The organism is Pseudomonas marvdashtae, assembly GCF_014268655.2.
Taxonomy (GTDB): domain Bacteria; phylum Pseudomonadota; class Gammaproteobacteria; order Pseudomonadales; family Pseudomonadaceae; genus Aquipseudomonas; species Aquipseudomonas marvdashtae.
Genome location: NZ_JABWQX020000001.1, coordinates 55556 through 110695 on the forward strand (window position 1 = coordinate 55556; position 55140 = coordinate 110695).

A 55140-nucleotide genomic window follows, 5' to 3' on the forward strand; every position below is an offset into this window, starting at 1 on the left:
ATTTTCGTGCGCAGCGGCGACGATTTCATCCGGGTCAGCACTTCGGTCAGCAAACAGGACGGCACGCGGGCCATCGGCACCGTGCTCGACCGCGCCGGCCCGGCTTATGGCCCGGTGATCAGTGGCCAGAGCTATATCGGCCGGGCGCTGCTGTTCGGGCGTTTCTATATGTCGCAGTACACGCCGGTGCGCGACAGCAGTGGCAAGATCATTGCCGTGTTGTACGTAGGCTTCGATTACACCGATGCGCAGAACGCGCAGTTCGAGAACCTCAAGCGCTTCCGCATCGGCAAGACCGGTTCGCTGGCCTTGCTGGATGAGCAAAGCAAATGGCTGGTGCCGCCAGCAGGCGTGCAGGCGCTGGACAAGGCTGCCGTAACCATCACGAACCTGGTCAAGAAGCCAGGTAAAGGGGCGTTCTGGGACGACACTGCAGAAGCGTTCTACAGCGTCGCCGTGCCGTTCGAAGGCGGGCCGTGGGCCGTCGTGGCGAGCATGCCGAAAGCTGAAATCAGTGCCGTGACCTGGAGTGTCGGTACGCAACTGGCTATCGGCAGCTTGCTGGCGATGCTGCTGGCCGTTGGGTCAGCGATGTGGCTGCTGCGCAGTAAACTGGCCCCGTTGGGCGACCTGGTGCGTCAGGCCGAAGCATTGGGTGCCGGTGATTTGAGCGTGCGCCTGAACGTGTCGAGCCATGACGAGATCGGCCAACTGGCCCGCGCGTTCAACCAGATGAGCCAAGCCTTGTCGACGATGGTCGAGCACATCCGCAAAGCCTCGCAAGAGGTCAACAGCCGTGCCCAGGCCCTGTCCGGATTGTCCAGCGGTGCCTATGAAGGCATGGAGCAGCAGTCCGGCGAGATCACCAGCATGGCCGGCGCGGTTGAAGAATTCAGCGCCACCTCCCTGAACATTGCCGACAACATGGGCAATACCCAGCGCCTGGCCCAAGAGAACGCACAGCAAACCCAGATTGGTCGCACGTCCATGGACGAAGCTTCATCATCCCTGGAGCAGATAGCTGGCGCGCTGAACAGTACGGCTACGGTCATCAACACCCTGGGCCAGCGTTCCCAGGAAATCGGCGGCATCGTGGGCGTGATTACGTCTATCGCGGAACAAACCAACCTGCTGGCGCTGAACGCCGCCATCGAAGCTGCCCGCGCGGGCGAGCAGGGCCGTGGTTTTGCCGTGGTGGCCGATGAAGTGCGCAGCCTGGCGTCGCGTACCCGTCAGGCCACTGATGAAATTTCCGGCATGATCAACAGCATCCAGCAGGAAACCGGCAATGCCATCAGTACGATGGAGAAGGGCAACCTGCTGATGCAGGAAGGCTTGTCGCGCAACGCCAATGTGGCCACGGCCCTGGCGCGCATCGATGAACAAAGTCGCTCGGCCGGCCAGCAATTCTCTGCGATCACCACGGCCACCCAGGAACAGAGCAGCACCGCGACCCTGCTTAGCAGCAACCTGCAAAGCATTGCCATGGCCAACACCGAGCAGCGCGAAGTGGTCTCCAACCTGGCGATCACCGCCAAGGAACTGGAAACCCTGGCGCAGGACCTGCGCAAAGAGGTTGATCGGTTCCGCTGAGGCGTTCCGTACCGAGCAAGCGCCTCCAGCACTTTTTGCTGGAGCGAGCTTGCTCGCGATGCGGCAGTCCGGCCACCCTCATCTCACCCTGACCCATCGCGTTCGCGAGCGAGCTCGCCCCCACAAAAGCTCCACTCTCCCGCTTAGGCCCTTTTTAGGTTAGTTGCTGTTTTTTGGCTTGCTGAAACGTTTCTTCAAGTCTATAAAAACCGCACAACTCCAAGAAAAGGCTCCGTTCATGAATTCGCTCAAACTCCTCGTTGCCCTCAGCGCCTTGGGTGCTGCCTCCCATGCGATGGCTTGGGATTACGTTTTGCTCGATACCGACAAGGCCGCCCAGCCGTGGCAAATCACCAGCCAGCAGTTGGGCGTCAAGACCGACAAGCCGTTTTCCGTGACGATGCGCACCCTGCACGGCGGTCGCCAGGAAGGCGTCAGCGTTGTCGACATCGATAACGGCTCCCTGAAGCTCTCAGTCGTCCCGACTCGAGGCATGAGTGTGCTGCAAGCCTCGGTTGGTGATGTGCGCATGGGCTGGGATTCGCCGGTCAAGGAAGTGGTCAACCCGGCATTCATCGAGCTCAACGGGCGAGGCGGCCTGGGCTGGCTTGAAGGTTTCAATGAGCTGGTGACCCGTTGCGGCTACGAATGGGTCGGCCATCCGGGTATGGATAACGGAGAGCTGCTGACATTGCACGGTCGCGCGGCCAATATCCCGGCGAACAAGGTCACGCTGCACATTGACGAAAAACCGCCCTACGCGATCACCCTGCGAGGCGAGCTGAAAGAGCAGGCGTTCAAGAAAGTCGACTTCTCGGTGCAGACCGAACTCGTCACTGAGCCCGGCAGCGTGACGTTCTCGCTCAATGACACGCTGACCAACAATGGCGATTATCCAAAGGAATACCAGGCGCTCTACCACAGTAATTTCAGCACCCCGTTCCTGGAGCAGGGTGCTCGCTTCGCAGCGCCGGTCAAACAAGTCTCGCCATTCAACGACAAGGCCAAGGGCGACCTGAAAGACTGGCAAACCTATCGAGCCCCCACCAAGGACTACGATGAAACGGTCTATAACGTCGTGCCATACGCCGACGCCAAGGGCGATACGCTGACCGTATTGCACAACAAGGCCGGCAGCCTCGGCGTTGCGGTGGGCTTCAACACCGGGACGCTTCCGGTTTTTTCCCTGTGGAAAAACACCGATACCCAAGGCCAGGGCTATGTGACCGGCCTGGAGCCGGGCACCAGTTTCTCCTATAACCGCCGCTACCAGCGTCCGTTGGGCCTGGTGCCGACCATTGCACCGAAAGAGCGCAAGCAATTCCAGATCCACTACAGCCTTCTGGCAGACAAGGTTGCCGTGGACAAGGCCCTCAAGCGCATCGACGACATCCAGGGCGATCAAAAAATCGAGGTGCGGGAGACACCGTTGGTGGACCTGAGCAAACCGTGAGCCTTTTCAAGGCGTAGCCGGCCGATATTGCAGGGCTTCGGCCAGGTGTTCTCGACTGATTCGTTCAACCTGCTCGAGGTCGGCCAAGGTCCGGGCGACCTTGAGCAAGCGGTGGGCGGCTCGTAGCGACAGGGTCAACCGTTCGCAGGCGGTCTCCAGCCAGGCTTCATCGGTTGCCGACAATTTGCAATGCCGACGCAGGCCCGGCAGGTCGAGGAACGCATTGGCACAACCCTGTCGTGCTTGCTGGCGTTCACGGGCTTCGGCCACCCGTTCGGCTGCGGTGGCCGTGTCGTCACCCGGTTCGCTCCTTGGGGTCAGAGCCGTGGCTTCCCGGGCGACGGTCAGGTGCAGGTCGATGCGGTCCAGCAAAGGACCGGACAGCTTGTTGCGGTAACGCTGCACCATGTCCGGCGTGCAGGAACATCGGCCGCTGGGCTCGCCGAGATATCCACAAGGGCAGGGGTTCATCGCTGCCACCAGTTGAAAGCGTGCCGGAAAGCGCACCCGGTCTCGGGCCCGCGAAACCACGATGAAACCTGACTCCAGCGGCTCTCTCAAGACTTCCAGCACCTTGCGGTCGAACTCCGGCAGTTCATCGAGGAACAGCACGCCATGGTGGGCGAGGGTGATTTCCCCCGGCTGCGGCTTGGACCCGCCTCCCACCAGCGCCGGCCCGGACGCCGAATGATGAGGCTGGCGAAACGGGCGTTGCGGCCAATGGCTCAACGGCACGCAACTGGCGACAGACTGTATCGCCGCGACCTCCAGGGCTTCGCTTTCCGCCAACGGTGGCAATAACCCCGGCAAACGACTTGCCAACAGCGTCTTGCCAGTGCCAGGTGGGCCGCTGAACAACAGGTTATGAGCCCCCGCCGCAGCGATCAGCAGTGCGCGCTTGGCGCCGGTCTGGCCTTGTACTTCGCTCAGGTCCGGATAAGGCTTGCTGGCCGAAAGCAGCCCGTTGGAAACAAACGGCTCGACGGGCGTGTGGCCATTGAAGTGCGCCACCGCTTCGAGCAGATGATCCACGGCGATCACCTTCAACCCCGACGCCAGGCACGCTTCCTCGGCGTTCGCTCGCGGCACCACCAGCATGCGCCCGGCCTTGCGCGCCGCCAGCGCCGCGGGCAGCACCCCGCGCACCGGCCGAACGGCGCCGGACAAGGCCAGTTCCCCGAGGCATTCAACGTCGTCCAGCATCAGTGTCGGCACTTGCACGCTGGCGGAGAGAATTCCCAAGGCAATGGCCAGGTCGAAGCGGCCGCCGTCCTTTGGAAGATCCGCCGGCGCCAGGTTCAGGGTGATGCGCCGCGCCGGGAAGTTCAGCCCCGAATTGATGATCGCGCTGCGCACTCGATCCTTGCTTTCCTTCACGGCGGCCTCTGGCAGGCCGACCATGGTCAGTGACGGCAAGCCATTGGCCAGGTGAACTTCAACGGTAACGGCAGGAGCCTCCACCCCCACCTGGGCGCGGCTGTGGACGATGGCAAGCGACATGAAGCGTTCCTTGAATGAATAAAGAGCCGCGTCCTGCGGTTCTTGAAGACTAGTCCTGAGGGAGGACTTGGGTGCGGCAGTTGAAGGGAGAAATGTTGGCAGGATGTTACGGATACGCCATTCAAGCGTGAATGAGGAGATATCTTAGCTTCAGGTGTTCAGAAACCGAGAGTCTGTTTCGCAAAGGTAACACTGCAAGTAGTGGCATTTTAAGTATGGTGGAACGCAAGCTAACAATGCTTGATGCCGCACAATGGGGGATTTGTTTTGTTTGGAGTCCTAACGGACCGGAAAACATAGAAATCGTCGACTATCACTGAGGTGAGTAGACTAAAAACGGTATGCGTCCGGTTCACCCCGGCGAAATTCTCAAGGAAGAATACTTGGAGCCTTCGGGTCTTACAGCGGCGGCCCTGGCGAGGGCGTTGAATGTCTCGACACCAACGGTGAACGACATTGTGCTGCAGCGTCGAGGTGTGAGCGCCGATATGGCCCTCAGGTTATCGATCTGCCTGAATACTACCGCAGAGTTCTGGCTGAATTTGCAGTCCACATACGACCTGCGCAAGGCTGAAATCGAGCGGGGTTCCGTAATCCGTGATCAGGTCAAGCGCCTCCCTCAGTGCGCTTGATTCGAGGGCTGGTTGAACCCCGCGCTTGTAGCGAGGGTTTATAGCTCAAAACCGAAGCGGGCAGAGACGTCCAGGAATTCGCAGCGTATCGAAATCATCCTGCGTCGGCGCCGAGCCTCGCCTCCAACTCAGCCACCTTCGCCTCCAGACTCTCCAACCGCGCCCGGGTCCGGGCCAGCACAACCATCTGGCTGTCGAATTCTTCCCGGCTCACCAGGTCAAGCTTGCTGAAGCCGCTTTGCAGCAGCGCCTTGAACTGGCTTTCGATTTCGCTTTTCGGCAGGGGAGTGTCGCCGCTCAAGAGGCGGGAGGCGTGGCCGCTGAGGGCGTCGAGGAGGTCTTTGGGCGCAAGCATGGCAGGTGTCCTGGAAACGATGGCGGGCAGTGTATCACGCACCGTCTATAGTCAATTCGCCAGGCCCGAATGCACGCTTTTCGCGCACGGTGCCGGGCACTGTCGCACCGTTGTTGTGCGTATCGCTGCGGTTCGTAGCGCGGTGCAGGCCGGCGTAGCGGGCAAAGGGTTGAAATCAGGGGGGTTGGGCACAGATGGCAAGCTTTCTGCTTAGAGGCTGGTGACCCATGCACTGATGCAGTCGCTGTGACGAAATGCAGTGCAAAGGCGGAGCGGGGAGTTTCGTCAGGAGTAGTCAGCTGGCGCCAGTCGGGCAACTCGGGCCGACGACGCGTTACAAAGCCAGGCACTGCGCTTAGACTTGAGTCGGGTTTGTTTTCCTGGGGCAAGTCCACCAATTCGGGAGAGAGTTTCATGAAGCTAGTCACTGCCATCATCAAGCCGTTCAAGTTGGACGACGTACGCGAGTCGTTGTCCGAGATCGGCGTGCAGGGCATTACCGTTACTGAAGTCAAAGGCTTCGGGCGGCAGAAAGGTCACACCGAGCTGTATCGTGGCGCGGAATACGTGGTCGACTTCCTGCCCAAGGTGAAGATCGACGTCGCTATCGACGACAAGGATCTGGACCGGGTCATCGAGGCGATTACCAAGGCCGCCAACACCGGCAAGATTGGTGACGGAAAGATCTTTGTGGTCAATCTGGAACAGGCCATTCGCATCCGTACCGGCGAAACCGATACCGACGCTATCTAAGCCGTCAAACCCAACGCCCCAGGAGAAAACAATATGACTCTGCGTAAATTCGCAGGGCTAGGAGCCCTGTTGTCCTTCGTAATGCCTGGCCTGGCCATGGCAGAAGAAGCGGCAGCCCCAGTCCTCAACTCCGGCGACACCGCCTGGATGCTGACGGCCACGATTCTTGTTCTGTTCATGACCATTCCTGGCCTGGCGCTGTTCTACGGCGGCATGGTTCGGTCGAAAAACATTCTTTCCGTGATGATGCAGTGCTTCGCCATTACCGGTCTGATCAGCGTCCTGTGGGTCATCTATGGCTACAGCATCGCGTTCGACACCACCGGCATGGAGCAGGGCGTCGTCAACTTCAACTCCTTCATCGGCGGCTTGGGCAAGGCATTCCTGGCGGGCGTCACTCCGGCTAGCATCACCGGCCCGGCGGCGTTGTTCCCTGAAGCGGTGTTCATCACCTTCCAGATGACTTTCGCGATCATCACTCCAGCCCTGATCGTCGGCGCTTTCGCCGAGCGGATGAAGTTCTCCGCCATGCTGATCTTCATGGGCGTGTGGTTCACCCTGGTGTATGCGCCGATTGCGCACATGGTCTGGTCCGGCAACGGCGGCCTGATGTGGGACTGGGGTGTGCTGGACTTCGCCGGCGGCACCGTGGTGCACATCAACGCCGGTATCGCCGGCCTGGTAGCCTGCCTGGTATTGGGCAAGCGCAAAGGCTTCCCGACTACGCCAATGGCGCCGCATAACCTGGGTTACACCCTGATGGGCGCGGCCATGCTGTGGGTGGGCTGGTTCGGTTTCAACGCCGGTTCCGCCGTCGCGGCCAACGGCACCGCCGGCATGGCGATGCTGGTAACCCAGATCGCCACCGCTGCCGCAGCGCTGGGCTGGATGTTCGCCGAGTGGATCACCCACGGCAAGCCAAGCGCACTGGGCATCGCCTCGGGTGTGGTGGCGGGCCTGGTCGCGATCACGCCTGCAGCTGGCACCGTGGGCCCGATGGGCGCCCTGGTCATCGGCCTGGCGGCGGGCGTGGTGTGCTTCTTCTGCGCGACCACCCTCAAGCGCAAGCTCGGTTATGACGATTCCCTGGACGCCTTTGGCGTGCACGGTATCGGCGGTATCCTCGGCGCGATCCTGACCGGTGTGTTCGCGGCGCCGGCCCTGGGTGGCTTCGGCACCGTGACCGATATCGGTGCGCAAGTGTGGATTCAATTCAAGGGCGTAGGCTTCACTGTGGTCTACACCGGCATCGTCACCTTCATCATTCTCAAGGTACTGGACGCCGTCATGGGTCTGCGTGTCTCCGAGGAAGAAGAAGCCGTGGGCCTGGACTTGGCCCAGCACAACGAGCGTGGTTACAACCTGTAATCGACAGCTAAAAAAAATGCCCGGTTCGCCGGGCATTTTTTTGTCTGGAGTTTGTCATTGCTCACAAGGCGTGCTGGTTTTTCCGACGCCTTTTGTTGCGTATGCGACTTGAGTTTTTCTACCGCCAAAGACTTACATGGAGGCAGGAATATTAGGCCCTTTGTTTTTTCCCAGAGCGCGCTAGAATGCGCGCCGAACGTGCGGAGATCTGTATGTGGCAACAGACGCTGATAACCCTGCGGGCAAGGCCCCGGGGCTTTCATCTGGTGACGGACGAGTTGCTCGCCGGCCTGCCTGAACTCAAGGCATGTCGTGTCGGTCTGTTGCATCTGTGGCTGCAGCATACCTCGGCCTCGTTGACCATCAACGAGAACGCCGATCCGGCGGTACGTCGAGACTTCGAACGATTTTTCAATCGGCTGATCCCACAAGGAACCGCCGACTATGAGCACAACGACGAAGGCCTGGACGACCTCCCGGCGCACTTCAAGGCCAGCGTGCTGGGATGTCAGCTCAGTCTTCCGGTGACGGCGGGACGGTTGGCGTTGGGTACCTGGCAAGGTGTTTATCTGGGCGAGCACCGTGATCATGGCGGTGCCCGTAAAGTCCTCGCCACCTTGCACGGTGAAGGGGCATGACCGCTGATTGCCGGCGGATGTTGAATTTTTTCTGGCAGCCTTCGACAGATGGCGAAGCTGGGCTATAACTAATCTGCTTTTCGCAAGTCATGAGGTAGAACATGAGCGACGATGATCTGGAAAACGACGACCTCGAAGTAGGTGACGAAGACGAGGCCGAAGAAGGCCTGGAAGCGGCGGCTGAAGACGTCGTTGAAGACGACGGTGCCGATGTCCCGGTTCCGACCGCCAAAGGCAAGGCCAAGGCGGCGGTATCGATTGACGAGTTGCCGAGCGTAGAGGCCAAGAACAAGGAGCGTGACGCGCTCGCCAAGGCCATGGAGGAATTCCTGGCCAGGGGCGGAAAGGTGCAGGAAGTGGAGGCCAACGTGGTCGCTGATCCGCCCAAGAAGCCTGACAACAAGTACGGTAGCCGCCCTATCTGAGTATCTGCCCTTGCTTGCTGAAAAAGCCCGCCGTCGCTGCGGGCTTTTTCATGGACTGAAGTTTTCGGGCAGACTGCTACAGAAGTGGACCCAGCGCGGGTTCAGCGCTGGCTATGCCACCCTGCCAGTAATCCCGGCAGTTCGGTCAGGCTGCGGATCTCCGCGTCCGGGGCGTGATCGGCGTCCCAGGCTTTGCCCGCCGGGTTGAACCACACGGCGCGCAGGCCGGCTTGTTGGGCGCCGGAGATGTCATCACCCGGATGATCGCCGACATGCACGGACGTCTGCGCCGTGGCGCCACCCCGTTGCAGGGCCTCGTGAAACAGCCGCGCGTCTGGCTTGGCGATGCCGATGTCTTCGGCGCACAGGGCGAACTTGAAGTAGTCCGCCAGCCCCAGGCGACGCACGTCGGCGTTGCCGTTAGTGACGACGCCAAGAGCGAAATGATTGGCCAGGATTTCCAGGGTCGGCTGCACGTCGGGGAAGACCTCCAGCTGATGCCGTGCATGCAGGAACGCCTCGAAACCCTGGTCTGCCAGCTCCGAGGCACGCCACTGGTCGTAACCGGCATCTTGCAGCGCCCGGAACAGTACTCGCCGACGCAGTGCGCTGATGCGGTGCTTGAGGTCCGGTTCTTCGCTGAGTACTTGCGTGCGGATCGCCCACAAGCGCTCCACCGGAAAATCGCCCAGGTCCGGCGCGTTGTCGGTCAGCCACTGGCGCAGGACCGCTTCGGCGCTGGCGATCACCGGGGCGGTGTCCCATAGCGTGTCGTCCAGGTCGAAAGTGATGAGCTCGATGGTCATGATTCGTCGCCCTTGATGCGTTTGGCCCGGGGATGGGCATTGTCATAGACCGTCGCCAGGTGCTGGAAATCCAGGTGGGTATAGATCTGGGTGGTCTTGATGTCCGAGTGGCCGAGCAGTTCCTGGACGGCACGCAGATCCTGGGAGGATTCCAACAGGTGGCTGGCGAATGAATGCCTGAGCATGTGTGGGTGCAGGTTCTGCCCCAGTTCACGCTCGCCGGCGGCCTTGACGCGGAGTTGGATGGCCCGCGGGCCGAGGCGCCGGCCCTGCAAGCCAACAAAAACCGCGTCGTCGGCCGGGTTGGTCAGCGCCCGCAGCGGCAGCCACAGCTCCAGGGCTTCGCGGGCCTTGCGGCCGATGGGCAGCAGGCGCGTCTTGCTGCCCTTGCCGAGCACCTGGACCATGCCATCGGCCAGGTCCAGTTGATCCAGGTTCAGCCCCGTCAGCTCTGAAAGCCGCAACCCGGAGGAATAGAACAGCTCGAGAATTGCCTGGTCCCGTCGCGCCATGAAGTCATCCTCGACGGCACCTTCCAGTAGCTGCAGGGCGCGGTCGGTATCGAGGGTCTTCGGCAGGCGGCGTTCGCCCTTGGGCGGTGCCAAGCCGGTGGCAGGGTCGTGATCGCACAGGCCTTCGCGATTGAGGTACTGATACAAACCGCGCACCGCCGATAGCAGCCGTGCCAGGCTGCGGGACGATTGCCCCTGTTGATGCAAGCGAGCGATCAGGCTGCGCAGGCGTTGGATATCCAGGGCTGACCAATTGCCGATGTTCTGTTTCTGGCACCAGCCCTGCACTTTCTCCAGGTCGCGGCGATAGGCCGACAACGTATGAGGCGACACCTGGCGCTCACTGCGCAGGTGTTCGCAGTAGGCCTCCAGTTGCCGCTCCATCTCAGCGTACCGAACGCAGCGAACCGGCCACCCGTGGGAGCACCCGGCCGGTCACTTCGGCGATGTAGCTCAGGAACAGCGTGCCCACCGAGCTTTTATAGTGCTGCGGATCGCGGCTGGCGATGGCCAGCACGCCGTGCACGCCCTGGTGGGCGATGGCGACGACGGCAGTGGAGCCGATCTGCTTGCGTTGTTCTTCGCCAAACAGGAAGTCCAGCTCATGCTCGCGCAGGCTGCCGCTGACGCTTTTGTCTTCCGTGAGCAGGCCGCCGATGGCCGTCTGCGCTTCAGCGTGGGTCACCCACCGGCCCACCGGCATGGCGTTGTCGCCAAACAGGATCAGGCTGACAAAAGGCACCTGGAAATCCTGCCGCAGGCTGTCCTCGACACCCATCACCACGTCTTCGAGGGTGCTGGCGTCCATCAAGGTCAGGATCAGGCGACGGGTCTTGTCGAAGAGTCGGTCATTGTCGCGAGCAACGTCCATCAGGTGCGAAAGGCGATGGCGCATTTCGATATTGCGCTCGCGCAGGATTTTCATCTGGTGCTCGACCAGCGACACGGTGTCGCCGCGCCGATGGGGGATGCGCATCGTTGCGAGCAGATCTTCATGCTCGACGAAGAAGTCCGGATGAGCCTCCAGATACGCGGCCACTGCCGCGGCTTCAGGGTTCTGGCTCGGGGATTCGTCGGGCTGCGGGGCTGGAACCTGTGGCTTGTCGGTCATGGGTTTGACTCACTCAAAGACGAACTTGTCCTTCGTATACGCGTACGGCCGGGCCGGTCATCAGCACCGGTTGGCCTGGGCCTGCCCATTCGATGGACAAACGCCCGCCGGGCAGGTCGATCAGCAGCGGTGAATCCATCCAGCCTTGGCTGATCGCGGCGACGGCGGCGGCGCAGGCGCCGGTGCCGCAAGCCTGGGTTTCCCCGGCCCCGCGTTCCCAGACGCGCAGTTGCGCGCGGTGGCGGTCGATGACCTGCAGGAAGCCCACGTTGACCCGGGCAGGGAAACGCGGGTGATGCTCGATCTTCGGCCCCAGCTCATGCACTGGCGCGCTGTTGATATCGTCTACGCGCAGTACGGCATGAGGGTTGCCCATGGACACCGCCGCCAATTCCACCGAGGTACCGTCGACGTCCACCTGATAGCTCAGGGCCTGGCTCGGTGCCTGGAAGGGAATGTCCGCCGGTACCAGGCGTGGAGCGCCCATGTTGACGCCGATCTGGCCGTCGCTGCGAACATCCAGTTCGATGATGCCGCTTTTGGTCTCGACGCGAATCTGCCGCTTGGCGGTCAGGCGCTTGTCCAGCACGAAGCGGGCGAAGCAGCGCGCACCGTTGCCGCATTGCTCGACTTCCGAACCGTCGGCGTTGAAGATCCGATAACGGAAATCCACGTCCGGGTTATTCGGCGCTTCGACGATCAGCAATTGATCGAAGCCGATACCGGTGTGCCGGTCACCCCATTGCTTGGCGTGCTTGGGCAGGATGTGCGCGTGCTGGCTGACCAGGTCGAGGACCATGAAGTCATTGCCCAGGCCGTGCATCTTGGTAAAACGCAGCAGCATGGTTTTACTCCGGCAGCAGGCTTTCGCCAGCAAACAACTCGGCTACCGTCTCGCGGCGACGCACTTCGAATGCCTGATCACCGTCCACCAGCACCTCGGCGCAGCGGCCGCGGGTGTTGTAGTTGGAACTCATGACAAACCCATAGGCACCGGCCGAATGCACGGCCAGCAGGTCGCCTTCTTCCAGCGCCAGCTCCCGACCCTTGGCCAGGAAATCGCCGGTTTCACAAATCGGTCCGACGATGTCGTAGTTGCGGGATGCGGTTTCGCGAGGGCGCACGGCGGTGACGTCCATCCAGGCCTGGTACAGCGCCGGGCGGATCAGGTCGTTCATGGCCGCGTCGACGATGGCGAAATCCTTGTGTTCGGTGTGCTTGAGGTACTCGACCTGGGTCAACAACACGCCGGCGTTGGCGACGATGTAGCGACCCGGTTCGAACATCAACGCCAGGTCGCGGCCTTCGAGGCGCTCACGCACGGTCTTGATGTAGTCGGCCACGAGTGGCGGCTCTTCGTCGCGATAGCGCACGCCGACACCGCCGCCCAGGTCGATGTGACGCAGGTAGATGCCGCAATCACCGAGGCGATCGACCAGGGCCAGCAGGCGGTCGAGGGCGTCGATGAACGGTTCGAGGGTGGTCAGCTGCGAGCCGATATGGCAATCGACGCCCAACACTTCCAGGTTCGGCAGTTGGGCAGCGCGCACGTACACATCTTCGGCATCGGCAATGGCGATGCCGAACTTGTTTTCCTTCAGGCCGGTGGAAATGTACGGATGGGTTCCGGCATCGACGTCTGGATTCACGCGCAGGGAAATCGGCGCGCGGACACCCAGTTCAGCGGCAACAACCTGCAGGCGCTCCAGCTCATCGGTGGATTCGATGTTGAAGCAGTGCACGCCGACTTCAAGGGCACGGCGCATGTCTTCGCGGGTCTTGCCGACACCGGAGAAGACAATCTTGTCGGGGCTGCCGCCAGCGGCCAGAACGCGTTCCAGCTCGCCGCCGGAGACAATGTCGAAGCCGGCGCCAAGGCGAGCCAGGACGTTGAGCACGCCCAGGTTCGAGTTGGCTTTCACCGCGAAGCACACCAGGTGCGGCATGCCTGTCAGCGCATCGGCGAACGTGCGGTACTGGGCTTCGATATGGGCACGGGAATAGACGTAGGTCGGCGTGCCGAAACGCTCGGCGATCGCGGACAGGGCAACCCCTTCCGCGAACAGCTCCCCGCCACGGTAGTTAAAAGCGTCCATGGCGGTCCCTTAGTAGGTAGTTTGAGTGTCGTGCGAATGTGACTTGGATTGCGACGACTTGGCCTGTTCTGCCTGTTCTTCAGGAGACTTGCTGTCATCAGGCAGGTACAGCGGACCTTTTTGACCACAGGCTGTCACGAGGCAGGCAACCGCGACGAGCGCAGCAAGGGAAGAGATCAGGCGCTTCATGGCGAAATCCTTGAAAATGCTTTAATTGCGCCGGAGTATACCGGCCACCCGTCAGCTTGCCTATGCAACGGGGCGCCCGTCCGGCGGCGCTGCTGTCGTCAATCGGTATATCCTTTGCAATCATCGGGAAGCGTCCGTATCTTGCGGCGCTTGAGCATGAGCAGACATTTTCGAGGTTGCCGCAATGAGTTTGACTGAAGCCCGTTTCCACGACCTGGTCGATGCGACCCAGCAAACGCTGGAGGATGTGTTCGATGACAGTGGCCTGGACATCGACCTGGAAAGCTCCGCCGGTGTGCTGACCGTCAAGTTCGAAAACGGCAGCCAGCTGATCTTCAGTCGGCAGGAGCCGTTGCGGCAGTTGTGGCTGGCGGCGGTCTCCGGCGGCTTTCATTTCGATTACGACGAGGAAAGCGAGCGCTGGATGTGCGACAAGAGCGAAGAGCAGTTGGGCGAGATGCTCGAGCGTATCGTCATGCAGCAGGCTGGCGCGGAACTCGATTTCGAAGGCCTGTGATTTCGTGACTCAGCCAACCCCGGCGCGGCCACCCAAGCCGCTCTATAGCAACGTGAGCCCCGCCGTCCCGTCGCCTTGCACCAGCGTGTGCAAGCTGGATGAGCACAAAGTCTGCCTCGGTTGTTTCCGGCACGTGGAGGATATCCGTGAATGGCGCTCGGCTGATGACGAGCGTCGGCGGGTGATCTGTGCCGAGGCGGCCAAGCGCAAATCCCTTGGGTTGTATATTTATTGAGCTGTGGTAGTGTCCAGCAACGCCTCAACTCATCGAGGCCCGTGAAAACCCCGTCGTTATGTGGCGGGGTTTTGCTTTTTTCGTGCAGAAGAAAGGAGTCTGCCTGGATCATGACCGCACCTTCCATCACCCTTACTCGCCTGGATGTACAACGTCTGGAGCGCTTGATCGACAGCCTGGATGAAACGCTTCCGGGTGTGATCGCGTTGCAAACCGAACTGGATCGTGCCGATACACTAGTCGGCCACGATGAAGTGCCCGCCGATGTCGTGACCATGAACTCGCGTGTGCACTGCCGCGAGGAAAGCAGCGGCAAGGATTACCACCTGACGTTGGTTTATCCACAGGGCGCCAACGCCGACGAGGGCAAGATTTCGATTCTGGCTCCGGTGGGTAGTGCCCTGCTGGGGCTGAAGGTAGGCCAGCATATCGACTGGCCGGCGCCGGGTGGCAAGACGCTGAAGCTGACGCTGCTGGAAGTCGAGTCGCAGCCGATCAATGGCGGCGACTGCGCGTTCTGAATCGGTCTCAGACCTGATTCAATGCCTCGTTCAACGCCCGCTCCAGGTCGGCCTTGTAGCGCAAGAACAAGATACTTGAGCAGGCGCCGTCGCCCACCAGGCCCGAGAGGTCCAGGTCGGTGATGTAGCAACGATAGCGTTCGGCCTCGCGGCGCTGGCCGACGATCTCCCTGGCGACCACGCGGAACAGTTGGTCGCCATGCTCCAACTCTGAAAACTCCCGTTGATCGCAATAAAGGGTGACGTGCACCTGCCCGTGCGCCGCTTTGCCGATGATCGCTTGTACGTCATAAAAAGGCTTGTTGACCGGTGTCTGCGGCGCTTGCCGCGCTTCGACACGTCGGGCGCGTCCGGTGCCCGAAGGCAGTAGCTGGTAATGCAGGATCTCCAGCGTCGGGGGCTGGGAAGCATCCATTGGCAGCAACGCGTCGCGGCGATAGAGCACCGATTGCAGGAAGCGTTGCAGCGGCACCAGCAGGCTTTGTTCATCGTGATAAGGCAAGCGCTGCTGCCATAAGGCGTTGAGTTCATCGAGCACGTACAGCTCGGCTTCTTCCTCATGGACCCGGTAGAACACCTGGATGCACTCGGGCTGGCCCATGGGCAGGATGAGGGCCACGTCGTGATCTTCCAGCGCCATCGAGTCCAGGTGCAGCGGGCTGTAGGCGGTCAGTTCTTCGCCCAGGTAATCCATCAGTGCTGACAGACTGCCCAGCGCCACGTGATTGACTTGGCCCGGAACCAGCTCCAACACGTGAAAGTGCTGCTGGACCTTGAGCAGATAGCGATAGTTGAGCTTGCTCAGCAGCAGGGTCTGGGCGGTCTCGATGACTTCTTCGACCCGTCGCGCGATGAATTGCGCACGGTTGTGACAGAAGCAGCGTACCTGCAAGCGTGGCTGGGGTTGTGCGGCAGGCAGGTCATTGAGGTAATCGCGCAAGCAGTCGAGCAGGGCGTGTTCGCCGTCGAAACGGGTGACCAGCACTTCGTTCCAGCTATTGAGCGTGACCTGGTCGAGGGTCAGCACGAGGTTTTCCCGAACCCCGGCATAGCTCAGGGAATCGGTGCGCTCGGTGGTCATCAGGATGTTCAGGTCGCGGTGATGCTTGAGCGGGTCGACACCGACGTTGACCAGAATCAGCACTTCACTGGGTACGCTGGCGCGTAGCAGCGGTTCTTCGTCCACCGTGGCCAGGGGCAGGGCGATGGATTGTTGCAGGCTGCCCAGCAGGTTGAACAGTTCGAACTCGCTCAGGTCGCTGTCGCCGGGGTGCAGCGCCAGGCGTGTGCTGCTGTCGATCACGCCGTTGCGATGGCACCAGGTGAGCAATTCGAGCAGTTCGCGGCTGCGCTTGATCGGCGCGAAATTTTCCCATTCCAGGGCGTTCAGGCTGCCGTTGTACAAGCCCCACTGGTTCTGTCCCGGCTCTTTCTTGTTCGGTGCCTGCACCAGCGTGAGGGTATCTTCGGCCAAGTCCGGGGCAATGCCTGGGTTGATGAACTCGACTTTGTCGGCCTTGCGCTCGAACGCCGCATACAGCCGCCGGCCAAGGACGTTGAGGTCGCGCTTGTTGATCAGGCTGACGGTTTTCTCGGTGCGGGCGAACTGCGTCAGGAAGCGATAACTGTAGGTCAGCTCATTCACCAGCGCTCGTCGCTCATGGCTGACCTGGCGCACTTTCCACTGGCTGCGGCTGTCCAGCAGCGCCAACTGCCGCTGGTCCCAGCCCCATTCACGGGCCAGTCGCTCCAGCAGGTTGCGTTGCCAGCCGCTGCTGCGAGCTTGGCCGGTGAGCTTGCGATTGACTTTCAGGTACAGCGCTCGGCGTATCAGCTCCAGGCGCTCCGGTTCGCCGCGGGCGATGAGGTATTCCTCAAGGCGGCGGTAAACCACCATGTACGGGTCGAGCTCGTCCAGGTCCAGGCGATTGGCGAACACCGCCTGCTTGAAACGCAGGCTCAGGCAGCGCACGTCGGGGTGCTCGCTGGCGTAGACCTCGGTCAGCAGCAGTTTGAGCACCGATTTGTAGGGCGATTCGATGCCCTTGAACAGCTGCCAGAGCCCGGCGCCGATGAATTCTCCAGGCGGGATGTAGGCCAGATGCCCCAGATCCAGCGTTTCGTCCGTGCGAATGAAGCGCTTGGAGACCAGCGTATGGGTGTATTGCTCGTAGTTTTCCTCTTCGTAGACCGGCACCAGCCACCAGATCGGCGTACGGCCAGCTAGCCAGATCGCCGTGCGGTAGAACTCGTCCAGCAACAAATAGTGTTGGGTGGTGCCGCAGTCGTCCGAACTGAGTTGGTTGTCCCGCTCGCCGCGGACGAACCGTGCCGGGTCGATGAGGAAAAAATGGGCTTCGGCGCCTTGGGTAGCGGCCCAGATTTCCAGGAGCTGGCATTTTTTGCGCAGCTCGGCCAATTCATCGTCGCTCAGGTCCGGCCCGTGGCATACCCATACGTCCATGTCGCTCTGGTCGGCCTGGGCCAGGGTGCCGAGGCTGCCCATCAGGAACAGGCCGAGAATGGGTCGCGGTGGGTTGCTGCCGTGGCGCGGCTTGTAGGAAAACGAACGGGTCAGCCGTTGCGCCTCGGTGAGGACGTTGGCGTCGGGCTCGTAATTGGACATGCCGGCGGGCGTGCTGCCCGAGACGTAGCCGGGCAGCAGCGGATGATTGACGTGGAAAAACAGCGGGAGCAGCGTCAGCACGCCTTGCTGGCGGGTCGACAATCCTTCCAGGGCACGCTCCATCCGGCCGGTATTGAGCTTGAGAAAACGCGCGCGCAATTGGCTCAGGACCTTGCGGTCGATTCCCTCGTCCAGATCGGGGCGTATCTCGTGGTTACGGGTCATGTCAGCTCAAACCGGCTCGCGGCGTCGACGTGGGAAAACACAGGTGATGGCAGGTTAGCGCCCGGTCCCCGGAATTCTTAAGCTGAAAAATGATGTGGCGTCAGAATTTTTTACGAGCGAAGCCTAAGCGCCTGCGGAAATCCCGATGCAAAGGGATTTCCGTGGGCGAGGGGAAAAAGTTCAGGCGGTTTCTTCGGCGCGGAGTATCGTCAAGACCGTTTGCACATTTTGCGCGGCATCACGTCCCAGGCTGGTCAGATAACCGCCATCGGGTTGGTCTATCAGGTCTTTTTCAAACAGGCGCTTGGCAGCGGCGATGGCTTTGGGGGCAGCGGTCTGATGAATTTTCAGGCCTTCCTGGGAACTGTCCAGGTTGAAGAGTGCAAGGATTTCCAGTTCGGCAACCAGCTCAGGGGTAAGCGACATAAGGACTCCAGACTTTCTAGGAATTGGGTCGACAGCGCCACTAAGGTGAGCGCACTCGGCCGAGCTGTCCAGTATCAGTGTCATGCTTTTTTTGTTTTTTTGTAGTGAGTCCAGGCAGGTTCCTTGTGGCGAGGGGATTTATCCCCGCTGGACTGCGCAGCAGGCCCAGAATCGTAATGAGTCCACTTTTTTTGGGCCGCTTCGCGCCCCGGCGGGGATAAATCCCCTCGCCACAGGAGGCTTGCCACAGAAGCAACTTTGCCTGTCGGTTCAGCTCTTTTCCGGCGGCAACTCAGGCAATGCGCGCAAGGCAGTTTCGTACCATTCGGTATTGAACGGGCGGTCTTCTTCCAGGATCGCGTCGATTTCCACCGCCAACACATGGGCCATCAGGTTGAGGATATCGTCGCGCTCATAACCCACCAGGGTCAACTTGTTGAACGTGGCCTTGGCCGCTGGCGGGTTGTCGCTTTCGATCTGGTTCTCGATGGCCTGGATCAGTGTGTTCTCGACGAACTCTTCTTCGTCGTGGTCGATATCGGTTGGCTCGCTCATGGCAGGCTCCTGTAGGAAAGGCCGCCAGTTTACCTGCATTCAGCGGCGTGATGCGCCTGGCACGAAACGCGCCGGCAGTCTATAACGCAAGGCTGCCAACCCCGCACGGCCTGGAGGCTATGTCATGCTCAAGCTCTATGGTTTTTCCGTCAGCAATTATTACAACATGGTCAAGCTGGCGCTGCTGGAGAAGGGGCTTCCCTTCGAAGAGGTTCAGTTCTACGGCGGCCAGACCCCTGAAGCGCTGGCCATCAGCCCTCGGGGCAAGGTGCCGGTGCTCAAGACCGAACAGGGATTTATCAACGAGACCAGCGTAATCCTGGAATACATCGAGCAGACCCAGCCGGGCAAGGCCCTGTTGCCCGCCGATCCATTCGAGCGCGCCCAGGCGTTGGCGTTGTGCCGGGAAATAGAGCTGTACATCGAGCTGCCCGGGCGTGCCTGTTACCCCGAGGCGTTTTTCGGCATGTCGGTGCCCGACGCGATCAAGGAAAAATCCAAGGGCGAGCTGTTGTTTGGGTTTGCTTCGCTCGGCCGGCACGGCAAGTTCGCCCCCTACGTGGCGGGCGACAGCTTGAGCATCGCTGATCTGTATTTTTACTACAGCCTTTCGCTGGTCTTGCAGGTGGGCAAGAAGGTGTTCGATGTCGACCTGCTGGCGGATATGCCCGCTGCCAGGGCCTTGATGGAGCTGTTGGGAGAGAATCCGCACGTGCAACGGATCGCAGCGGATCGGGACGCAGAGATGCCAGCGTTCTTGGCGAAGATTTCCGCCCGGAAGTGATTTCTTGCTGTTCTGAAGGATCCGGCAAGACAAACCCGCCCCAACCAGACCTTTGTTCACCAAAGGTCCAATGTGAGGGCGGGCTTGCCCGCAAGCTTTCAGGCGTTAGCGGCTGGCGAGCAGCGCCTGGCCTCGAACGACTGCGGCTTTCACCTGGGCGGGTGCGGTACCACCGATGTGGTCACGGGCGTTGACCGAACCTTCCAGGGCCAACACCGCAAACACGTCCTGCTCGATCTGATCGCTGAACTGGCGCAGCTCGTCCAGGCTCATCTCCGCCAAGTCCTTGCCGTTGTCCACGCCGTACTTCACGGCGTGGCCGACGATTTCATGGCAATCACGGAACGGCAGGCCACGGCGCACCAGGTAGTCAGCCAGGTCGGTGGCGGTGGAGAACCCGCGCAGGGCCGCTTCACGCATGATCGCATGCTTGGGCTTGATGGCCGGGATCATATCGGCAAAGGCTCGCAGCGAATCGCGCAGCGTATCGGCGGCGTCGAACAGCGGTTCCTTGTCTTCCTGGTTGTCCTTGTTGTAGGCCAACGGCTGGCCTTTCATCAGGGTCAGCAGGCCCATCAGCGCGCCGAACACTCGGCCGCTCTTGCCCCTTACCAGTTCCGGCACGTCGGGGTTTTTCTTTTGCGGCATGATCGAGCTGCCGGTGCAGAAGCGATCAGGCAAATCGATGAACTGGAATTGTGCGCTGGTCCAGAGCACCAGCTCTTCGGAGAACCGCGACAGATGCATCATGGCGATGCTCGCCGCGGCGCAGAATTCGATGGCGAAATCGCGGTCCGAGACATTATCCAGCGAGTTGCCGCCCACGGCGTCGAAGCCCAGCAGCTGCGCGGTGTATTCACGGTCGATCGGGTAGGTCGTGCCGGCCAGCGCGGCGCTGCCCAGGGGCATGCGGTTGGTGCGCTTGCGGCAATCCTGCAGGCGCTCATAGTCGCGGCTGAGCATTTCGAACCAGGCGAGCATGTGATGCCCAAACGTTACAGGTTGTGCGGTTTGCAGGTGCGTGAAGCCCGGCATGATGCTCTCGGCCTCGCGCTCGGCTTGCTCCAGCAGCCCTTTTTGCAGGCGAGTGATCTCAGCCAGGATCAGGTCGATTTCATCGCGCAACCACAGGCGGATGTCGGTGGCGACCTGGTCGTTGCGGCTGCGACCGGTATGCAGCTTCTTGCCGGTTACGCCGATGCGGTCGGTCAGGCGCGCCTCGATGTTCATGTGCACGTCTTCAAGGTCGACACGCCAGTCGAACTGGCCGGCCTCGATTTCGCCCTGGATGGTCTTCAGGCCATCGATGATGCTGTCGCGCTCGGCATCGGTGAGCACGCCGACCTTGGCCAGCATGGTGGCGTGGGCGATCGAGCCCATGATGTCGTGGCGATACAGGCGCTGGTCGAAGTTGACGGAGGCGGTGAAGCGGGCGACGAAGGCGTCGACGGGTTCACTGAAGCGGCCGCCCCAGGACTGATTGGTCTTGTCAGTGCTCATGAATTCGCTCGTGATCGGCTGGAAAAAATTAGCGGTTGAAGGCTGCGGCGGATGATAACAGGGTTGCCGGGGCTGGCGCTGGCACTGGTCGGCAGGTTTTTTGCCGGCTTCCAGCGGGTTTTTTGCACAAGGTTATTTTTCGATTGAGCAATATCGTCTTGGCAACCGTCTACAGTGGACGGTAGGGGTTTTGCTTTTTCATCCAGGACGCATCGGACGCACCCATAAAGAAGGGGGGTACTCATATTGGTCAGATCGAGCGATCACAATCCCTGTGGCGACGCTGTGCGACAACAGGCCTCGAGCATCGGTCGGCAAGCGCTGGTAAAGATAGGCAACCGCCTCGCGGCACTTTTTGGCCCTCGAACGAGTCTTAGCGTGGATCGCGGTGACGGATGTCACTTCCCCTGTCTACGCTATCCTTGTGCGAGACTCACGCAGGAATCCAGCGCAATATGAATGTCCTGATCGTTGACGACGAACCACTGGCCCGCGAGCGCCTGAGCCGTACGCTCGGTGAACTCGAGGGTTACAGTGTCCTGGAGCCGAGCGCCACCAATGGCGAAGAGGCATTGGCCCTTATCGACAGCCACAAACCGGATATCGTGCTGCTCGACATTCGCATGCCTGGCTTGGACGGCTTGCAGGTCGCGGCAAAGCTGTGCGAACGAGAGTCACCGCCGGCGGTGGTGTTCTGTACCACTCGGGACGATTTTCCTCCTGAGGTGTTGCAGGCCGGTGCCGTGGGTTATTTGATCAAGCCGGTTTCTGCCGAGGCGCTGGAAGAGGCGCTGCGCAAGGCAGAGCGGCCTAACCGCACGCAACTGGCAGCGCTCACGCGTCCGGCTGCGGAAAGCGGCAGCGGTCCGCGCAGCCACATCAGCGCGCGGACTCGCAAGGGGATCGAGCTGATCCCCTTGAACCAGGTGGTCTATTTCATCGCGGACCATAAATACGTGACCTTGCGCCATGAAAGCGGCGAAGTGCTGCTGGACGAGCCACTCAAGGCACTTGAGGATGAGTTCGGTGAGCGATTCGTGCGCATCCACCGCAATGCCTTGGTGGCTCGTGAACGTATCGAACGTTTGCAGCGCACCCCCCTGGGACATTTCCAGCTTTATCTAAAGGGGCTCAACGGCGATGCGTTGATTGTCAGCCGACGACATGTGGCGGGCGTCCGCAAAATGATGCAGCAGCTCTAGTATCTTTCCAAAGCGATGCGTTTTCGGGACCGGCGGCCAGGGAGGCATCAGCGTCGTGATTCAAGTCAAAGCGGATTTGGTTGAGCTGTTATTATCTGCCGTATCTTTTAAGTACGGATTGATCCATGTCCCCTCGCGAGATCCGCATCGCCACCCGTAAAAGTGCCCTGGCCCTCTGGCAGGCCGAATACGTCAAAGCCCGCCTCGAGAGCGCCCATCCAGGCCTGACCGTGACGCTGGTGCCCATGGTCAGTCGCGGCGACAAGCTGCTGGACTCGCCGCTGTCGAAAATCGGTGGCAAGGGCCTGTTCGTCAAGGAGCTTGAGACCGCCTTGTTGGACAACGAAGCCGACATTGCCGTGCATTCCATGAAAGATGTGCCCATGGACTTCCCTGAAGGCCTGGGCCTTTTCTGTATTTGCGAGCGGGAAGATCCGCGCGATGCATTCGTCTCCAATACATTTCCCAGCCTGGAAGCGCTGCCTGCCGGGAGCGTGGTGGGCACGTCCAGCCTGCGTCGCCAGGCGCAATTGCTGAGCCGTCGTCCCGACCTGCAGATCCGTTTCCTGCGAGGCAACGTCAACACGCGCCTGGCCAAGCTCGATGCCGGCGAGTATGACGCGATCATCTTGGCCGCCGCCGGCTTGATACGCCTGGGCTTCGAGGACCGCATCACCTCAGCCATCAGCGTCGATGACAGCCTGCCCGCCGGTGGACAGGGTGCGGTGGGTATCGAGTGCCGCGGCGCGGACAGCGAAATCCATGCCCTGCTGGCGCCGCTGCACCATGAAGACACCGCGGTGCGAGTCTTCGCTGAGCGAGCCCTGAACAAGCATCTGAACGGCGGTTGCCAGGTACCGATTGCCTGCTACGCCGTGCTTGAAGGAGAACAGGTCTGGTTGCGCGGCCTGGTGGGCGATCCGAGCGGTGAGCAACTGCTCAGCGCCGAGGCACGGGCGCCGCGCCGCGACGCCGAAGCTTTGGGTGTGCGGGTCGCCGAAGACCTGTTGAGCCAGGGCGCCGACGAAATCCTCAAGAAAGTCTACGGCGAGGCAGGCCACGCGTGACGGGGTGGCGGCTGCTGCTCACCCGGCCGGCGGACGAGTCTTCGGCCCTGGCGGCTGTGTTGGCGCAAGCGGGAGTCTATAGCAGCAGCCTGCCGTTATTGGATATCGAGCCGATCCCCGTGTCCGAGTCCGGGCTCGCCATGCTCAAGGCGCTGGATCAGTATTGTGCGGTGATTGTGGTCAGCAAACCCGCCGCGCGTCTGTGCGTGGAGCTGTTGCGCCAACACGGGGCGCATCCGCCGCAGCTGCCATGGTTCAGCGTAGGGGCTGCGACGGGGCAAATTCTTGCCGACGCCGGCCTTAGCGTTTCTTATCCTGATAATGGCGATGACAGCGAAGCCTTGCTTGAACTTGCAGCGTTGCGGAAGGCTATCGAACGGCCCGAGCCCCGTGTCTTGATCGTGCGTGGTGAAGGCGGGCGCGGCTTGCTGGCGGAGCGTTTGCGCGAGCAAGGTGCTAGTGTCGATTATCTGGAGCTGTACCGGCGCGGCCTGCCGCATTACCACGAAGGTGAGTTGCCGGCGAAGGTTGAAGCGGAACGCCTGAACGCGCTGGTGGTCAGCAGTGGGCAGAGCTTCGAGCATCTACACCGGCTTGCCGGTGAAGCGTGGCCCGCCCTGGCGCGGCTACCATTGTTTGTTCCAAGCCCCAGGGTCGCCGAGTTGGCGCGTGCCGCCGGGGCCCGGACAGTTGTGGATTGCCGTGGCGCCAGCGCCGCGGCTTTGCTGGCGGCTTTACGGGAACAGTCCGTGCCGTTTTCTAATGCAAAGGATGGATACGTGAGCGAAACAGCCTTGCCAAAAGATCAAGACCAGCCAGCGATCGAAGCTTCGATTGAAACGCCGGCCCCTATGGCGCCGCGTCGCGGCAACGGGCTGGCAATTGTCGCGTTGTTGTTGGGCGCCGCTGGCGTAGCCGTGGGTGGTTGGGGCATCTGGCAAGTGCGTCACTTGCAAGCCAACACCCAACAGCAATCCGCCCAGGTCCAGGCGCTCAATGACCAGGCTCAGAGCCTGAAGCTCAATGATCAACGCCTGAGTGAGCGCCTGGAGCAACTGCCACCGGCCCAAGAGCTGGAAGAGCGGCGGCGCCAGGTCGCCCAGCTGCAAGGCGACCAGCAACGCCTCAATCAGCGCCTGGAAACCGTGCTCGGTGCCAGCCGCAAGGATTGGCGCCTGGCCGAAGCCGAGCATTTGTTGCGCCTGGCCAGCCTGCGTCTTTCCGCCCTGCAGGACATCAGCAGCGCTCAGGCGCTGGTTCAGGGCGCGGACGAAATCCTGCGCGAACAGAACGACCCGGGCTCGTTCGCTGCTCGCGAGCAGTTGGCCAAGACCCTTGCCGCGCTGCGCAGTACCGAACAACCGGATCGCACCGGGCTGTTCCTGCAACTGGGCGCCCTGCGTGACCAGGTGCTGCAGCTTTCGGAGGTGGCTCCCGAATATAAGGATCGCGGTGAATCGCTGTTGGGCCTGACTGCCGATGGCGATGGCGCCAGCCGGTGGGCGCAGTGGTGGGATCGAATCTCGCGTTACATCCGCATCGATTTCAATGCCGACGAAAACGTCCGCCCGCTCCTGGCCGGGCAGAGCCTGATGCAGGTGCGCCTGGCCTTGAGCCTGGCGCTGGAGCAGGCGCAATGGGCCGCCCTCAACGGCCAGGCAGCGGTGTATACCCAGGCGCTGGCCGAAGCTCGTGACGTGCTCAAGAACAATTTCAATCAGGACAACCCGCAGAGCAAAGTCATGCTTGAGCGAGTCGTTGAACTGAGCAAGTCGCCAGTGACGGTGGTCACGCCGGACCTGACCGGCACCCTGAGCGCCGTCCAGGCCTATCTTGAACGCCGCAATGTGAATGCCGAGGAATCGGTCAAGCCGATGCCCAAGGCGGGCGAGCAGGAGACCACGCCATGAAACGCCTCTACGTGATTCTGTTCGTCGTCATTGCCGTTGCCGCCGTGCTCGGCATGGCGATTGCCGAGCATTCGGGTTACGTGCTGGTGGCGTACAAGAATTTCCGTTACGAAGCCGGACTCTGGGTCACCCTGGCGTTGGTGGCGGTGCTCTGGCTGGTGTGGCGGGGCGTGAGTGCGTTGATCGGGCTGGTAACCACTTCCACCGGAGTGGTCAACCCATGGTCGCGACGCAACCGCAGCCGTCGCGTGCAAGTGGCGATCGAACACGGCCAGTTGGATTTGGCCGAAGGGCGCTGGGCCAGCGCCCAGCGACATTTGCATCGTGCCGCCGAAGCCGAGCGCCAACCCCTGCTGTATTACCTCGGTGCCGCCCGTGCGGCCAATGAGCAAGGCCTCTACGAGCAAAGCGACAGTCTGCTGGAGCGTGCCCTGGAGCGCCAGCCCCAGGCTGAGCTGGCCATTGCTTTGACGCATGCGCAACTGCAGACGGATCGGGGCGACACCGACGGTGCGCTGAGCACGCTGCAAGCCATGCACGAACGTCATCCCCATAACGCCCAGACCTTGCGCCAACTCCAGCGACTGCACCAGCAACGCGGGGATTGGTCGGCGGTGATCCGGCTGTTGCCGGAGTTGCGCAAGGACAAGGTCCTGCCAGCGGCCGAACTGGCGGAACTGGAGCGTCGGGCTTGGGGCGAGAACCTCACCCTGGCGGCTCAACGCGAAACCGATGGCAGCGTCGGCTTGCAATCGCTCAGCCGCGCCTGGCAACAGCTGACCTCCGCCCAGCGCCAGGAGCCGGCACTGGTATTGGCCTACGCCGAGCAACTTCGGCAACTGGGAGCCCAAGTGGAAGCCGAAGAGGTGTTGCGGGCCGCGCTCAAGCGCCATTACGACAGCCACCTGGCGCGTTTGTACGGTTTGGTTCGTGGTGGTGATCCGATCCGGCAACTGCAAGCGGCCGAGGGTTGGCTCAAGGACCATCCGAACGATCCGAGCCTGCTCCTGACGTTGGGGCGCCTGTGCCTGCAAAACAGTTTGTGGGGCAAGGCCAGGGATTATCTCGAAAGCAGCCTGCGGGCCCAGCGCAATCCCGAGGCGTGTGCGGAGCTGGCCCGGTTGCTGGCACAGCTGGGGGATGCCGAGCGCAGTAATCAGTTGTTCCAGGAGGGCTTGGGATTGCTGGATGAACGCTTGCTGGCGGCACCCTTGCCGGTTTCGTCCCAAGTCCTGGGCACTTGAGACGGATGTTGTTTGTGGCGAAGGCACTGTTAGCGTTAGCGGGGAAGCGTGAATTTCGTCCGATTTAGGGGCTCCCGGCGTGCCTTCAGCAAAGTCCTACGGCTGATGACGCTATGTCCCATGATGTCTGTCGGGAATTCCCTACACTCCTGGCGAACTCTCCGCAACAGCCTGCCTTGAAAGGCCTGAGGGCTTTCCTCTACCGTAACAGCTTGTCTCTCCTGTTACGGAACCGCCATGTCTTTGGCCAGCTCACGCTTCTTGTTTCTCATGGCTTCCATCGCAGCAGCCTTGGCTTTGGGCGTTTCCAGTTATCTGGAATACGCGGTCGGCCTTTCCCCCTGCAGCCTGTGCATTCTGCAGCGGTTATGCCTGATGCTGTTCCTGATTAATTGCCTTGGTGCATGCGTACATGGCCCAGGGCGAAGGGGTAGCATGGTTTATGCAGCAACGGCCGTGATTTTCGCGTCGGCAGGGCTGGCCCTGGCGTGGCGAAATGTTCTGGCGCAGACCGATTCCGATGAGCTTTTGCCTGACTGCATTACCCACTTGAGGGGGGCAGATTCCTGGTGGCACGCCATGCGTCACGTTGCCAATGGTGCGTCCGACTGCACGAACATCACCTGGACGTTGTTCGATCTGAGCGTTCCCGAATGGAGCCTGCTGTTTTTTCTCGCTGTATCTGTTTCGATGACCTACCTGCTGTTGCGCCTGGCCTGGAATGCCCTGCTACGGCCCTTTAGCGGCAAGACGTCGCAGTTGGTCCGGGCGCTGGATTAAACACTTGTATGAACTTTATCTCCTGCGTACCTTGAAGCAGCTGTCGTGCGGGCATAATCTGGCCCGCACGTATCATTGGAATCATGCCACTCGATCATGTTGTGTCTGGCTTGCCCCTGGTCATACAGGCGTGTTTCAGACTGCGAGGGGCATGACTCAGAAGGGAAGAAATCACCATGCTCGAAAGTTGTCAGAATGCTCAGGAACGCTGGGGTGGAGTGCATCTGCTAATCGACCGCTGGTTGCAGGAGCGTCACGAACTGGTTCGAGCCTATGATGCTCTTGGCGACAAGCCTGAAGCACTGAGTGAAAGTCGCAAGCCGCTGCAAGAATTTTGCGGTGTGCTGGTGGACTATGTATCAGCTGGTCATTTCGAGATTTACGAGCAACTGACGGGCGAGGCCAAGGCCTTCAACGACAAGCGTGGCCTGGAACTGGCCGATACGATTTATCCACGCATCGACGTCATCACCGAGAAGCTGTTGGCTTTCAATGACCTCTGCGATGAAGGCAAATGCGTAGCGGAAAAATTCAAGGAACTGGGCGGCTTGCTGCATGAGCGTTTCGAACTGGAAGACTGCCTGATCGAAGTGCTGCACAACGCCCACAAGGAAGAGGCTGCGGTCCAGGCTTGAGGGAATCGCGGTAACAGGAAACGGTGCGCATTGCGCACCGTTTTTCGTTTCAAGCTTCAGGTCGTCGCGCCGAGCAACTCGATTTCAAACACCAGTGGCGTGAACGGCGGAATCAGGTCCCCGGCACCTTCGGCGCCATAGGCCAGGGTGGAAGGAATCACCAACCGCCACTTCGCGCCCACCGGCATCTGTGGCAGCGCACTGCGCCAACCATCAATCACGCTGTCGAGATTGAACCACTGCGCTTGATGGTTGGAATCGAATACGGTGCCGTCAGGCAATTTACCGACATACCGCACCTGGACCTTGCCGTGGAGTCCGGCTTTCGCGCCGCTGCCTGACTTGAGTTCGGTCAGCAGAATGCCGTCCGGCAGTTGCTGGACGCCTGGCCGGTTTTTTTCCTCGCTGAGAAATTTCTGCTCTGTCTTCAGCGCCATTGCTTCTTGCGGTGTTGCCGACTGCGCCGTCAATTGCGCCTGGTGTTCGGCCAGGATTCGTTCGATGCGTTCATCCTTCAAGGCCAATGGCTTGCCGAGGTAGGCTTGTTGCAGACCTTCGACCAGAGCCTGTATCTGGAGGTCGGGCACGTCTTGGCGCAGGCGTTCGCCCAGGCTTGCGCCGAGACTGTAGGCCAGGTCGCGGGCATCGTTTGCGTTGGTTTTTTCGGCGGCCTGAGCCGTGGAGCAAACCATGCAAAGGAGTAAAAAAAGGTGACGCGACATGTGTACTTTCTCCGGCCTCGATTCGAGGGATTATGCCAGTGCCGATATCAATAAAAGCGAGTTGCCCAGGCGACGGCGCAGAAGATTTTTTGTCTCGTGCAACGCAACGCCATGAGTAGTGTCAACATGCCCTAGCGGCGGTTGCAGCAGAGGTCTAGTATGAGCCGCACTCACGTCAGTCAGGAGGTAAACCATGTCGGCCACCAAGAAGCCTGTAAATACTCCGTTGCACTTGCTCCAACAACTCTCGGGCAGCTTGCTCGAACATCTGGAAAATGCCTGCTCCCAAGCCCTGGCTGATGCTGAAAAACTGCTCGCCAAACTGGAAAAGCAACGCGGTAAGGCGCAGGAAAAACTGCACAAGTCGCGCACCAAGCTGCAAGACGCTGCAACCGCCGGCAAGGCCAAGGCACAAGCCAAGGCCAAGGACGGCGTGAAAGAACTCGAAAACCTGCTCGATGCCTTGAAGGATCGTCAATCCGAAACCCGCGCGTACATCCTCCAGCTCAAACGTGATGCCCAGGAAAGCCTGAAGCTGGCCCAAGGTGTCGGTCGCGTCCAGGAAGCTGCGAGCAAGGCGCTGAGTCTTCGTGCTGCCAAGCCTGCCGCTGTATCGGCCAAAAAACCGGCCGCTAAACCTGTCGCGGCAAAACCCGCAGCCAAGGTGGTTGCCAAGCCGGCCGTCAAGGCTGTGGCAAAAGCGCCTGGCAAGCCGGCGGCCAAACCTGCCGCGAAAAAAACCGCTGCCGCCAGCGCTGTGAAACCTGTCGCGAAAACGGCCTCCACCAAGGTTGCCGCCAAGCCTGCGGCAAAAACCGCGGCCGCCAAACCTGCTGCCGTCAAGCCTGCTGCAAAAGCAACCGCCAAACCGGTTGCCAAGCCTGCCGCTAAGACCGTCGCCGCCAAACCCGCTGCGACGAAAACTGCTGCTGCCAAACCTGCTGCCAAACCTGCTGCCAAAGCAACTGCAAAACCTGCCGCTGCCAAACCGGCAACCAAGCCTGCGGCAACCAAGACTGCTGCTGCGAAACCCGCCGCGGCCAAGTCAGTTGCCAAGCCTGCGGCCAAGCCAACTGCTGCCAAGGCTGCGGCCAAGGCTGCGGCTAAACCCGCTGCCAAGCCTGCTGCGAAACCCGCCGCGACCAAGCCGGCCGCTGCAAAACCTGCTGCCAAGCCCGCTGCGAAGCCGGCCGTGAAGAAGCCCGTTGCGGCAAAACCGGCGGCTGCTCCAGCTGCCAAGCCTGCGGCTCCAGCAACCACGCCAGCAGCGACACCCGCTCCTGCGGCGAGCACGCCAGCACCGGCGCTGAATCCAAGCGTCGCCACGGCATCGAGCACCACGACACCCAGCGCTTCTTAAGTACCCGATACCGCGACGCGCAGCTGATGCAGCGCGTCGTGGTTGGCTAGGTCGGTGCTCGCCGCCAGCCTGGGCAGCCATTGCGCTGCATCTCGCTGTTGTCCTTCTGGCCAGTCCTCGGCCGCTGCCTCCAATCGTTCGAGCAATTGCCGTTCGGCTTCCAGTTCCAGCCTCTTGACCTGTTCGCGAAGATCACTCAGCCCTGTGTCCCGGAGGGCGTGCTCTTTCCATCGGGTACGCAACGTGCGCAACGGTTGGACGACCGCTGCGTCCCAAGGCTCGGCCAGCTGTCGCAGCTGTTGCAGCCGCTGTTCGTTGCACACCACACCGCGTCGTTCCAGCCACAGCCCACAAAGCATCAGGCAGACGTTCCCGCCGCACGCCTGCAGCGCCAGGCATGCAGGCTCCACGCCAGGCTTGGCGTAAAGGTTGACCGCAAAGCTCCATAGATCAGAGGACATCGTGCTACTCGCGCCAGTTGCGAGCGAAGCTGGTAGACTCCGCCGCCATTATGATTCGACTTCAGAACCTGACTTTACAGCGTGGCCCGCAACGTCTGCTAGAAGACGCCGAGCTGACCCTGCACGCCGGCCACAAAGCCGGCCTCATCGGCGCCAACGGCGCCGGCAAATCAAGCCTGTTCGCTTTGTTGCGCGGCGAGTTGCACCCCGATTCCGGCGATTGCTTCCTGCCGGCCGATTGGCGCATCGCCCATATGCGTCAGGAGGTCGATACGCTCGAACGCCTGGCGGTGGATTATGTGCTCGACGGCGACTTGCGTCTGCGTCAGGTTCAGCGCGACCTTGAAGCCGCCGAAGCGGCCCATGATGGCGCCGCCCAGGCCCGCCTGCATTCCGAGCTCGATAGCGCCGATGGCTACACCGCCGATGCCCGTGCGCGGAAGTTGCTGGCCGGGCTGGGTTTTACCAACGAGCAGATGGATCGCCAGGTCGGCGATTTCTCCGGCGGCTGGCGGATGCGCCTGAACCTCGCACAAGCCCTCATGTGCCCGTCGGACTTGCTGCTGCTCGATGAGCCGACCAACCACTTGGACCTCGACGCCATCATTTGGCTTGAGGACTGGCTCAAGAATTATCCTGGCACGCTGCTGCTGATTTCCCACGACCGCGACTTCCTCGACGCTGTGGTGGATCACGTGGCGCACGTCGACCAGCGCAAGATCACCTTGTACCGCGGCGGTTACAGTGCCTTCGAGCGTGCCCGCGCCGAGCGCCTGGCGCAGCAGCAGCAGGCGTACGAGAAGCAGCAGGCGCAGCGTGCGCACATGGAGAGCTACATCGCGCGTTTCAAGGCCCAGGCCACCAAGGCCCGCCAGGCCCAGAGCCGGATCAAGGCCCTGGAGCGGATGGAAGAGCTGTCGGCGGCCCATGTCGATTCGCCGTTCGATTTTGTCTTCCGCGAATCGTCCAAGATATCCAGTCCGCTGATCGATCTGTCCGACGCGCGATTGGGCTATGGTGACAAAACCGTTCTGGAGAAGGTCAAGTTGCAATTGACCCCCGGTGCGCGAATCGGTCTGCTGGGGCCTAACGGTGCGGGCAAATCGACCCTGATCAAAAACCTTTCCGGTGAGCTGCAGCCGTTGGCCGGACGCCTGACGCGGGGTGAAAACACCGTGGTCGGTTATTTCGCCCAGCATCAATTGGATTCCCTGGATGCCAAGGCCAGCCCGCTGCTGCATCTGCAACGCCTGGCGCCGACCGAACGCGAGCAGACACTGCGGGATTTCCTTGGCGGTTTTGACTTCCGCGGCGCGCGGATCGACGAACCGGTGCTGAACTTCTCCGGTGGCGAGAAGGCTCGACTGGCGCTGGCGTTGATCGCCTGGGACCGACCCAACCTGCTACTGCTCGACGAACCGACCAACCACCTGGACCTGGAAATGCGCCTGGCCCTGACCATGGCGTTGCAGGAATTCAGCGGCGCGGTGCTGGTGGTGTCCCACGATCGGCACTTGCTCAAGAGCACCACGGACAACTTTTTCCTGGTGGCCGACGGCAAAGTCGAAGAGTTCGATGGCGACCTCGAAGACTATGCGCGCTGGCTGGTGGAATATCGCCAGCGCAACGCACCGGTCAGCAACACGCCGGTGAACCCCGACAAGACCGACAAGAAAGCCCAGCGCCAAGCCGCCGCGGCGTTGCGTCAACAATTGGCACCGCACAAGCGCGAGGCCGACAAGCTCGAAGCCGAGCTGGGCAAGCTGCATGAAAAACTGCAGAAAATCGAAACCAGCCTTGGCGATAGCGGTCTTTACGAGGCAGCACGCAAGGATGAGCTGCGTGATCTGCTGGCTGAACAGGCCCGGCTGAAGGTCAAGGAAGCGGAACTTGAGGAGGCGTGGATGCTAGCCCTGGAATTGCTCGAAAACCTGCAAGCGGAGCTGGAGGCGTTGTCCTGATGGAAGCGTTGTCCTTGCCCATACCCGTCATGTGGATCGAGCCGATCTGGCTCGGCGTGCAAATCCTGCTGATCCTGTTGTCAGGATATGTTGCCCAACGTTTCGTGGCGCGCGCGCTGACGGGCCTTGGCGAACGCTACCCATTGCCGACCCAGTTGGTGATCATCCTGCGCGGTGTGCTGCGCTGGCTGATCATGGGCAGCGCGGTGCTGGTGGCCCTGGAGCGCCTGGGCGTGTCTGCCACGGTGCTGTGGACCGCGTTGTCGGGGTTCGTCGCGGTGGCGGCGGTGGCGTTCTTCGCGATCTGGAGCGTGCTGTCGAACCTGCTGTGCGCCATCCTGATCTACACCGTCGGGCCGTTCCGCCTCGGTGATGTGGTCGAGCTGGTAGAGTCCACCGACAAACCCGGCATCAAGGGGCGGGTCGTGGCCATCAATCTGCTCTACACCACACTGATCGAACCCGAAGAACTGGGTACCGGTAGTTCCATGGTGCAAGTGCCCAATAGTCTGTTCTTCCAGCGTTCGGTCCGCCGCTGGCGTGGCAGCGAGGCCTTTCCGGTCGGCGGTTTCGTCGAGTAGACCGATTCCCTTGGGTTTCTGAAAAAAACGGTGGTGATCCGCACGGCGGCGCATTAGCTTATTCGTTTCGACGAGTCTGAGCCGAGGTGTGCGATGTTGCTGGAAACGTGGCTGGCGTTCTTCGCCGCTTGTTGGGTTATCAGCCTTTCGCCGGGCGCGGGTGCGATTGCATCGATGTCCAGCGGCCTGCAATACGGCTTCTGGCGCGGATACTGGAACGCCCTGGGCTTGCAATTGGGCCTGGCGCTGCAAATCGTGATCGTCGCGGCGGGTGTTGGCGCGATCCTCACCGCGTCCGCCACCGCGTTCTACGCGATCAAATGGTTTGGCGTTGCGTACTTGGTCTATCTGGGCGTCAAGCAGTGGCGGGCCATTCCCGCTGACCTCAGCGACGATGCGGCCGTGCGGCCCATCGGCAAGCCGCTGGCGCTGGTGTTCCGAGGCTTCCTGGTGAACATCAGCAACCCCAAGGCCTTGGTGTTCATGCTTGCGGTGCTGCCGCAGTTCATCGATCCCCACGTACCCTTGATCAAGCAATACCTGATCCTGGGCCTGACCATGATCTGCGTCGACCTCGTCGTCATGGCCGGGTACACCGGACTGGCGTCCAAGGTCCTGCGCCTGTTGCGCACGCCGAAACAGCAACGGCGGATGAACCGAACCTTTGCCGGACTGTTCATCGGCGCAGCGGGTCTGCTGGCGACGATTCGCAAGGCTTCGGTGTAGACCAACCAACTGTGGCGAGAGCGCCTTGTGGCGAGGGGATTTATCCCCGCTCGAGTGCGCAGCGCTCGCAAGATCTTGGGGCTGCGTCGCCCGAGGCGTCGGACCAGCCCAGCGGGAGCAAGCTCCCTCGCCACGAAAAGCAGTTATCTGGCAATGCGATTCAGCGCAGGATCACCGGAACGGTATCCCTCGGCAGGTTATTACGCTGCACCGGCTCGCCAGCCTGTTCATGGCTCGGGCCGCCGAGCTGCTCGCTCATCTGCCGCGCCACGTCCTCTCCCAGGGCCTTGGACACCTCACGTACCACCCGCGGACGATTGAGGCTTATACGCACGTCCCGATGGTTCAACAGCTTGGTATCCTGGCCTTCGCCCATGGCGGTGAAAGCCGAGGTGATTTCAAAGGTCTTGGTATTGATCAAGCTGAAATCGGCCACCAGCGTCAGCGCAAGCACAGCCGAGTAACTGTCTGCAGTGCCGAGTTCGTTGATGTCACGGGTGAAGTCGATGTCCGACACGGTGCCGAACAGCACGTAGTCGGCGCCCTTGAAGTTACCCGCCTTGATTCGCTTGATCACGTCGTAGACGTCGCCCTTGGACGATGCGGTATACGGCGTGCCTTGCACCAGCTGGAACATCCCGCTGCGCAGGATTTCACCCTTGATGTCACCGGTAAACTTGCGCAGTTCACCTTGCTCGATGTAGCTGCTGGTGGCTTCCATCTCGTCGTAGCTCGACGAAGCGCTGGCGCTGTAGCCGTTCGCCTGGAAATTGCTCTGGGCCGAAACCGTATGGATGTATTCCTCCACGCGTTCCTGATACGCCAGGTCAGTCACCGCCACTTTTGGGGCCGCCTGCGCGCTGAATGCGCAAGCCAGGGCCATTATGCCGATCCATGTGCGCATGGGTTAGCGCTCCGTCGTCTTGCGGATTTCTTTCTCGTCCATCCATTCGGCCAGACCGCTTTCAACGTCGATCAATTGCAGGCTGAATTTGTAGAAGACGTCCTTGTAGTCTTCGCTGCGCTTGACGATCGAGCTGATGGAACCCTCGATGCGATATTTGGCGGCGATCATGTTGCCGGTCTTGGCCACGGTGCTCTTCTTGTACAGGCCGCTCTGGTTTTGCAGCTTGAGCTGGTCGACCTGGCTGTCCATGGCGTTGTTGTCGCTGGCAAAGCGTGCGGCGCCGGTCTTCATCAGTTGGGTCTTGATGCTGGTGGTGATTTCGCGGGTATCGATGTACTCGCTGGTCTTGTTCTTCACGTCATAGACCTGGACCACCGGACGGCCCTGCAAGACGCCGGACTGGGCGAGGGAGCGGGTCATGGATTCGGCGATCATCTGCAGGTCGGTGGAGCCGAACTCGTTGGTGACGGTTTCCACGGCCTTGGTGTCGCCATAGCTGATGTTCTTGTTGCCCAGGACCGGTGAATTGTTGGCGCAGCCGCTAACGAGCAGGGCGACGAGGGCAAGGGATGAAATGCGTACAAACATGTGGGGTGCTCTCAAATAACTGCAAAAAAGGTTTTTTTGTCCGGCAAGCCTTACGGGGTATTGATTTCCAAACGGAAATCCACCGCCTTGGGTGTTGGCGCGATGGCCGGCAAGAAGCGCGTCTGTTCACCGTATAGCGTCAGGGTTTTCCAGCTTTCCTCTTCAGCGATCGGGAACCCTTCCGGCCCCAGCCAGGCAAAGCGGTAGTACAGGGTCTTGTTGTTGTAGCTGGTGTTGCTCAACTGCACGTTGACGGTCATGTAGCCGTTTTCCCGGGCGACGCGCATGGCACCGACCACGATATTCTTGGTCTTGCCCATCGCCACGACCTTGCTGGCGGCGCTGCCGGGTTCCGGCGGTGGGGTGGCGCAACCGGCCAGCAAGGCCAGGACGCCGACGGCGATCAGTTTTAAACGCATGTGAACAAGACTCCGTTCTTAAGGTTGCTTGAGAGCGATGGCGGTGGGGTTGGCGCTGGGGATCACCTGGGCCGCGAGGCCGCCGGCGAAGACCTGGTTGCCCACCGCCCGCAGGCTGATGACTTGGTAACGCTGGTCGATCTTGACCTTGACCACCGAGCCGCCTACCGCACTGGGCAGGGTGACTTGGTGCTCGCCCTTCTTCAGGCGCAGGCGCACCACTTGGGTGTAATCCGGCAGGGTGCGCCAGGTCCGGGTGTCGGCGCCTTCGAGCACGGCCGAGGTGATGCCCACGGCCAGGCCGGCCAGGGGGTTGGTTTCGTTGATCTGTTTTTGCGCCACGCCACGGGTAATCGCCCGCACGGAAGTGCGCAGGATGATCCCCGGCATGTCATCGCGCAGGGCCCGGCGCGACATGGCGGTGGTGCTGTTGAGCTGGGTCAGGTCCAGCTGGCGACCGTCGACGCCGATCTGGGTAAAGGTAGCGGTGGACGTGTCTGGCTTGATCAGCGGGAACGACAACGGCGTGATGACCAGATTTCCACTGATGGGCAAGGGCAGCGGGATGCGGATTGAATCCCGGGACGGCGCCAGGCCGCTCTGCACCACGATCAGAATATCGCTGTCGTCGTCCTTGGCGGCAGGCTTGTCGAGGTTGAGCAGCGCCTGCTCCAGCAGCGGTGTGTTGGGGCGCAGTTCGGCGGCTTTGCGATAACCCGGTGCGGCCAGGTCTTTTTCACCCAGGGCTTCGTAGACGAAGCCGGCCAGGTAATGGCTGAACGCGCTCTGATAACTGTTTTTCAGGCTCACCACTTCAGGGGCGTCCAGGCTCGCCACCGGATAACCTCGCAGGTCCTTGTATTCGGTCTTGACCCCTTGCTTCTCGGCGTCCTCCTCGCGCTTGAGATATTCCTTGTCGCGCAAGTCGGCAATCACGGCTTCGCGCTCGTGGGTCTTCTTGATCTGCGTCCGGGCGCCGTCGAAATCGTTCACGGCCAGCAAGTTCAAGGCCATCTGCGTGGTGAGCATGACTTTTTCATAGTCGTAGCCCTCGTAGCGCCGGACTTTGTCGTTGACCAGAAAACTGCCGAACTGCGCCAGGTACTTGGCGGTATCGAGCTTGACGGCGTCTTCCCACTGCCCGACTTGCTGGTCGGCGCTGCCCCAGGCGGTCTGGCTGCCAGAGAGGTCGCCCTTGGCGCGCAGCAGCTCACCCTTTTCGAAGAAATAGAGCAGGTCTTTGTCTTTGCTGGTGTTGTTTTTTTCCAGCAGGGTCAACGCCGCGTCGACGTTGCCAGAGGCAAGTTGCTGATTGGTCTGGGCCAGTTCGCTGTCGTAGTTGCGAAACGCCGAGCAGCCGGACAGCAAGGTGATCGCGCCGAGGGCGACCGAGAAAAGGGCACGGGATGCCATGAACACTTCTTCCCTGAGTATCAGCCGGGTGTGCGGGTCGGGCTGGGGCGATCCACGGACAGGCGCTTGTGCGCCGTCGGTTCCTCAAATCCAGAGGAGCTGTTATGCCGTCTTCTAATAAGAAGGCGGCGCATTATAAGCAGTGGATTTGTTTGCGTAGTGGCTTTTTGATTTCTAAATGATGTTTTTGTGATGTCATCTTCAAAGCATGAAGATCCGATGAAAATGCTTGGGCAAAACACATCGGTGCTTGAGCCAAGCGCATTGGAAGTGAACAATGTGTTACTTCTTATTTCCGATCGAGAGTCATTCATGACTGCCCCGTTTCGTTTTCTGGCCTGGTTGGCGTTGCCCTTGCTTGCGCTGTGCAGTGCCAACTTGCTGGCTGACCCTGTTGAAGGTGCGCCTCAGGCCCTGCATTTGTTGGATTACATCGGGGCGGATTACCCGGCGACTGTCGAGGCCGGAAAGGTCATCGACGAGGCTGAGTACCGTGAGCAACTTGAATTTACCGGGGCGTTGGAAGGGCTGGTCGGCGCACTGCCGGCCAAGCCGGAAAAGGCCGAGTTGAGTCAAGGCATCAATTCCTTGCGCAAGGCGATCACCGAGCGCCAGGACGGCGTTGACGTTTCCCACCTGGCGCGGCAGTTGGGCGCAAGGCTCGCCGTGGCGTATGAAGTCAGCCAGGCGCCGATCATCACCCCGGATCCGACCCGCGGTGCGCCGCTGTACGCCCAGCACTGCTCGGTCTGCCATGGTGACACCGGCGCTGGCGACGGCCCGGCGGGCGTCGGCCTGGAGCCGCCGCCCGCGAACCTGCGCGACGGTCAACGCCTGGATCGGCTGAGCCTCTATGCGATCTACAACACATTGGGCATGGGCGTCGAAGGCACCGACATGCCGGCCTTCGCCGACCAGTTCGATGACCGTCAGCGCTGGGACCTGGCGACCTACATTGCCAGCTTCAGCGCCGACCCGGCTGCAGCCAAGGGCGAGCAGACCTTCAACCTTGCCGATCTGGCCCGCCAGACCCCGGCCGAAATCCTCGCCGCCCAGGGGCCTGCGGCAGCGGCGACATTCCGGGCCCAGCGGGCCCAGCCACCACAAGTGCAGCGCGGTCCGGCGCAGTTGCTCGACTATACCGCCGCGACATTGGATAAAAGCATCGCGGCGTATCGTGCCGGTGATCATGACCAAGCCTACGACTTATCGGTAGCGGCGTATCTGGAAGGCTTCGAGCTGGTGGAAAGCTCCCTGGATAACGTCGACGCCAACGTGCGCAAGGACACCGAAAAGGCCTTGATGGCGTTCCGTCAGTCCTTGCAGGATGGCTTGCCAATCGAGCAGGCCGAACAGCGTCTGGACATGGCCAAGGCCAAGTTGAAGGAATCCGCGGGCCTGCTGGGTGGCGATGGCTTGAGCTGGTCGCTGAGCTACATCTCGGGCTTGCTGATCTTGTTGCGCGAAGGCCTGGAGGCGATTCTGGTACTGGCGGCTATCCTGGCGTTCCTGCGCAACACCGGGCAGCAATCGGCGGTTCGCAGCGTCAACGTCGGTTGGGGCCTGGCACTGCTTGCCGGCCTGGCGACCTGGGGGCTGGCCGCGTATGTGATCGACGTCAGCGGCGCGCAGCGGGAGCTGCTTGAAGGTGCAACCGCGTTGTTCGCCAGTGTGATGGTGCTGTGGCTGGGCGTGTGGATGCACGACCGACGCCACGCGGCGGCCTGGCAGGATTACATCAAGAGCAGCCTGGTGGGCGGCGGTGGTCGTTTCGGTTTTGCGATCCTGGCGTTCTTCTCGGTCTATCGGGAGCTGTTCGAAGTGATCCTGTTTTACGAAACCCTATGGCTGCAGGCCGGTCCTGCCGGGCATGACGCCGTGCTGGCGGGCGGCGCGACGGCGCTGGTCCTGCTGGTAGGGTTGGCCTGGGTGATTTTGCGAGGTTCGGCGAAACTGCCGCTGGCGCTGTTCTTCAGCATCAACGCTGCACTGCTATGCGCGTTGTCGGTGGTGTTCGCCGGGCATGGGGTGAAGGCCTTGCAGGAAGCCGGGATCTTCGGCACGCACCCGGTGGCCTTTTTCGACTTCGATTGGCTGGGCATCCATGCCGATGCATATTCACTGGCGGCCCAGGCCGTGGCGATCACGGCCATCATTGTGTTGTACGGGCGTAGCTGGGTGGCGGAGAAGCGTCGAGTTCAGGTTTCCTGAACATCAACATGAGGAAACAACACAATGCGTGTATGGATCGACGCCGATGCCTGCCCGAAGGCGGCGAAGGAGCTGGTGGTCAAGTTCGCCTTGAAGCGCCAGTTCGAGGTGGTGCTGGTCGCCGGGCAACCGCAGACCAAGCCGGGCCTGGCGCTGGTGAAGCTGATCGTGGTGCCCAGTGGTCCTGACGCGGCGGATGACTATCTGGTGGAACATGCCGTGCCTGGCGAACTGGTGATTTGCAGCGACGTGCCGCTGGCCGACCGTCTCGTGAAGAACGGCGTCGCTGCCCTGGATCCTCGCGGCAAGGAGTTCGACGCGCAGAACATGGGCGATCGACTGGCGGTGCGCAACCTGTTCACCGATCTGCGTGAACAAGGCCATATGGGCGGCGGCCCGGCGGCTTACAGCGAACGGGACAAGCAGGGGTTTGCCAATGCGCTGGACCGGATACTGACGCGTTTGGCCCGCTTGCCCTGAGTCTCCCCACCGGGTCGGATGGTGTCAGGCGTCGTTTTCGTGCGTCAGTTCCAACACCCGGTCCACCAGCTTGTTGATGCCTGAAGCAGCTTCGCTGATGTTCTGCGCCAACATGTAGGCGGGCGTGCTGACCAGTTTGCGCGCGGTGTCTTCAACGATGTCGGTGACCAGGCATTCCTCGTGCGTTCCGCCCATCTTAGTCACGGCCGCGGCTGTGTCGGCATCCGTGCCGATGGTGCAGGTTACTCCCGGGCCATAGATCTTTGCCGCCAGGGCGGGTGAAATGCAGATCAGCCCCACCGGCTTCCCGGCCTCGGCAAAGGCCTCGGTCAGTGCCAGGACTTCTGGCTGGACGCTGCATCCAGCGCCTTCGACGGCGAAATTGGACAGGTTCTTTGCCGAGCCAAAGCCGCCGGGCACGATCAGCGCATCAAAATCCTCGACCCTGGCTTCGCGCAGGTCTTTCACGTTGCCCCGGGCGATACGCGCCGACTCCACCAAGACGTTGCGGCTCTCGGGCATCTCTTCGCCGGTCAGGTGATTGATCACATGCAGTTGGGCAATGTTGGGGGCGAAGCACTGGACCTGCGCGCCACGCTGGTCGAGGCGCAGCAGGGTAATCACGCTTTCGTGGATCTCGGCGCCGTCATACACGCCACAGCCGGAAAGGATCACTGCTACTTTTTTGCTCATGGGCTTTTCTCCAGATTCATGGCGTTAAATGTCCACTAATTTGTCACTCGTTGCCATAGGTGGATCTGGCAGCTACACCTAATCTGCCACTCTCTCCTTGCTGTGCATGCCCGGGTCGCATCATGAATTTCATCCTGTATGCCGTGCCGTTTTTCTTCGTGTTGATCGCCGTCGAGTGGCTGGCCGACCGCTGGCGTGGCATGAGTCACTATCGCGTAGCGGATGCCATCAACAGCCTCAGCACCGGTGTGCTGTCGACTACCACGGGCTTGCTGGCCAAAGGCCTGGGACTGGTGACCTACGCCTTTGCCTTGGAGCACCTGGCGATCCTTGAGTTGCCGCCCGATCAGGCCTGGGCCTGGGTTTTCGCCTTTGTGTTCTACGACTTTTGCTATTACTGGCTGCATCGCCTGGGCCACGAGCGCAACGTTCTCTGGGCGGCTCATTCGGTGCACCACCAGAGCGAGGACTACAACCTCTCCACCGCATTGCGCCAGACCAGCACCGGTTTTTTGCTGAGCTGGATTTTCTACCTGCCGCTGGCGGTGCTGGGCGTGCCGCTGACGGTGTTCGTCAGCGTCGCCGCGCTGAACCTGCTGTACCAGTTCTGGGTTCACACCCAGCACATTCCCAAGCTCGGCTGGCTGGAGTGGTGCTTTGTCACGCCGTCCAATCATCGTGCCCACCATGCACAGAACCCTCTCTACATGGATCGCAACTACGGCGGTGTGTTCATTATTTGGGACCGTCTGTTCGGTACCTTTCAGGAAGAAGACGATCGCGAGCCGGTGATTTTTGGCGTGACCACGCCGCTGGCGAGCTGGAACCCTCTATGGGCAAACCTGCAGTTCTATGCGCAGTTATGGGCCGATGCCCGTCGCGCCGAACGCTGGTGGGACAAGCTGCGGATCTGGTTCATGCCCACCGGCTGGCGGCCAGCGGACGTGGCGGCCAGGTACCCGCTGAACAAGCCCGACCTGAGCCAGTTCCGCAAATTCGACGTGCCTTTGGACGGGCGTCAGCAGTGGTACGTAGCGCTGCAGTTTTGCGTCTATATTGCCCTGGGCAGTTACTTGATGAACCTGGAAAACAGCCTGCCGGCCAGCGCCCTGGTGCTGGGTTGGGGCGCGGTGGCGTTCGGTCTGTTCGTGTTGGGCGTGGCCCTGGAGAATCGCCCGTGGGCACTGAAGCTGGAGCTGCTGCGGTTGGCTTTGGCCCTGCCACTGGTGTGGCTGGCGCCGCTGGCCGGGTTATGGCCGGCCAGCCCGGTGGCTTGGGTCGGGCTGCTTAGCTATAGCCTGGTGAGTGGCATCGGGCTGTACTGCTGCCGCAGCCGGTTTACTCGATTGGCGTCGTAGGTTCGCCGGCCTTGGCTTGTTCGAGGCGCTCGGCCTCAAGGACTTTCTTGGCCAATCGCGCATTCTTGATGCGCCGACGCAGCCACAAGCCCAAGCCCAGCAACAACAAGGCACCCAAAACCCACAGCTCGTATTTCTTGATGCTGCCCAGCATGCCTTCGAGCACCGCGCCGAAGTGATAGGCAGCGGCGGCCAGCGCTGTCGCCCAGATTGCCGCGCCGATGCCGTTAAGCAGCAGGTAGCGGCCCGGCGGATAGCCCGATAGGCCGATCGCAACCGGCATCACCGTGCGCAAACCATAGACGAAGCGAAAGCTCAGGACCCAGATGTCCGGATGCTTGCGGATGTGCTCCAGCGCGCGATCACCCATCAGTTGCCAGCGCGGCTTGCGTGCCAACAACTTGCGCCCATGCTTGCGGCCCAGGAAATACCACAGCTGATCGCCCGCGTAGCTTCCGCAAAACGCCACGACCACTACAAGGTTGATGTCCATGTAGCCACGGAACGCCAGGAAACCTGCGAGCACAAGGATGGTTTCGCCTTCGAAGAACGTCCCGATAAAAAGGGCAAAGTAGCCGAAGTCATGCAGAAATTGTTGGAGCATCGTCTGGGTGCTGGCGAAATGAACGCGCAGCCTAACCCTTCGGACACATTCAGGAAAGTATCGAAATGTGTCTCGACGTGAACATTTCCTACAGAAGACAATGCCTGCGACTACCGGTCGCGCTTTAGCACAACTGTCATACGTTCGTCATAATGTGCGCCTATAACTGTCACGCTCGCCCGTTTGCGGGCTCAGGAGTCTGCCGTGAGCTTTACCCCCGCCAATCGTCTGTTCCCCGCCACCCGGCTGCGTCGCAACCGTCGTGATGAGTTCTCTCGTCGGCTGGTGCGTGAAAACGTGCTGACTACCGATGACCTGATCCTGCCGGTATTTGTGCTCGACGGGGAGAATCGTCGCGAAGCGGTGGCCTCGATGCCCGGCGTCGAACGCCTGACGATCGACCTGCTGCTCGAAGCGGCGGCCGAGTGGGTCGAGCTGGGTATCCCGGCGCTGGCGCTGTTCCCGGTCACGCCGCCGGGCCTCAAGTCGCTGGACGCCGCCGAAGCCTGGAATCCGGACGGTATTGCCCAGCGCGCGACCCGTGCCCTGCGCGAGCGCTTCCCGGAACTGGGCGTGATCACCGACGTGGCGCTGGACCCGTTCACCACCCACGGACAGGACGGCATCCTCGACGAAGAAGGCTACGTGCAGAACGACATCACCGTCGATGCACTGGCCAGGCAGGCGCTGTCCCACGCCGAGGCCGGTGCTCAGGTGGTGGCGCCGTCGGACATGATGGACGGGCGCATCCAGGCGATCCGCGAGGCCCTGGAAGTCGCAGGCCACGTCAACGTGCGCATCATGGCCTACTCGGCCAAGTACGCCAGTGCCTATTACGGCCCGTTCCGCGACGCGGTGGGCTCGGCCCTGAACCTGGGCAAGGCCAACAAGGCCTCTTATCAGATGGACCCGGCCAATGCCCATGAAGCCCTGCACGAAGTGGCCGCTGACTTGTCAGAAGGGGCAGACATGGTCATGGTCAAGCCTGGCATGCCTTACCTCGACATTCTTTGCCGGGTCAAAGAAGAATTCAAAGTGCCGACCTTTGTTTATCAGGTCAGCGGCGAGTACGCCATGCACATGGCGGCGATCCAGAACGGCTGGTTGAGCGAAGGGGTGATTCTCGAATCCCTGACCGCTTTCAAACGCGCCGGTGCTGATGGCATCCTGACTTACTTTGCCGTGCGCGCCGCCCAATTGTTACGAGAGCAGAAATAGCCTCCCAGGAACTTGCGATGAATACCGAAGGACTCTCTGAAGTTGCCGTAAAAGACGCTCAACCCGTGGTCGAGCAGATCGCCGAGACCCCGCCGGAGCTGGAGCCCGCTCCCCCGGCCGTCACCGAGCCGGCCCCGGCCCCGGCGATTGCCATCCCGAACCTGGATGACAGCAGCCTGTACATCCATCGCGAGCTGTCGCAACTGCAATTCAACATCCGCGTGCTGGAACAGGCGCTGGATGAGTCCTATCCGTTGCTGGAGCGGCTGAAGTTCCTGCTGATTTTTTCCAGCAACCTGGACGAGTTCTTCGAAATCCGCGTCGCCGGCCTGAAGAAGCAGATCACCTTCGCCCGTGAACAGGCCGGCGCCGACGGCCTGCAACCGCACCAGGCCTTGGCGCGCATCAGCGAACTGGTCCACGGTCACGTGGACCGGCAGTACGCGATTCTCAATGACATCCTGTTGCCGGAGCTGGAAAAGCATCAGGTGCGCTTCATCCGTCGCCGCAACTGGAATACCAAGATCAAGACTTGGGTGCGCCGTTATTTCCGCGACGAGATCGCGCCGATCATCACCCCGATCGGTCTCGACCCGACGCACCCGTTCCCGTTGCTGGTCAACAAGAGCCTGAACTTCATCGTCGAGCTGGAAGGCATCGACGCCTTCGGTCGCGATTCCGGCCTGGCGATCATTCCAGCGCCGCGCCTGCTGCCGCGCATCATCCGCGTGCCGGAAGACGTCGGCGGCCCAGGCGACAATTATGTGTTCCTGTCGTCAATGATCCATGCCCATGCCGATGACCTGTTCCAAGGCATGAAGGTCAAGGGTTGCTATCAGTTCCGCCTGACCCGAAACGCCGACCTGTCGGTGGACACCGAGGACGTCGAAGACCTGGCCCGCGCCCTGCGCGGCGAGCTGTTCTCCCGTCGCTACGGCGATGCGGTGCGCCTGGAAGTGGCCGACACCTGCCCGAAACACCTGTCCGACTATCTGCTCAAGCAGTTCAACCTGCATGAAACCGAGCTGTACCAGGTCAACGGCCCGGTCAACCTGACCCGACTCTTCAGCATCACCGGCCTGGACAGCCATCCGGAACTGCAATACCTGCCGTTCACGCCGCAGATCCCGAAACTGCTGCAGAACAGCGAAAACATTTTCAGCGTGATCAGCAAGCAGGACATTCTGCTGCTGCACCCTTTCGAGTCGTTCACGCCCGTGGTCGACTTGCTGCGCCAGGCCGCCAAGGATCCCCATGTATTGGCGGTGCGCCAGACGCTGTATCGCAGCGGCGCCAATTCGGAAATCGTCGATGCCCTGGTGGACGCGGCGCGAAACGGCAAGGAAGTCACGGCGGTGATCGAATTGCGGGCGCGCTTCGACGAGGAATCCAATCTGCAGCTGGCCAGCCGTCTGCAAGCGGCCGGTGCGGTGGTGATCTATGGCGTGGTCGGCTACAAGACCCATGCCAAGATGATGCTCATCCTGCGCCGTGAAGCCGGTGAAATCGTGCGTTACGCCCACTTGGGCACCGGCAACTACCACGCCGCCAACGCCCGCCTGTACACCGACTACAGCCTGCTGACCTCCGACGATGCCTTGTGCGAAGACGTCGGCAAGTTGTTCAGCCAGTTGATTGGCATGGGCAAGACCTTGCGTATGAAGAAGCTGCTGCACGCACCGTTCACCCTGAAAAAAGGCATGCTCGACATGATCGCCCGGGAGACGCAGTTCGCCCTGGAGGGCAAGCCGGCGCACATCATCGCCAAGTTCAATTCGCTGACCGATCCGAAGATCATCCGTGCGTTGTACAAGGCCAGCCAGTCGGGCGTGCGTATCGATTTGGTGGTGCGCGGCATGTGCTGCCTGCGACCGGGCATCCCAGGGGTTTCCCACAACATCCACGTGCGCTCGATCATCGGGCGATTCCTGGAGCATACGCGGGTGTTCTACTTCCTCAACGGCGGCGAGGAGCAGATGTTCCTCTCAAGCGCTGACTGGATGGAGCGCAACCTCGACAAGCGTGTCGAGACCTGCTTCCCGGTGGAAGGCAAGAAGCTGATCCTGCGGGTCAAGAAAGAGTTGGAAAGCTACCTCACCGACAATACCCACAGCTGGAGCCTGCAGTCGGATGGCCGCTACATCCGCAACACGCCGACCGGCAACCAGAACCCGCGCAGCGCCCAGGCGACCTTGCTGGATCGCCTGAGCAGCCCGGTGTTGGCGGTTCGTTAAACGCTCGGAGACGCGCTTGGCTTTTGTGGCGAGGGAGCTTGCTGTGGCGAGGGGATTTATCCCCGCTGGGCTGCGCAGCAGCCCCTGAGAGGTTGGGCTCAGTGGATCTGATGCACCGCGCTGCCAGGTTTTAGGGCTGCTTCGCAGCCCAGCGGGGCGGTGCGACGTTTCGCTAAATCCCCTCGCCACAATGGATTGCAGCTAAGCCACGATTCCAGCGAGCAATCAGTGAATGTTCAGCCCAATCCCAACCCGGGTCAGCCATTCCGCTTCCTGGGCGAAGTCGGCCTGGGTCAGTTGGTTCTCTTCCAGCCAGCCTTCAGGAAACAGCACGTCCAGTTCATCGCCATCGGCCCGCAGGACCACCTGAGGCATTTCCTGAGTACCGCGGATGTGGTGGAACAGGATTGCGAAGCGCAGCAACACGCACAGGCGAATCAGCTTGATGCCGTCATCGCCGAACTCGGCAAATTTATCCTTGGGAATATTGCGCCGGTGACCGCGGACCAATAACGCGAGCATTTGCTGGTCTTCCCGGGAGAAACCCGCCAGGTCCGAGTGTTCGATCAGGTACGCGCCGTGTTTGTGGTAGTGATAATGGGCGATATCGAGGCCCACCTCATGGACCTTCGCGGCCCAACCCAGCAACTCGCGCCAGATGCCGTCGTTCAGGTCCCAGTCCTGGGCCACCTGGTCGAAGGCGTGCAGCGCCTTGCGCTCGACTCGGGCTGCCTGTTCCTGATCGACGTGATAACGCTCCATGAGCGAGCCCAAGGTGCGCTCGCGGACGTCTTCGTGATGATGGCGGCCCAGTAGGTCATACAGCACGCCTTCACGCAGGGCGCCTTCGCAGTGGTCCATGCGTTGCAGTTCGAGGGCATCGAAAATCGCCTCGAGAATCGCCAGGCCCGCCGGGAAGATCGCCCTGCGGTCGGGCTTGATGCCTTCGAAATCGATTTTGTCCGCATCACCGAGCTTGAACACCTTGCGCTTGAGCCAGGCCAGCCCCTCGGCATTGACCTCGCCGGAACCATGCCCGCCCGCCTTGAGCGCCAGGCCGATGGCGCGGATGGTCCCTGACGAGCCTATGGCTTCATCCCAGGTAAGGCGGTGCAGGGCGTGTTCGATGCTCATGATCTCCAGGCGCGCCGCTGTATAAGCCTGTGCATAGCGGGCCGGGGTGATCTTGCCGTCGCGGAAGTAGCGCTGGGTGTAGCTGACGCAGCCCATCTGCAGGCTTTCGCGCAGCAGCGGCTCGAAGCGCTGGCCGATGATGAACTCGGTACTGCCGCCGCCGATATCCGCCACCAGGCGCTTGCCCGGGGTGTCCGCCAGCGTGTGGGAAACGCCCAGGTAGATCAGGCGGGCTTCTTCACGGCCGGAAATGACTTCAACTGGATGGCCGAGGATTTCCTCGGCGCGACGGATGAACTCGCCACGGTTGCGCGCCTCGCGCAGGGCGTTGGTGCCAACGATCCGCACCGCGCCCAGGGGCATGCCGTTGATCAGTTGGGCGAATCGTTTCAGGCAATCAAGCCCGCGCTGCATCGATTCTTCGCTGAGCTTTCGCTCTTCATCGATGCCGGCGGCCAGCTGGACCTTCTCGCCGAGTCGCTCAAGAATGCGGATTTCCCCGTTCTGGGCCTTGGCGACGACCATGTGAAAGCTGTTGGAACCCAGGTCGATGGCGGCAATCAGGGACAGATTCTTGGCTTGGGATGGCGGCATGGTCAAAAAGTCTCGGTCGATAACCTTGCCATCCTGCCACGATCGACCGCTTACGCCAACGCACCTGATCCAAACCCTTGAGCCAGAGCAGTGCTGGCGTGGCCTCCCAGTGGCGAGGGAGCTTGCTCCCGCTGGGCTGCGCAGCAGCCCCAAAACCCATTCAGTCCGCGCTTGGCCTCGAGATCAGGCAGGCTCGACCGTTCCGATAAAGTTCGCCAGTTCCGCCGTCTGCGGATCGGCGAACAGCACCTTGGGATCGCCCACCTCGTGCACCTTGCCCTGATGCATGAACACCAGTTTGTCGCCGACTTCCCGGGCGAAACGCATTTCGTGGGTGACCATGATCAGCGTCATGCCTTCCTTGGCCAGTTGTCGCACGACGCTGAGGACTTCGTTGACCAGTTCCGGGTCCAGGGCGGAGGTGATTTCGTCACACAACAGCACCTTCGGCGACATCGCCAGGGCGCGGGCAATCGCCACCCGTTGCTGCTGGCCGCCGGACAAGCGGTCCGGGAAGGCATCGAATTTCTCGCCGAGCCCGACCCGTTCCAGCATCTGCCGCGCCAGCTCGGCCGCCTTGGCCTTGGGCACTTTTTGCACAACCTGCGGCGCCAGCATGACGTTTTCGCCGACCGTCAGGTGCGGGAACAGGTTGAACTGCTGGAACACCATCCCGACTTTCTGCCGCAGGCTGCGCAAATCGGCGCGGGCGGCATCGAGGTATTCGCCGTCGACTTCGATCACGCCGTCGTTGATCGATTCCAGCCCATTGAGAGTGCGCAGCAAGGTGGATTTGCCCGAGCCGCTGCGGCCGATGATCGCCACCACCTGGCCTTCCTCGACGCTCAGGTCGATGCCTTTGAGTACGTGATGATCGCCGTAGTATTTATGCAGGGCGGTAATTCTAAGCAGAGGCATGCAGTCTCCTTTCCAGGTAGCGCGCACTGAGGGACAAGGGGTAGCAGAGCAGGAAGTAACCGAGGGCGACCAGGCCATAGACCATGAACGGCTCGAACGTGGCGTTGGCCAACATGCCGCCGGTCTTGGTCAGCTCGGTAAAGCCGATGATCGACGTCACCGCCGTGCCTTTGACCACTTGCACGGAAAAGCCCACGGTCGGCGCCACCGCGATACGCAGGGCTTGAGGCAGGATTACGTAGCGCAACTGCTCCAGTGGGTTGAGGGCCAGGCTCGCGGAGGCTTCCCACTGGCCGTTGGCAATCGAGTCAACACAACCGCGCCAGATCTCAGCCAGGTAGGCGCTGGTAAACAGCGTCAAGGCGATGGCCGCCGCCATCCACGGTGAAATTTCCACCCCGGCCAGCGCCACGCCGAAGAACACCAGGAACAGCTGCATCAACAGCGGTGTGCCTTGGAACAGCTCGATGTAGGTACGAGCGATATTACGGGGCAGGGCGCGCTTGGAGATGCGCATCACCATCACCAGCAAGCCGATCACGCCACCGCCGATAAACGCCACCAGCGACAGCGCCAGGGTCCATTGCAGGCCGGTGAGCAGGTTGCGCACCACGTCCCAGAAAGTGAAATCGCTCATTGGTTGCTCCTGGCGATGTAGCGACGCCCGACCCAATTGAGGAACTGGCGGATCAGCAGCGCCATGCACAGGTAGATCAGCGTCGTCAGCGCATAGGTTTCAAAGGCGCGGAAATTGCGCGATTGAATGAAGTTGGCGGCAAAGCTCAACTCTTCGGTGGCGATCTGCGAGCAGACGGCGGAGCCGAGCATCACGATGATGATCTGGCTGCTCAACGCGGGCCAGACCTTGCCCAGCGCCGGCAACAGGACTACGTGGCGAAAGGCTTCGAAGCGGCTCATCGCCAAGGCTGCCGCGGCCTCCAGTTGACCCCGTGGGATGGCCTGGATGCCGGCGCGGATGATCTCGGTGGAATACGCGCCAAGGTTGATTACCATCGCCAACACCGCGGCCTGCCATTCGGAAATCTGCAAGCCCAGGGACGGCAAGCCGAAGAAGATGAAAAACAGTTGAACCAGGAATGGCGTGTTGCGGATCAATTCCACGTACGCGCCGAAGATCGCCGCGAACGGACGGATATTCCAGGCCCGCACCACCGCCCCGACGATGCCCAGGCCGACCCCGAGCAACGCGCCGATGGCCGTCAGCTCCAGGGTGAACAGCGCGCCGCGCAACAGCAGCTCGGTGTTTTGCACCACCGGCAGGAAATCGAACTGATAAGCCATGCTCAGCCTCTCAAGCGACGATCAAAGGTCGGCCGGCAGCGGCTGCTTGAGCCAGGTCTGGGAATTTTTCTCCAGGCTGCCATCGGTCTTGGCGGTGGCGAGGATCTGGTTGACCTTGTCCAACAGCGCCGGCTCGTTCTTGTTCACGCCCACGTACACCGGTGAATCCTTGAGTTTGACTTTCAACGCCGGGACGCGCTTGGGGTTGCGTTCGCTGATCGCGACCATGACCACGTTGCCGCTGGCGATCAGGTCCACCTGACCGGCCAGGTAGGCGGCGATGGTCGAGTTGTTGTCTTCGAAGCGCTTGATGGTGGTGCCTTCGGGGGCGACTTTGCTCAGCTCGATGTCTTCGATGGCGCCACGGGTGACGCTGATGGTCTTGCCCTTGAGGTCATCCAGGCCATTGATTGCGGCATCAGGCGGGCCGAACACAGCCAGGTAGAACGGCGCATAGGCGCTGGAGAAGTCGATGACTTTTTCTCGCTCCGGGTTCTTGCCCAGGCTGGATATCACCAGGTCGACTTTGCCAGTGGTCAGGAACGGAATGCGGTTGGTGCTGTTGACCGGGGTCAGTTCAAGCTTGACCTTGAGTTGGTCGGCCAGCAATTTAGCGGTGTCGATGTCCAGGCCGCGGGGCTTCATGTCCGGCCCTACGGAGCCGAATGGCGGGAAGTCCTGCGGCACCGCGACCTTGAGCGTGCCGCGCTTGACCACGTCCTCCAGGCCATCGGCGTGGGCAGGCAGCTGGGTGAGCATCAGGCTGGCAAACAGGGCAGTGAGCAGAACGCTGCAACGCTGAATCATGGCGAATCTCCGCAATCGGTGATGTGATTTCTGCGTTCGGACAGAGCACAGGCCATGCCAAGCAGCCGTTTGTCCTCCAAAAGCCACGAGTTTGCTGGTGGGGCGCGGTCTTACTGGTCTGAACAGTTGCGCAGGGTTTTGCACCTTTATCGGGCGTTGGTATTGACCGCCGAACCCCGCTGGGGCACGACTTGCCGGGCGCTGTGAATAGCTTTACAACTAGCCGCTCACTGGCCTGGTTCGTCTGAAAAACATGAATTCCATCTCCCGTGCCGTTCCTGAAGTGGCGCTGCAAGCCATTCGCAAATTGATCGCCGACCAAGGCTTCGGTCCGGGGGATTCGCTGCCTTCGCAACGGGACCTGGCGCTGCAGTTGGGCGTGAGTCGAGCGTCGTTGCGCGAGGCGCTTTCGTCGTTGAGTGCGCTGGGGATGATCAGCGTCCAACCGGGCAAAGGGGTGTTCGTGCAATCACCGGCAACGGTGCTCGTCAGTGACTCGGCGCCTGGCTGGCCGTTCGCGTCCCAGGTTTCGCCTGTGGATATCTTCCAACTGCGTTATGCCCTGGAGGGGTTTGCGGCCGGTTTGGCGGCGGTGACGTTGAGCGCCGATGACCTCGATACGCTGGATGACAATCTCCAAGCCATGCGCCGGGAGTTGAAGGCGGGGGACTTCGACGCCGCAGCGCGGCTGGATTTCGACTTTCATCGACAGATCCTCCTGGCCAGTGGCAATCAGGCGATGCTGAGCATTCTTACCGCCAGCGCCGAGATCTTCCTGGAAAGTCAGAAGCTACCGTTCATCAGGGCGGAGCGGGCGATGGAGACCTGGCAGGAGCATCGCAAGATCCTTCGCGCCCTGGCTCGTCGCGCTTCGGGCGCCGCGCAAAAAGCCATGCAGGAACATGTACGTAACGCTGCCCTGCGTACCGGTATTTCTTTCGTTGCGCCTGCCGCTTCGTGAGGCGAGCCATACCTAAAGCCATCAAGCGTCATAGCGAGACTCAATCAACTGCGGCTTCCTGAACCCGGGAAGGGCAGCTATGATGGGCCACGTTTTTTTGCTGATGACCCCGGAGATTTCCATGAGCAGCGATCTGATCAAACACGTTAGCGACGCTAGCTTCGAAGCTGACGTACTCAAGGCCGAAGGCGCGGTACTGGTCGACTATTGGGCTGAGTGGTGCGGTCCTTGCAAAATGATCGCTCCGGTCCTGGACGAGATTGCCGAGACCTACAAAGGCAAGCTGACCGTTGCCAAGCTGAACATCGACGAGAACCAGGAAACCCCGGCCAAGCACGGCGTGCGCGGTATCCCGACGCTGATGCTGTTCAAGAACGGCAACGTCGAGGCCACCAAGGTCGGCGCGCTGTCGAAGTCACAACTGGCTGCTTTCCTCGACGCCAACATCTAAGCGCCGAATGCCACTGGAAAAGCCCCGCAAATCGCGGGGCTTTTTCGTTATCCGGGGCTAGACGCTGGCAAACCCAGGTGGTACATTCGGCCCCGCACTGGTTTCTCCAGTGCCCCCTGCAAGCCGTCGCCGACGCTCTCCTTTCGAATAAGTACGCGATCCTGTCGCCTTCTCCGCGGCGCGGCCTCATTAAGCCAAAAGCTTAATTTCCCCCCTCCATAAATGATTACGTCATTCCTATATGAATCTGACTGAACTCAAGCAAAAGCCGATTACCGAACTGCTCGAATTGGCCGAACAGATGGGCATAGAAAATATGGCCCGTTCGCGCAAGCAGGACGTGATTTTCTCCCTGCTCAAGAAGCACGCGAAAAGCGGCGAGGAAATCTCCGGTGATGGCGTGCTGGAGATTCTCCAGGACGGCTTCGGCTTTCTCCGCTCCGCAGACGCTTCCTACCTTGCCGGCCCAGACGATATCTACGTCTCGCCGAGCCAGATCCGTCGCTTCAACTTGCGCACCGGTGACACCATCGTTGGCAAGATCCGACCTCCGAAGGAAGGCGAGCGTTATTTCGCCCTGCTCAAGGTCGACACGATCAACTTCGACCGTCCGGAAAACGCAAAGAACAAGATTCTCTTCGAGAACCTGACGCCGCTGTTCCCGACCGTGCGCATGAAGATGGAAGCCGGCAACGGTTCCACTGAAGACCTCACCGGTCGTGTCATCGACCTGTGCGCACCCATCGGCAAAGGCCAGCGCGGCCTGATCGTGGCACCGCCGAAAGCGGGCAAGACGATCATGCTGCAGAACATCGCAGCCAACATTGCCCGTAACAACCCTGAAGTTCACCTGATCGTGCTGCTGATCGACGAACGTCCGGAAGAAGTGACCGAGATGCAGCGCACCGTGCGCGGCGAAGTGGTTGCCTCGACCTTCGACGAGCCGCCGACCCGCCACGTGCAGGTAGCTGAGATGGTGATCGAGAAGGCCAAGCGCCTGGTCGAGCACAAGAAGGACGTGGTGATCCTGCTCGACTCCATCACTCGTCTGGCCCGTGCCTACAACACTGTGATCCCGAGCTCCGGCAAAGTGCTGACCGGTGGTGTCGATGCCCATGCCCTGGAGAAACCGAAGCGTTTCTTCGGTGCCGCGCGGAACATCGAAGAAGGCGGCTCGTTGACCATCATCGCCACCGCGCTGGTTGAAACCGGCTCGAAGATGGACGAAGTGATCTACGAGGAGTTCAAGGGTACCGGCAACATGGAACTGCCCCTGGACCGTCGCATCGCCGAGAAACGTGTGTTCCCGGCCATCAACATCAACCGTTCCGGCACCCGTCGCGAAGAATTGCTGACCGCCGATGACGAGTTGCAGCGCATGTGGATCTTGCGCAAGCTGCTGCATCCAATGGATGAGGTGGCAGCCATCGAGTTCTTGATCGACAAGCTGAAGACGACCAAGACCAACGATGAGTTCTTCCTGTCGATGAAACGCAAGTAAGTCGAACAGGCCAGCAAGAGCCGGGGAAACCCGGCTTTTTGCTATCTGTGCATTCACTATTCTGAACGGGCGGCGTTAAACTCGGGGCCCCCGAACGTCACGGTCACCATGAGGCTTTGCATGCAGTATCGCGACTTGCGCGACTTTATCAGCGGTCTGGAACAGCGCGGCGAGCTCAAGCGCATCCAGGTGCCCGTGTCCCCTGTGCTGGAAATGACCGAGGTCTGCGACCGCACCTTGCGCGCAAAAGGCCCGGCGCTGCTGTTCGAGAACCCGACCGGCTACGACATTCCAGTATTGGGCAACCTGTTTGGCACGCCGGAGCGCGTGGCCCTGGGCATGGGCGCCGAGGCGGTCAGCGAATTGCGCGAAATCGGCAAGCTGTTGGCATTCCTCAAGGAACCCGAGCCGCCGAAGGGGCTGAAGGACGCCTGGTCGAAGCTGCCGATTTTCCGCAAGATCATTTCCATGGCGCCGAAAGTCGTCAAGGACGCAATCTGCCAGGAAGTGGTAATCGAAGGCGACGATGTCGACCTGGCCATGCTTCCGGTGCAGACCTGCTGGCCGGGCGACGTCGGGCCGCTGATCACCTGGGGCCTGACCGTCACCAAGGGGCCAAACAAGGACCGCCAGAATCTCGGTATCTACCGTCAGCAAGTGATTGGCCGCAACAAGGTCATCATGCGTTGGCTGAGTCACCGCGGTGGTGCGCTGGATTACCGCGAATGGTGCGAAAAGCACCCCGGCCAGCCCTTCCCGGTATCGGTGGCCCTGGGTGCAGACCCGGCGACCATTCTTGGCGCCGTCACGCCCGTGCCCGACAGCCTCTCCGAATATGCATTCGCCGGCCTGCTGCGGGGCAATCGCACCGAACTGGTGAAATGCCGTGGCAACGATCTGCAAGTACCGGCCACGGCCGAGATCATTCTCGAGGGCGTGATCCACCCGGGCGAAATGGCTGACGAAGGTCCTTACGGCGATCACACCGGCTATTACAACGAAGTCGACAGCTTCCCGGTGTTCACCGTCGAGCGCATCACCCACCGGATCAAGCCGATTTATCACAGCACCTACACGGGTCGTCCACCCGATGAGCCGGCGATCCTCGGCCTGGCGCTGAACGAAGTGTTCGTGCCGATCCTGCAGAAGCAATTCCCGGAGATCACCGATTTCTACCTGCCACCGGAAGGCTGCTCGTATCGCATGGCCGTGGTGACCATGAAGAAGTCGTATCCAGGGCATGCCAAGCGAGTCATGTTGGGCGTTTGGTCGTTTTTACGACAATTCATGTATACCAAGTTCGTTATTGTCACTGACGACGATATCAACGCACGAGACTGGAACGATGTGATCTGGGCCATCACCACGCGCATGGACCCCAAGCGCGACACGGTAATGATCGAGAACACACCGATCGATTATCTCGACTTCGCCTCGCCGGTGTCCGGCCTGGGGTCGAAGATGGGGCTCGATGCCACGCATAAATGGCCCGGTGAGACCACGCGTGAATGGGGCCGGGTTATCGTCAAGGATGAAGCCGTTACCCAACGGATCGATGCCATCTGGAATCAGTTAGGAATAGATTGATGCGTGTAACGTTGCAGCCTTCCGGCGCGGTGCTGGAGATACAGCCGGCCGAGCGGATTCTCGATGGCGCCCGGCGCCTGGGCTACGAATGCCCGCAAAGCTGCCGCAATGGCAACTGTCACGTGTGTGGCGCGTTGCTGGTGGAGGGCCGCGTGGAGCAGGCCGGAGAGGTGCGTGATCACGGTGAGATCTTTACGTGCATCGCCGAGCCCCTGGAGGATTGCGTGCTGCTATGGGATGGCGTGCTGGCGCCGGGTGAGTTGCCGGTACGCAGCCTGGCATGCCAGGTTA

The 55140-nt window shown here is 61.1% G+C and carries 56 protein-coding genes and 2 pseudogenes (2 of these 58 only partly in view); 33 read left to right on the forward strand and 25 right to left on the reverse strand.

Annotated features, from left to right (window positions below; all coding sequences use genetic code 11):
• Both HU742_RS00270 and HU742_RS00275 read left to right on the forward strand, forming a co-directional pair.
• Positions 1-1593, forward strand: the 3' portion of a protein-coding gene (locus HU742_RS00270; RefSeq protein ID WP_186633725.1) for a methyl-accepting chemotaxis protein. 384 nt of this gene lie to the left of the window's left edge; 1593 of the gene's 1977 nt are visible here — the last part of the coding sequence; its start codon lies beyond the left edge, outside the window; its stop codon occupies positions 1591-1593.
• 238 nt (positions 1594-1831) lie between these two features.
• Positions 1832-3046 carry an aldose 1-epimerase family protein gene (locus HU742_RS00275; protein WP_186643398.1) on the forward strand — a complete coding sequence of 405 codons (1215 nt, stop codon included), beginning with the start codon at positions 1832-1834 and terminating at the stop codon, positions 3044-3046.
• Between the two features lie 6 nt (positions 3047-3052).
• On the opposite strand, the gene HU742_RS00280 is transcribed toward HU742_RS00275, so the two are convergent.
• Positions 3053-4546 carry a YifB family Mg chelatase-like AAA ATPase gene (locus HU742_RS00280; RefSeq protein ID WP_186633732.1) on the reverse strand — a complete coding sequence of 498 codons (1494 nt, stop codon included), beginning with the start codon at positions 4544-4546 and terminating at the stop codon, positions 3053-3055.
• Positions 4547-4887: 341 nt separating this feature from the next.
• Here HU742_RS00280 and HU742_RS00290 point away from each other — a divergent pair, with 341 nt between their 5' ends.
• On the forward strand, positions 4888-5178 hold the full coding sequence (locus tag HU742_RS00290; protein WP_186643399.1) for a HigA family addiction module antitoxin: 291 nt from the start codon (positions 4888-4890) through the stop codon (positions 5176-5178).
• A gap of 94 nt (positions 5179-5272) precedes the next feature.
• On the opposite strand, the gene HU742_RS00295 is transcribed toward HU742_RS00290, so the two are convergent.
• Complete coding sequence (locus tag HU742_RS00295; protein WP_186633741.1) at positions 5273-5533, reverse strand: accessory factor UbiK family protein; 261 nt, start codon at positions 5531-5533, stop codon at positions 5273-5275.
• A 414-nt stretch (positions 5534-5947) separates the two neighbouring features.
• Between HU742_RS00295 and glnK the strand changes: the two genes are divergently transcribed.
• From glnK to sutA, 4 genes are all read left to right on the forward strand, one after another.
• Positions 5948-6286, forward strand: coding sequence for a P-II family nitrogen regulator (gene glnK, locus HU742_RS00300; protein ID WP_002555808.1), 339 nt, complete (start codon positions 5948-5950; stop codon positions 6284-6286).
• 33 nt (positions 6287-6319) lie between these two features.
• On the forward strand, positions 6320-7654 hold the full coding sequence (locus HU742_RS00305; RefSeq protein ID WP_186633744.1) for an ammonium transporter: 1335 nt from the start codon (positions 6320-6322) through the stop codon (positions 7652-7654).
• 212 nt (positions 7655-7866) lie between these two features.
• Positions 7867-8292, forward strand: coding sequence for a secondary thiamine-phosphate synthase enzyme YjbQ (locus tag HU742_RS00310; protein WP_030138180.1), 426 nt, complete (start codon positions 7867-7869; stop codon positions 8290-8292).
• 101 nt (positions 8293-8393) lie between these two features.
• Positions 8394-8717, forward strand: a complete 324-nt coding sequence (gene sutA, locus HU742_RS00315) for a dormancy-specific transcriptional regulator SutA (RefSeq protein ID WP_186612706.1) — start codon at positions 8394-8396, stop codon at positions 8715-8717.
• 101 nt (positions 8718-8818) lie between these two features.
• Here sutA and HU742_RS00320 read toward each other — a convergent pair whose 3' ends face one another.
• Genes HU742_RS00320 through lptM form a run of 6 tightly spaced genes read right to left on the reverse strand, consistent with a single transcriptional unit; the run spans position 8819 to position 13431 of the window.
• Positions 8819-9523 (reverse strand): HAD family hydrolase, encoded by a 705-nt coding sequence (locus HU742_RS00320; protein ID WP_186643400.1) that lies wholly within the window; start codon positions 9521-9523, stop codon positions 8819-8821.
• On the reverse strand, positions 9520-10419 hold the full coding sequence (xerC, locus tag HU742_RS00325) for a tyrosine recombinase XerC (RefSeq protein ID WP_186643401.1): 900 nt from the start codon (positions 10417-10419) through the stop codon (positions 9520-9522). Before xerC ends, HU742_RS00320 begins: the two co-directional genes overlap by 4 nt.
• Position 10420: 1 nt before the next feature.
• Positions 10421-11146, reverse strand: a complete 726-nt coding sequence (locus HU742_RS00330) for a DUF484 family protein (RefSeq protein WP_186633754.1) — start codon at positions 11144-11146, stop codon at positions 10421-10423.
• Positions 11147-11159: 13 nt separating this feature from the next.
• Entirely contained in the window at positions 11160-11990 is an 831-nt protein-coding gene (gene dapF / locus HU742_RS00335; protein ID WP_186633756.1) for a diaminopimelate epimerase, read from the reverse strand.
• Between the two features lie 4 nt (positions 11991-11994).
• Positions 11995-13242, reverse strand: a complete 1248-nt coding sequence (lysA, locus tag HU742_RS00340) for a diaminopimelate decarboxylase (RefSeq protein ID WP_186643402.1) — start codon at positions 13240-13242, stop codon at positions 11995-11997.
• A gap of 9 nt (positions 13243-13251) precedes the next feature.
• On the reverse strand, positions 13252-13431 hold the full coding sequence (gene lptM / locus HU742_RS00345; protein ID WP_186612719.1) for an LPS translocon maturation chaperone LptM: 180 nt from the start codon (positions 13429-13431) through the stop codon (positions 13252-13254).
• A gap of 184 nt (positions 13432-13615) precedes the next feature.
• Here lptM and cyaY point away from each other — a divergent pair, with 184 nt between their 5' ends.
• From cyaY to rnk, 3 genes are all read left to right on the forward strand, one after another.
• Complete coding sequence (gene cyaY, locus HU742_RS00350) at positions 13616-13948, forward strand: iron donor protein CyaY (protein WP_186633762.1); 333 nt, start codon at positions 13616-13618, stop codon at positions 13946-13948.
• Between the two features lie 4 nt (positions 13949-13952).
• Entirely contained in the window at positions 13953-14183 is a 231-nt protein-coding gene (locus HU742_RS00355) for a DUF1289 domain-containing protein (protein WP_186643403.1), read from the forward strand.
• 110 nt (positions 14184-14293) lie between these two features.
• Positions 14294-14704, forward strand: coding sequence for a nucleoside diphosphate kinase regulator (gene rnk, locus HU742_RS00360; protein WP_186643404.1), 411 nt, complete (start codon positions 14294-14296; stop codon positions 14702-14704).
• A gap of 7 nt (positions 14705-14711) precedes the next feature.
• On the opposite strand, the gene HU742_RS00365 is transcribed toward rnk, so the two are convergent.
• From HU742_RS00365 to HU742_RS00375, 3 genes are all read right to left on the reverse strand, one after another.
• Complete coding sequence (locus HU742_RS00365; RefSeq protein ID WP_186633772.1) at positions 14712-17555, reverse strand: class I adenylate cyclase; 2844 nt, start codon at positions 17553-17555, stop codon at positions 14712-14714.
• A gap of 180 nt (positions 17556-17735) precedes the next feature.
• A complete protein-coding gene (locus tag HU742_RS00370; protein ID WP_150724924.1) occupies positions 17736-17981 on the reverse strand; it encodes a TIGR02647 family protein in 246 nt (81 codons plus the stop codon).
• A 270-nt stretch (positions 17982-18251) separates the two neighbouring features.
• Positions 18252-18536 (reverse strand): hypothetical protein, encoded by a 285-nt coding sequence (locus tag HU742_RS00375; RefSeq protein WP_186643405.1) that lies wholly within the window; start codon positions 18534-18536, stop codon positions 18252-18254.
• A 124-nt stretch (positions 18537-18660) separates the two neighbouring features.
• On the opposite strand from HU742_RS00375, the gene HU742_RS00380 reads away from it, so the two are divergent.
• Positions 18661-19320: a glutathione S-transferase family protein gene (locus HU742_RS00380; RefSeq protein ID WP_186643406.1), complete on the forward strand. Its 660-nt coding sequence runs from the start codon at positions 18661-18663 to the stop codon at positions 19318-19320.
• 105 nt (positions 19321-19425) lie between these two features.
• Here HU742_RS00380 and argH read toward each other — a convergent pair whose 3' ends face one another.
• The gene (gene argH / locus HU742_RS00385) at positions 19426-20820 is read right to left on the reverse strand and encodes an argininosuccinate lyase (RefSeq protein ID WP_186643407.1); all 1395 of its coding nucleotides are present in this window, start codon (positions 20818-20820) and stop codon (positions 19426-19428) included.
• A 309-nt stretch (positions 20821-21129) separates the two neighbouring features.
• Between argH and HU742_RS26735 the strand changes: the two are divergent.
• From HU742_RS26735 to HU742_RS00415, 8 genes and pseudogenes are all read left to right on the forward strand, one after another.
• Positions 21130-21279: pseudogene (locus tag HU742_RS26735) on the forward strand (sensor histidine kinase); the annotation flags it as partial.
• The gene (locus HU742_RS00390; RefSeq protein ID WP_186612734.1) at positions 21276-22022 is read left to right on the forward strand and encodes a LytR/AlgR family response regulator transcription factor; all 747 of its coding nucleotides are present in this window, start codon (positions 21276-21278) and stop codon (positions 22020-22022) included. The pseudogene HU742_RS26735 and the gene HU742_RS00390, both read left to right, overlap by 4 nt.
• 125 nt (positions 22023-22147) lie before the next feature.
• Complete coding sequence (hemC, locus tag HU742_RS00395) at positions 22148-23089, forward strand: hydroxymethylbilane synthase (RefSeq protein WP_186633784.1); 942 nt, start codon at positions 22148-22150, stop codon at positions 23087-23089.
• Positions 23086-23832: pseudogene (locus HU742_RS26740) on the forward strand (uroporphyrinogen-III synthase); the annotation flags it as partial. The gene hemC and the pseudogene HU742_RS26740, both read left to right, overlap by 4 nt.
• Positions 23833-23868: 36 nt before the next feature.
• On the forward strand, positions 23869-24999 hold the full coding sequence (locus HU742_RS26745; RefSeq protein ID WP_346656837.1) for a uroporphyrinogen-III C-methyltransferase: 1131 nt from the start codon (positions 23869-23871) through the stop codon (positions 24997-24999).
• Complete coding sequence (locus HU742_RS00405; protein ID WP_186633791.1) at positions 24996-26243, forward strand: heme biosynthesis protein HemY; 1248 nt, start codon at positions 24996-24998, stop codon at positions 26241-26243. The genes HU742_RS26745 and HU742_RS00405 overlap by 4 nt, the downstream gene beginning before the upstream one ends.
• A 237-nt stretch (positions 26244-26480) precedes the next feature.
• Complete coding sequence (locus HU742_RS00410; RefSeq protein ID WP_186633794.1) at positions 26481-27023, forward strand: disulfide bond formation protein B; 543 nt, start codon at positions 26481-26483, stop codon at positions 27021-27023.
• Positions 27024-27199: 176 nt separating this feature from the next.
• A complete protein-coding gene (locus HU742_RS00415; protein ID WP_039590209.1) occupies positions 27200-27658 on the forward strand; it encodes an Rsd/AlgQ family anti-sigma factor in 459 nt (152 codons plus the stop codon).
• Between the two features lie 56 nt (positions 27659-27714).
• Here HU742_RS00415 and HU742_RS00420 read toward each other — a convergent pair whose 3' ends face one another.
• Positions 27715-28380 carry an FKBP-type peptidyl-prolyl cis-trans isomerase gene (locus tag HU742_RS00420; RefSeq protein ID WP_186633796.1) on the reverse strand — a complete coding sequence of 222 codons (666 nt, stop codon included), beginning with the start codon at positions 28378-28380 and terminating at the stop codon, positions 27715-27717.
• A 193-nt stretch (positions 28381-28573) separates the two neighbouring features.
• Between HU742_RS00420 and HU742_RS00425 the strand changes: the two genes are divergently transcribed.
• Complete coding sequence (locus HU742_RS00425) at positions 28574-29740, forward strand: AlgP family protein (RefSeq protein WP_186633799.1); 1167 nt, start codon at positions 28574-28576, stop codon at positions 29738-29740.
• On the opposite strand, the gene HU742_RS00430 is transcribed toward HU742_RS00425, so the two are convergent.
• A complete protein-coding gene (locus HU742_RS00430) occupies positions 29737-30201 on the reverse strand; it encodes a TIGR02444 family protein (RefSeq protein ID WP_186633802.1) in 465 nt (154 codons plus the stop codon). The two genes, HU742_RS00425 and HU742_RS00430, sit on opposite strands and share 4 nt — an antisense overlap.
• Positions 30202-30251: 50 nt before the next feature.
• Between HU742_RS00430 and HU742_RS00435 the strand changes: the two genes are divergently transcribed.
• From HU742_RS00435 to HU742_RS00445, 3 genes are all read left to right on the forward strand, one after another.
• The gene (locus HU742_RS00435) at positions 30252-32162 is read left to right on the forward strand and encodes an ATP-binding cassette domain-containing protein (protein ID WP_186633805.1); all 1911 of its coding nucleotides are present in this window, start codon (positions 30252-30254) and stop codon (positions 32160-32162) included.
• Positions 32162-32743 (forward strand): mechanosensitive ion channel family protein, encoded by a 582-nt coding sequence (locus tag HU742_RS00440; RefSeq protein ID WP_186633808.1) that lies wholly within the window; start codon positions 32162-32164, stop codon positions 32741-32743. Before HU742_RS00435 ends, HU742_RS00440 begins: the two co-directional genes overlap by 1 nt.
• Before the next feature lie 93 nt (positions 32744-32836).
• Entirely contained in the window at positions 32837-33469 is a 633-nt protein-coding gene (locus HU742_RS00445; protein ID WP_186633809.1) for a LysE family transporter, read from the forward strand.
• Between the two features lie 160 nt (positions 33470-33629).
• On the opposite strand, the gene HU742_RS00450 is transcribed toward HU742_RS00445, so the two are convergent.
• From HU742_RS00450 to HU742_RS00465, 4 genes are read right to left on the reverse strand one after another with little or no spacing between them, the layout of a single operon-like run.
• Positions 33630-34373, reverse strand: a complete 744-nt coding sequence (locus tag HU742_RS00450; protein WP_186643409.1) for a penicillin-binding protein activator LpoB — start codon at positions 34371-34373, stop codon at positions 33630-33632.
• A 3-nt stretch (positions 34374-34376) separates the two neighbouring features.
• Positions 34377-34964, reverse strand: coding sequence for a penicillin-binding protein activator LpoB (gene lpoB, locus HU742_RS00455; RefSeq protein ID WP_186612758.1), 588 nt, complete (start codon positions 34962-34964; stop codon positions 34377-34379).
• 50 nt (positions 34965-35014) lie between these two features.
• A complete protein-coding gene (locus HU742_RS00460; RefSeq protein ID WP_186643410.1) occupies positions 35015-35383 on the reverse strand; it encodes a YcfL family putative periplasmic lipoprotein in 369 nt (122 codons plus the stop codon).
• Positions 35384-35401: 18 nt separating this feature from the next.
• Positions 35402-36796, reverse strand: a complete 1395-nt coding sequence (locus HU742_RS00465) for a COG3014 family protein (RefSeq protein ID WP_186643411.1) — start codon at positions 36794-36796, stop codon at positions 35402-35404.
• 312 nt (positions 36797-37108) lie between these two features.
• Between HU742_RS00465 and HU742_RS00470 the strand changes: the two genes are divergently transcribed.
• Together HU742_RS00470 and HU742_RS00475 are read left to right on the forward strand one after the other, a co-directional pair.
• Positions 37109-39007 (forward strand): FTR1 family protein, encoded by a 1899-nt coding sequence (locus HU742_RS00470; protein WP_186643412.1) that lies wholly within the window; start codon positions 37109-37111, stop codon positions 39005-39007.
• 24 nt (positions 39008-39031) lie between these two features.
• Positions 39032-39487 (forward strand): YaiI/YqxD family protein, encoded by a 456-nt coding sequence (locus tag HU742_RS00475; RefSeq protein WP_186643413.1) that lies wholly within the window; start codon positions 39032-39034, stop codon positions 39485-39487.
• A gap of 24 nt (positions 39488-39511) precedes the next feature.
• Here HU742_RS00475 and elbB read toward each other — a convergent pair whose 3' ends face one another.
• Entirely contained in the window at positions 39512-40180 is a 669-nt protein-coding gene (gene elbB / locus HU742_RS00480) for an isoprenoid biosynthesis glyoxalase ElbB (protein WP_186612767.1), read from the reverse strand.
• Positions 40181-40302: 122 nt separating this feature from the next.
• Between elbB and HU742_RS00485 the strand changes: the two genes are divergently transcribed.
• Positions 40303-41538, forward strand: coding sequence for a sterol desaturase family protein (locus HU742_RS00485; RefSeq protein ID WP_186643414.1), 1236 nt, complete (start codon positions 40303-40305; stop codon positions 41536-41538).
• Here HU742_RS00485 and HU742_RS00490 read toward each other — a convergent pair.
• A complete protein-coding gene (locus HU742_RS00490) occupies positions 41519-42142 on the reverse strand; it encodes a DedA family protein (protein ID WP_186633830.1) in 624 nt (207 codons plus the stop codon). The two genes, HU742_RS00485 and HU742_RS00490, sit on opposite strands and share 20 nt — an antisense overlap.
• Before the next feature lie 204 nt (positions 42143-42346).
• On the opposite strand from HU742_RS00490, the gene hemB reads away from it, so the two are divergent.
• Together hemB and ppk1 are read left to right on the forward strand one after the other, a co-directional pair.
• Positions 42347-43360 (forward strand): porphobilinogen synthase, encoded by a 1014-nt coding sequence (hemB, locus tag HU742_RS00495; protein WP_186643415.1) that lies wholly within the window; start codon positions 42347-42349, stop codon positions 43358-43360.
• Positions 43361-43377: 17 nt separating this feature from the next.
• Positions 43378-45594, forward strand: a complete 2217-nt coding sequence (gene ppk1 / locus HU742_RS00500) for a polyphosphate kinase 1 (protein ID WP_186633836.1) — start codon at positions 43378-43380, stop codon at positions 45592-45594.
• Between the two features lie 225 nt (positions 45595-45819).
• Here the strand turns inward: ppk1 and ppx are convergent, their stop codons facing one another.
• The 5 genes from ppx to HU742_RS00525 all read right to left on the reverse strand — a co-directional run bounded on the left by ppx (position 45820) and on the right by HU742_RS00525 (position 50349).
• Positions 45820-47322: an exopolyphosphatase gene (gene ppx / locus HU742_RS00505; protein WP_186643416.1), complete on the reverse strand. Its 1503-nt coding sequence runs from the start codon at positions 47320-47322 to the stop codon at positions 45820-45822.
• A 183-nt stretch (positions 47323-47505) separates the two neighbouring features.
• Positions 47506-48240: an amino acid ABC transporter ATP-binding protein gene (locus tag HU742_RS00510; RefSeq protein ID WP_030138144.1), complete on the reverse strand. Its 735-nt coding sequence runs from the start codon at positions 48238-48240 to the stop codon at positions 47506-47508.
• Entirely contained in the window at positions 48227-48877 is a 651-nt protein-coding gene (locus HU742_RS00515; protein ID WP_186633843.1) for an amino acid ABC transporter permease, read from the reverse strand. The genes HU742_RS00510 and HU742_RS00515 overlap by 14 nt, the downstream gene beginning before the upstream one ends.
• Positions 48874-49542, reverse strand: coding sequence for an amino acid ABC transporter permease (locus HU742_RS00520; protein ID WP_186633846.1), 669 nt, complete (start codon positions 49540-49542; stop codon positions 48874-48876). The genes HU742_RS00515 and HU742_RS00520 overlap by 4 nt, the downstream gene beginning before the upstream one ends.
• 21 nt (positions 49543-49563) lie before the next feature.
• A complete protein-coding gene (locus HU742_RS00525) occupies positions 49564-50349 on the reverse strand; it encodes a transporter substrate-binding domain-containing protein (protein WP_186633849.1) in 786 nt (261 codons plus the stop codon).
• Positions 50350-50602: 253 nt separating this feature from the next.
• On the opposite strand from HU742_RS00525, the gene HU742_RS00530 reads away from it, so the two are divergent.
• From HU742_RS00530 to HU742_RS00550, 5 genes are all read left to right on the forward strand, one after another.
• Positions 50603-51310: a FadR/GntR family transcriptional regulator gene (locus tag HU742_RS00530; RefSeq protein ID WP_186643417.1), complete on the forward strand. Its 708-nt coding sequence runs from the start codon at positions 50603-50605 to the stop codon at positions 51308-51310.
• 121 nt (positions 51311-51431) lie between these two features.
• The gene (gene trxA, locus HU742_RS00535) at positions 51432-51761 is read left to right on the forward strand and encodes a thioredoxin TrxA (RefSeq protein ID WP_003206727.1); all 330 of its coding nucleotides are present in this window, start codon (positions 51432-51434) and stop codon (positions 51759-51761) included.
• A gap of 241 nt (positions 51762-52002) precedes the next feature.
• A complete protein-coding gene (rho, locus tag HU742_RS00540; RefSeq protein ID WP_017845130.1) occupies positions 52003-53262 on the forward strand; it encodes a transcription termination factor Rho in 1260 nt (419 codons plus the stop codon).
• A 120-nt stretch (positions 53263-53382) separates the two neighbouring features.
• A complete protein-coding gene (ubiD, locus tag HU742_RS00545) occupies positions 53383-54849 on the forward strand; it encodes a 4-hydroxy-3-polyprenylbenzoate decarboxylase (RefSeq protein WP_186612786.1) in 1467 nt (488 codons plus the stop codon).
• Positions 54849-55140: the start of a CDP-6-deoxy-delta-3,4-glucoseen reductase gene (locus tag HU742_RS00550; RefSeq protein ID WP_186633854.1), read on the forward strand. 677 nt of this gene lie beyond the right edge of the window; 292 of the gene's 969 nt are visible here — the first part of the coding sequence; it begins with the start codon at positions 54849-54851; its stop codon lies beyond the right edge, outside the window. The genes ubiD and HU742_RS00550 overlap by 1 nt, the downstream gene beginning before the upstream one ends.

What these genes read in the sequence shown, in the direction of transcription:
- HU742_RS00275 (WP_186643398.1), top strand. Translation starts at nt 1,832, where the DNA reads ATGAATTCGCTCAAACTCCTCGTTGCCCTCAGCGCCTTGGGTGCTGCC.
- HU742_RS00280 (WP_186633732.1), bottom strand. Translation starts at nt 4,546, where the DNA reads ATGTCGCTTGCCATCGTCCACAGCCGCGCCCAGGTGGGGGTGGAGGCT.
- HU742_RS00290 (WP_186643399.1), top strand. Translation starts at nt 4,888, where the DNA reads ATGCGTCCGGTTCACCCCGGCGAAATTCTCAAGGAAGAATACTTGGAG.
- HU742_RS00295 (WP_186633741.1), bottom strand. Translation starts at nt 5,533, where the DNA reads ATGCTTGCGCCCAAAGACCTCCTCGACGCCCTCAGCGGCCACGCCTCC.
- glnK (WP_002555808.1), top strand. Translation starts at nt 5,948, where the DNA reads ATGAAGCTAGTCACTGCCATCATCAAGCCGTTCAAGTTGGACGACGTA.
- HU742_RS00305 (WP_186633744.1), top strand. Translation starts at nt 6,320, where the DNA reads ATGACTCTGCGTAAATTCGCAGGGCTAGGAGCCCTGTTGTCCTTCGTA.
- HU742_RS00310 (WP_030138180.1), top strand. Translation starts at nt 7,867, where the DNA reads ATGTGGCAACAGACGCTGATAACCCTGCGGGCAAGGCCCCGGGGCTTT.
- sutA (WP_186612706.1), top strand. Translation starts at nt 8,394, where the DNA reads ATGAGCGACGATGATCTGGAAAACGACGACCTCGAAGTAGGTGACGAA.
- HU742_RS00320 (WP_186643400.1), bottom strand. Translation starts at nt 9,523, where the DNA reads ATGACCATCGAGCTCATCACTTTCGACCTGGACGACACGCTATGGGAC.
- xerC (WP_186643401.1), bottom strand. Translation starts at nt 10,419, where the DNA reads ATGGAGCGGCAACTGGAGGCCTACTGCGAACACCTGCGCAGTGAGCGC.
- HU742_RS00330 (WP_186633754.1), bottom strand. Translation starts at nt 11,146, where the DNA reads ATGACCGACAAGCCACAGGTTCCAGCCCCGCAGCCCGACGAATCCCCG.
- dapF (WP_186633756.1), bottom strand. Translation starts at nt 11,990, where the DNA reads ATGCTGCTGCGTTTTACCAAGATGCACGGCCTGGGCAATGACTTCATG.
- lysA (WP_186643402.1), bottom strand. Translation starts at nt 13,242, where the DNA reads ATGGACGCTTTTAACTACCGTGGCGGGGAGCTGTTCGCGGAAGGGGTT.
- lptM (WP_186612719.1), bottom strand. Translation starts at nt 13,431, where the DNA reads ATGAAGCGCCTGATCTCTTCCCTTGCTGCGCTCGTCGCGGTTGCCTGC.
- cyaY (WP_186633762.1), top strand. Translation starts at nt 13,616, where the DNA reads ATGAGTTTGACTGAAGCCCGTTTCCACGACCTGGTCGATGCGACCCAG.
- rnk (WP_186643404.1), top strand. Translation starts at nt 14,294, where the DNA reads ATGACCGCACCTTCCATCACCCTTACTCGCCTGGATGTACAACGTCTG.
- HU742_RS00365 (WP_186633772.1), bottom strand. Translation starts at nt 17,555, where the DNA reads ATGACCCGTAACCACGAGATACGCCCCGATCTGGACGAGGGAATCGAC.
- HU742_RS00370 (WP_150724924.1), bottom strand. Translation starts at nt 17,981, where the DNA reads ATGTCGCTTACCCCTGAGCTGGTTGCCGAACTGGAAATCCTTGCACTC.
- HU742_RS00375 (WP_186643405.1), bottom strand. Translation starts at nt 18,536, where the DNA reads ATGAGCGAGCCAACCGATATCGACCACGACGAAGAAGAGTTCGTCGAG.
- HU742_RS00380 (WP_186643406.1), top strand. Translation starts at nt 18,661, where the DNA reads ATGCTCAAGCTCTATGGTTTTTCCGTCAGCAATTATTACAACATGGTC.
- argH (WP_186643407.1), bottom strand. Translation starts at nt 20,820, where the DNA reads ATGAGCACTGACAAGACCAATCAGTCCTGGGGCGGCCGCTTCAGTGAA.
- HU742_RS00390 (WP_186612734.1), top strand. Translation starts at nt 21,276, where the DNA reads ATGAATGTCCTGATCGTTGACGACGAACCACTGGCCCGCGAGCGCCTG.
- hemC (WP_186633784.1), top strand. Translation starts at nt 22,148, where the DNA reads ATGTCCCCTCGCGAGATCCGCATCGCCACCCGTAAAAGTGCCCTGGCC.
- HU742_RS00405 (WP_186633791.1), top strand. Translation starts at nt 24,996, where the DNA reads ATGAAACGCCTCTACGTGATTCTGTTCGTCGTCATTGCCGTTGCCGCC.
- HU742_RS00410 (WP_186633794.1), top strand. Translation starts at nt 26,481, where the DNA reads ATGTCTTTGGCCAGCTCACGCTTCTTGTTTCTCATGGCTTCCATCGCA.
- HU742_RS00415 (WP_039590209.1), top strand. Translation starts at nt 27,200, where the DNA reads ATGCTCGAAAGTTGTCAGAATGCTCAGGAACGCTGGGGTGGAGTGCAT.
- HU742_RS00420 (WP_186633796.1), bottom strand. Translation starts at nt 28,380, where the DNA reads ATGTCGCGTCACCTTTTTTTACTCCTTTGCATGGTTTGCTCCACGGCT.
- HU742_RS00425 (WP_186633799.1), top strand. Translation starts at nt 28,574, where the DNA reads ATGTCGGCCACCAAGAAGCCTGTAAATACTCCGTTGCACTTGCTCCAA.
- HU742_RS00430 (WP_186633802.1), bottom strand. Translation starts at nt 30,201, where the DNA reads ATGTCCTCTGATCTATGGAGCTTTGCGGTCAACCTTTACGCCAAGCCT.
- HU742_RS00435 (WP_186633805.1), top strand. Translation starts at nt 30,252, where the DNA reads ATGATTCGACTTCAGAACCTGACTTTACAGCGTGGCCCGCAACGTCTG.
- HU742_RS00440 (WP_186633808.1), top strand. Translation starts at nt 32,162, where the DNA reads ATGGAAGCGTTGTCCTTGCCCATACCCGTCATGTGGATCGAGCCGATC.
- HU742_RS00445 (WP_186633809.1), top strand. Translation starts at nt 32,837, where the DNA reads ATGTTGCTGGAAACGTGGCTGGCGTTCTTCGCCGCTTGTTGGGTTATC.
- HU742_RS00450 (WP_186643409.1), bottom strand. Translation starts at nt 34,373, where the DNA reads ATGCGCACATGGATCGGCATAATGGCCCTGGCTTGCGCATTCAGCGCG.
- lpoB (WP_186612758.1), bottom strand. Translation starts at nt 34,964, where the DNA reads ATGTTTGTACGCATTTCATCCCTTGCCCTCGTCGCCCTGCTCGTTAGC.
- HU742_RS00460 (WP_186643410.1), bottom strand. Translation starts at nt 35,383, where the DNA reads ATGCGTTTAAAACTGATCGCCGTCGGCGTCCTGGCCTTGCTGGCCGGT.
- HU742_RS00465 (WP_186643411.1), bottom strand. Translation starts at nt 36,796, where the DNA reads ATGGCATCCCGTGCCCTTTTCTCGGTCGCCCTCGGCGCGATCACCTTG.
- HU742_RS00470 (WP_186643412.1), top strand. Translation starts at nt 37,109, where the DNA reads ATGACTGCCCCGTTTCGTTTTCTGGCCTGGTTGGCGTTGCCCTTGCTT.
- HU742_RS00475 (WP_186643413.1), top strand. Translation starts at nt 39,032, where the DNA reads ATGCGTGTATGGATCGACGCCGATGCCTGCCCGAAGGCGGCGAAGGAG.
- elbB (WP_186612767.1), bottom strand. Translation starts at nt 40,180, where the DNA reads ATGAGCAAAAAAGTAGCAGTGATCCTTTCCGGCTGTGGCGTGTATGAC.
- HU742_RS00485 (WP_186643414.1), top strand. Translation starts at nt 40,303, where the DNA reads ATGAATTTCATCCTGTATGCCGTGCCGTTTTTCTTCGTGTTGATCGCC.
- HU742_RS00490 (WP_186633830.1), bottom strand. Translation starts at nt 42,142, where the DNA reads ATGCTCCAACAATTTCTGCATGACTTCGGCTACTTTGCCCTTTTTATC.
- ppk1 (WP_186633836.1), top strand. Translation starts at nt 43,378, where the DNA reads ATGAATACCGAAGGACTCTCTGAAGTTGCCGTAAAAGACGCTCAACCC.
- ppx (WP_186643416.1), bottom strand. Translation starts at nt 47,322, where the DNA reads ATGCCGCCATCCCAAGCCAAGAATCTGTCCCTGATTGCCGCCATCGAC.
- HU742_RS00510 (WP_030138144.1), bottom strand. Translation starts at nt 48,240, where the DNA reads ATGCCTCTGCTTAGAATTACCGCCCTGCATAAATACTACGGCGATCAT.
- HU742_RS00515 (WP_186633843.1), bottom strand. Translation starts at nt 48,877, where the DNA reads ATGAGCGATTTCACTTTCTGGGACGTGGTGCGCAACCTGCTCACCGGC.
- HU742_RS00520 (WP_186633846.1), bottom strand. Translation starts at nt 49,542, where the DNA reads ATGGCTTATCAGTTCGATTTCCTGCCGGTGGTGCAAAACACCGAGCTG.
- HU742_RS00525 (WP_186633849.1), bottom strand. Translation starts at nt 50,349, where the DNA reads ATGATTCAGCGTTGCAGCGTTCTGCTCACTGCCCTGTTTGCCAGCCTG.
- HU742_RS00530 (WP_186643417.1), top strand. Translation starts at nt 50,603, where the DNA reads ATGAATTCCATCTCCCGTGCCGTTCCTGAAGTGGCGCTGCAAGCCATT.
- trxA (WP_003206727.1), top strand. Translation starts at nt 51,432, where the DNA reads ATGAGCAGCGATCTGATCAAACACGTTAGCGACGCTAGCTTCGAAGCT.
- rho (WP_017845130.1), top strand. Translation starts at nt 52,003, where the DNA reads ATGAATCTGACTGAACTCAAGCAAAAGCCGATTACCGAACTGCTCGAA.
- ubiD (WP_186612786.1), top strand. Translation starts at nt 53,383, where the DNA reads ATGCAGTATCGCGACTTGCGCGACTTTATCAGCGGTCTGGAACAGCGC.